The organism is Actinomyces oris, from assembly GCF_001937445.1.
Classification (GTDB): domain Bacteria; phylum Actinomycetota; class Actinomycetes; order Actinomycetales; family Actinomycetaceae; genus Actinomyces; species Actinomyces acetigenes.
Genome location: NZ_MSKS01000020.1, coordinates 1 through 55706 on the forward strand (window position 1 = coordinate 1; position 55706 = coordinate 55706).

Consider the following 55706-nt stretch of genomic DNA (forward strand, 5'->3'; position numbering starts at 1 on the left):
CCAGGGGGCTGGAGCGGCGGGCGGCGACGATCGCCGCGGGGGCCAGGGCGGTGACGGCCAACAGCGCGAAGGTGCCCTCGAGGCGGGCGGTGACGGCCTGCATCGAGGCGACCAGGAGGTCGGCGACCCGGGCCGGGTCGGAGGCGGCAGCCGGGTCCTGGCGCAGACGGGAGGTGAAGTCGATGTCCAGGACGTGGGCGACGACCTCGGTGTCGGTGTCGGAGAGGAGCTCGCGCCCGGCGGCCTCGACCTCCTCGCGCAGCGGGCGGAAGTTCTCGATGATGCCGTTGTGGACCACGGCGAGGTGGCCGGCGCGGTGGGGGTGGGCGTTGACCGTCGTCGGGCCGCCGTGGGTGGCCCAGCGGGTGTGGCCGATGCCCGCGGTGGCGGGAGCCGGCGGGGTGGCCTCCAGGATGGCGCGCAGGCCCGAGAGCTTGCCCGCCTCCTTGACGACATCCAGGCCGGAGGGGCCCACCAGCGCGACGCCCGCAGAGTCGTAGCCGCGGTACTCCAGACGGCCGAGGCCATCCATCAGAACAGTCAGGGAACGGGAGGAACCAGTTTCACTCGGAGGGCCGACATGGCCGACAATTCCACACATGCTCCGATCGAATCACGCCGGCGCGGCGTTGACAACGAGCGCAGGGACACGTCGATGTGATCTCGGCGTGATCTCAGTGCGATCTCAGTGCGGCCTCGATTCCCCGCCAGCACCCCGACGAGCCCCATTCGTTCCCCGGGGATCGTCCGCCGCGCCTTGTCATTTGCGACACTGTGTCAGTGACATCCGAGCTGAGCGACCCGAGCGACCTGGGCTTCCCATGCGCCTCGCCCTACATCGAGCTGGACCGGGACCAGTGGTCCGCCCTGGCGTCCTCGGCACCACTGCCGCTGACCCAGGCCGATGTCGAGAAGCTGCGGGGACTGGGCGACCCCATCGACCTGGCTGAGGTCGACGCCGTCTACCGGCCCCTGACCGCGCTGCTGGAGGACTACATCACCACCTCGCGCGAGCGGGCGCACCGCACTGGCGCCTTCCTGGGGGTGAGGGAGCCGCCCACGCCTTTCATCGTTGCGGTGGCCGGCTCGGTCGCCGTGGGCAAGTCGACGACGGCGCGCCTCATCGCCCACCTGCTCGCCCGCTTCCCGGACACGCCCCGGGTGGACCTGGTGACCACCGACGGCTTCCTGCTGCCCAACCAGGTCCTTGAGGAGCGCGGGCTCATGGCCCGCAAGGGATTCCCCGAGTCCTACGACCGTCGCGCGCTGCTGGAGTTCGTGGCGGCGGTGAAGTCCGGCAGCGAGTGCGTCCGGGCGCCCGTCTACTCGCACACGGTCTACGACATCGTCCCGGACCGGCAGGTGACGGTGGAGCGTCCCGACATCCTCGTGCTGGAGGGGCTCAACGTGCTCCAGCCCGCCCCGCGGGGGTCGCGGCCGGGGGTCTCGGCGCTGGCGGTGAGCGACTTCATCGACTTCTCGATCTACGTCGACGCCGACCCCGGCGACATCCGCCGCTGGTACCTGGACCGGTTCCTCACCCTCAAGCACACGGCCTTCACCCAGCCGGGCTCGTACTTCCGGCGCTTCGCCGAGATCCCCGACGACGTTGCCCTAGCCGGGGCCAGCGAGATCTGGGAGAGCGTCAACCTGGTCAACCTGCGCGAGAACATCGCCCCCACCCGGGGGCGGGCCACCCTGGTCCTGACCAAGGACGCCGAGCACCGCATGAGCCGGGTCCTGCTGCGCAAGTCCTGATTCCTCATCCTCCTCGTCCTCGCGTTGAGACTCCAGTGGGGTGAGCTGCCTGGGGTGAAGTCATCAACCGGTTCACCGGACATAGTGGGCGTGGTCGCCCGCAGCCGCCTTGCCGGCCTTGGGCGTGCACTGCACGAGGGTCGGGTGCTACTGCGGGAGGGTTGGGTGTACTCCAGGTAGGTAGGACCTTCGTGCAGTGCGCACAACCCCTGGCCAGTAGATCCCCACCCTCGTGGAGTAGACCGCACCAGAAGAGGGACATGCCCGAACCGGCATCAAGCGTGCACCGTCAGCAAACCCGAAGAGGGGCCATGGACGTCCACTTCGGTGACAAAGGCTCAAACCGTTCTCGTGGTGACGAAGCAAAACCGCATGATCCAAGATTCTCGTTCACGCGATCTGGGGTCCGAACGTCCCTTTGTCACCGATGTGGACACCAACAGGCCGATTCCCCGAAGAGTCCAGTGCAGCACCCAGCGTTAACATCGTGGTGTCGGCACCGATTTTGATTTTCAGAAAATACTCCTATCCCACTCCTGCAACAAGGTTAACGAAGATCATCGACAGCCTTGATAAAAACCTCAGGTTGCTCAGAATGAATATCATGACCGCTTTTAATGTTGTCGACTAGGGTGCTATGAGAGAGAAGCGAGTGGACACGTGACGCATCACGATCATCCATGGCGCCGAGCAGTACCCCACGACCATCATAGTAGCCCTGCATATTTGACGGATGAGCAGCATGTAAAATAATTGACGGACAGTGCACGGCCTTCAGCGTCTCCGCCTGATCAAAACCTGCAAACCACGAGAAATCATAAAAAGTCTCACCGAATCGCAAATCATAGGAGCCCGTACCATCCTGCAAGTTCGCCGTCAAATCGAAGAATTCGTTGACATGCAACTCAGGAGGATAATACCAAAGGCGCGGTATTTCGCCGGGATGGCGCCTCATGTAATCGAGGGCAGGACGCTTAACAAACGCATCAAAGTTCTTTTTCCCAAGAACTTGCGCAAGATAGGTGTGCTCAAGCGAGTAGCGGGTGAAATTTCGTTCACCGCTTCGCAAAAAATGATGCATATCGCGAAACCCGAGCCAGGCGAATGTCTTCTCAGCCCTTCCAGGTTCAGTCGCAAAGAATGGCGCATCCTCGATCAATAAACCAGTGACAAGCTGCGGAGCCCTGGCGGCAACGATAGTCGCCAACAGACCTCCCGAAGAGTGACCGGAGATCAAGACTGGAGACTTGACAACATGCTGGATAAACCACACGAAATCAATCGCATTCTTGATCGCCGTATAATCTGCCGGATTTTTACTCGATCCACCATGGCCATAACAGTCGACCGCAAACACGTGATAGCGTTGAGATAGTTCTCCGAGCACCGCACTATAGTCCCTCCACGTTGTTTGCTGGCCATGGACCAACATGAGCGGCGAACCATTGGCCGGCCCCTCACCATAGTGAATGATTGCACCACTCGGCAGCATTACCTGCCTTTCAACAAAACCAGCACGACGAACAACCGCCTCCGCCGCCCGATCATACGTCATATTTCGATGAGCATAATAAATCACTCCTCCCCCGAGCAGGCCAAGCACGGCGCAAATGATTATCAGCACACGCACCCTCTTTCGCTTAGTTTTCAGTATTGTCACGTGCCGCACGATGGTCCCCCTCCACATGAAGAGCAGCCTGCACAAAGAACTGCGTATCCATCAAAGCGAGCCCCCGGTCGATGTCGCCAATAAGTAGGAGCTCGTCACCAGCCTTAATGTTGAAAACCTTTCTGGCACGCACTGGAAGCGTGAGTCTCCCATCCTGATCGATCACAACGGTGCCAAATATGTATTTGCCGGGGCGATCGAGCATCGCAACAAATGAAGTGTCGCCGTTGACAAGATCGTCGATCGAAACATCGAACACATGTGCCAACCGAACGCATGAGGAAATGTCGGGATTACCACCCGGAGCCTCCCACTTGGCAATGGTCTGCCGAGAGACACCGACCTTGTTTGCCAACGCTTCCTGAGTCCAGCGATGCTTTTTACGCAAGGCGGCGATGTTACTACTAATCACAAATGAATGATAAAACAACACACCATGGTCGTCAATCAAACACAACAGACATAATGAAGCCTGTATGTCAAAAATAGTGGCATTCATGCCTGTTTGAATTACACCAGAACCCACCCTTCACCGGTCCAGATCTGATGACCTTCCCGGGGCGGGCAGCCCTGGTCCTGGCCAAGGACGCCGAGCACCGCGTGAGCCGGGTCCTGCGGCGCAGGTCCTGAGCGGACCTTGAGCACCAGACACTGAAACCGGTCTGAAACCGGAGGGCCACAGGCTCACGGTCATGACAACGCAGGCAACACCTACAGCTCCCATGAACGTCCTTGTCGTCGGCCTGGGGGTGATCGGGACGACGTACGGATACCTCTTTCAGAAGGCCGGTCACCACGTCGAGCACCTGGTGCGACAAAGCAGCACGAGGGCCTCAGTCAGCTCGCTCGAGGTCGAGATCCTCGATGGCAGGACTGACCCGAAAGGCTCGCTGACCCGTGACCAGTACACCGTTCACCACCAGAGACGCACCAGCTACGACCTCATCGTGGTCTCAGTGCCGCAGGGCAGGATCGCCGAGGTGATGGCCGACCTCCGCACAAGCGGGATCGAGGGGCCCGTGCTTCTGTTCTGCGGGTTCTGGGGAGAGCGCGAGGAGCTCGACCGTTTGATGGCCGGCCGCGACGTCCTCCTGGGGTACCCGGTGGCGGGCGGGAGCATCACGGGGGAACAGCTCACCTGCTGCGTCTTCGACCACATCATGCTGGAGCGGCAAGACAGAGCCCGTTTCCCGGGCTACGAGAGGGTGGAGGCGCTGTTCGGCTCCTGCGGTGTCGGCCTCGAGCGCCCCCATGACATGCTCGAGTGGATCTGGCTGCATATGGCGATCAACGCCGGCGTCGGTGCCGTGGCAGCAATGTACGGCGACATCGAGGACACGACGCGCGCCGCCGAGCAGCTCATGGGCTCTACCAGGATGCTCGCCCGGGTGGTCAAGGCGATCCGGGAAACATCGAGGATCGTGGCCTCGCGCGGCGTTGATCTGAGGCGCTACCGCGGTGAGATGCTCGCCTACCGGCTGCCGACCGCCGTGTCCGCGCCCCTCATGAAGCGGATGTTCGCCAGGAATCTCCTCACCCGACGGATCATGACGCTGCATGGCAACACCGCTGACCTGCTGTTCGTGTGCCGGACCGTCTACGAGCAGGGCCGGACCAACGGGATCTCTGCGCCCATCTTCTACAAGAGCTACGAAGCGGCCCGTGACAAGGCCGCCCGCCGCGATCAGCACCTCCCTGACATGGTCCGTGAGCGGAACGAAACGGCGTGAAACCGGACGGTGCCGCGCTGAAGCCGCTGTGAAACCACGGGGGTCCAGCCTTGGCGGCATGGCAACACGAACAGTAAGCGAATCACCCTCACCGGGCGAGGCACCGGCCATCAGAACCGATGGCCTGACCCGCACCTTCGGCTCCTTCACCGCCGTTGACGGCCTTGACCTGGAAGTCCCCACCGGCATCGTCTACGGCCTGCTCGGCCCCAACGGTGCCGGCAAGTCGACGGCGCTGCGCATGATCACCACCCTGCTGGCGCCCACTCGCGGTCAGGCAATGGTCCTGGGGCACGACGTCGTCCGCGAGCGCCATGCGGTGCGCAGCCTCATCGGGGTGACGGGCCAGTACGCCAGCGTCGACGAGACGCTCACCGGGGTGGAGAACCTGCGACTCTTCGGGCGCCTTCTAGGTCTTGGCCGGCGCCGGGCGCGTGAGCGGGCCGACGAGCTGCTGGCCGCCTTCAGCCTCACTGAGGCCGGTGGCAAGCGGGTGAGCGGCTACTCCGGTGGGATGCGGCGCCGACTGGACCTGGCGGTCTCGCTCATCTCCCGTCCCCCGCTCGTCTTCCTCGACGAGCCCACCACTGGTCTGGACCCGCGCACGCGCGAGCAGATGTGGGACGTCATCCGCTCCCTGGTGGAGGGCGGCTCCACGATCCTGCTGACCACCCAGTACCTGGAGGAGGCCGACCGCCTGGCTCACCGGGTCGGCATCATCGATGCCGGACGGCTCATCGCCGAGGGCACACCCGATGAGCTCAAGGACCGGGTGGGCAGCAGCTCCCTGGTGCTGACGCCGGCGACCCCCGAGGACCAGGCGGCCACCGCCGCCATCATCGAGCGGGTGACCGGTCACGCCCCGGCGACCGTCGATCAGGGCACCCACTTGCAGGCGCCGCTGAACAAGGCCTCGGTGGCCACCGAGGTGCTCGTGGCCCTGCGCGACGCCGGCCTGTCCCCCAGAACCGTCTCGGTGGACCGCCCCAGCATGGACTCGGTCTTCATGGCCCTGACCGGACAGCAAGGGCACGACGACGCGGCCTCGCCCGCTTTCCCATCCGCCCGTCCTTCAGATGTCAAGGAGCAGTCATGACCGTCCCAGCAGCCACAACCACATCGACCAGCGCCTCCCTGTCCTCCGGCGTCTCGCGTTTCAGCGAGGCCCGACTCGTCCCGGACACCCTGGCCATGGCCTGGCGCTCACTCATCACCATGGTGCGCAACTTTGGGGAGTCCTTCGATGTTCTTCTCCAACCGATCATGTTCACCGTCATGTTCGGCGAGCTCTTCGGCGGCGCCATTGCCGGGGACGTCAAGGCCTACCTACCCACGATCGTCCCCGGGCTCGTCATCATGAACGCGCTGACCACGAGCCAGAGCGTGGGCGTGGACCTGCGCGAGGACATGGACAAGGGGGTCTTCGACCGCTTCCGCGCCATGCCGATGTCGCGGGTCGCTCCCGTCCTGGGCCCCATGGTCTCCGACGTGCTGCGCTACCTCATCTGCACCTCGCTGACCGCGCTCACCGGCTACATCCTGGGCTACCGACCTGAGAACGGCTGGTCAGGCACGCTCGGCGCCATCGCCCTGGCGACGGGCTGCGCCTGGGCCATCGCCTGGCTCTTCCTGCTGCTGGGAACGGTCTTCTCCTCGGCCCAGGCGGTCACCTCCTTCTCGGTGATCATCATGTTCCCGTTGACCTTCCTGTCCAACGCCATGGTGCCCACCTCGACGCTGCCGGGATGGCTCAAGGTCTTCGTGCGCCACAACCCGGTCTCGCACATCGTGGACGGGTGCCGCTATCTGCTGGACGGAACGGCGGGCTCGGCCGGGGACGTGCGTGCCGCGATCATCGGCTCGCTGCTGGTCCTGGCCATCACGGCTCCTCTGACGGTCTTCCGCTACCAGCGGCGCAACGCCTGAGCCGCAGATCAGGGACTCAGCCGACCTCGCCCGCCAGACGGCCGGCGAGGTCGGCCGCGTGAGCCACGAGCTCGCTGCGGTCCAGACCCCGAATCCTCTCCTCGGCCTGACCCAGCGCCGGTGCGTCGAGCCGCTCGGTGCGGCTGCGCAGGTAGTTGTGGGAGAGCAGACGGTAAGTCTGATTAGTACCCACGGCCAGGGCAGTGGCGACCAGCTCGGCTCCCACTGCCCGTCGTTGGGAGCCGGGCTCCGCGGCTGCTGCTGCCGACAGACCGACAGCTGCGGCGAAGCCCATGATCGTGGGGATGTCACGCTGCCGCGGAGCGGGGTCGGACAGGATGTCACGTAGCAGCGAGGTGGCTCGGGCGCGGATGGCTCCAGCATCGAGCTCGACGGCGTCGTCGGGGCTGAGCTCGACGTCAGTGACCAGGCACATACCCAGGTTGTAGAGCTCCCACTGGGAGCCGGCCCCCAGGATGGATCGCCAGTGCCTGGCGTAGTGCAGGCTCACGCGCTGGATGAGGGCGGCGGTGCGCACGTTCCCGCGGGTGAGCTCCAGCTCGCCGCGCACGGAGCGGAGGATGAAGCGTATGGTTCCCGGCAGGTCGACGGACTCGAGCCTCTCCAGCAGGTCGGTTGCAGTCTCAGGGCGCGGATCGAGGTAGACCGTGCAATAGGCGTCCCCCCACTGCAGCGTCGTGCGGAAGAACTCGCCCCAGCTGGGCAGGACCCGCTCCAGGAGCACCTGGGCGCGCGAGCAGGCGTCAATGACCTGGCTGTAACGCCCCAGGGACATGAGCACCTGCAAGCGGTGGAGGTGGAGCTCAAGCAGGTGAATGCCGGCCAGGTCGTGACTGTGGAGCCGCCCCAGCAGGGCCTCGATGGTCTCCAGGGAGGCCTGAGGGTCGCCGTCGTCCTCCTGCTGGGCGGCCAGACAGCGGGTCGCCGCCCAGGCCACCCAGGGGTCGGCGTCGTCTGCCAGCTCGGGCCACTGCTCGTCGCCCGCACGCAGGAAGCGCCGCACCCGGGCGAAGGTGCCCTCGCCGTCGAAGGACGCAGGCAGACGTGAGCGGACCTGCGCGGGCACGTGGCTCAGGAGCCCGAAGAGGGTGACGCACAGGGCCAGGACGCTCAGGCCCGCCTCGTTGCCGCGCAGGTCCTGGGCCGGTTGGACGGCGGGACCGATGAGGCGCGCACCGTAGTCGGCGATGCGCTCATAGCTCCAGGTAACGCTCCACAGGCGCATGAGTGCGGCGCCGATGAGGCAGATCGCGTCGCGCAGCTCCGCCGGCAGGCGATCCGAGCCGTGGCCGTCGGCCTGCGCCAGGAGCCGGTCGAGCTGCTGAAGGATGACGGCCTCATTGTCGGCAACCTGCTGGAAGAGACGGTCGTGGTGGCGCGCCTCAGGGTGACTGGCATCGCCGAAGTCGCCGGAGTCCACGGGAAAGCGGATCTGGGAGCACAGGTCCACCGCCCACTGGTGCAGGGCCGCGCGGGCCTCGGCCTCGTCGCCGGAGGCGGACAGTTGCGCCAGAGCGAAGTCGCGGACGGTGACAAGCATGTGGAAACGGGGCAGGCCGTGGTCGCGCACCACGAGCAGGGAGTGGGAGACCAGGGCGTCGAGGAGGTCGGCGGCCTGCGCACCGATGAGCGCCTCCGCGGGCAGGAGGGTGAAGCCGTCGGCGAGCAGGGCCAGCCGGGCCAGGGCGCGACGCTCGGCGGCGTCGAGCAGGTTCCAGGACCACTCGATGACCGCCCTCAGAGTGCGTTGACGGGCCGGGGCGTCGCGGGCGGCGGTGAGCAGATCGGGTCTGCCGGGCAAGCGCTCGGCGATCTGGCCGACCGACAGGCTGCGGGTGCGCGCGGCGGCCAGCTCAATGGCCAGGGGGATGCCCTCCAACCTCCCCAGGAGCTCGCCTAAGTCATCATCGTCGATGACCTGGCCGGGGCGAGCGGACAGAGCGCGGGCGCGGAACAGCTCGGCGGAGGAAGTGGCATCGAGGGCATCGAGGCGGTGGACGTGCTCCGCGGCCAGGTCGAGGGGGCGGCGCGAGGTCGCCAGGACGCGCAGGTCGGGGCAGGCGGCCAGGAGCGGCCCGATGAGGTCGGCGACCTGGTCAGCCAGGTGCTCGCAGTTGTCCAGCACCAGGACGGTTCCGGGCTGGGAGAGGGCGGCGGCCAGATCGCGGCGTGGGTCGCCGTTGACGACCGCGGAACCTCCGACGGCGTCGAGCAGGACTTTGGTCAGATCGGCCCCGGGCAGCACCTCGGCGAGGGCGACGACGTAGACGGCGGGGCGGCGGCTGCGGGCCGCCACCACCTGAGCCAGGGTCGTCTTGCCGACCCCGCCGGGGCCGGTGATCGTCACCAGATGATGGGTGCTCAAGGTCTTGAGAACACCGGTCACGTCCGCCTCACGCCCCAGGAAGTGCTCGGGCTCGGGCTCCAGGCCGTGGCGCACGGGGTTTTCGGCGGCCAGGACGGCCTCGTGGGCGGCGCGCATGGCGGGGCCGGGCACGGCTCCCAGCTCGCGCAGCCGACGGCGGTACTGCTCGTAGATCTTCAGGGCCGCAGCGGGTGAGCGCGCCCAGGACTCGGCGCGCATGAGGGCGGCCAGGACGGTCTCGTCTCCGGCGTCTCGCTGGGCGGCCTGGCGCAGCAGGTCCGCGGCCTGCTCGTGCTCACCGGTGGCCTCCAGGGCGAGCCCCCGGTCGCGGCGGGCCCCCTCGGTCAGGGCTGCGGCCCGCTCCCGCAGGAGGACCACAGGGGCGTCTCCCGCTCCACCGTTGTCATCGGCTTCGTCGGGAACGGGCACTGGTGGCAGGGAGTCGGTGAGATCGAGGACCTGCTCCCACTGGCCGGCGGCGGCGCAGGCCCGGGCCCGGTGCGCCCTGCCCGACAAGTCCCGGACATCGACCTCCGCCTCCGCCAGCTCCAGCCGGTACCCGTCGCCGCTGCGCTCGACGACACCCTCCCCCACGACGGCGCGCAGCCGGGAGACGACGACGTGCAGTGCCCGCAGGGGGCGGGCCGGGGCATCCTCGGGCCACAGGGCCTCAACGAGGGCGCCGTCGCTCACCCTGGCGTCTTGGCTGCCGGCGAGCACGGCGAGCAGGTCAAGGCTCCTCCCGCTCAGGGCCCTGCCATGCCAGGTTGGCGGCTCCGTCAGGAGAGTCATGCGGTACGGGGAGGTCACGGGTCCATTCTCACCCATCACCATGAGGAGGTGCTCCACACGCCGGGGCCGGTCGCGACGCCGGCCACCGTACTGGTGGCGCCAGCCGCGACCGGCCCCGGGGTCCGCAGGTGAGACTCAGGCGCTAGGAAGCAGCGAAAGCTTGAGACGACATGTGCCTGAGCAGGGCAGACACATCCGGAACGTCATCGTGGGGACCGTCGTCAGAAAGAGTAAAACGTTGAGCCTTCATCGTATCCATGACAGCGCCGATGGACGATGTGTGGCCCTGAGGCCCGGCCCCGAGCGTCACCCCTTCGGCAGCACACCAACCTTCGGGGGCCTGCTTTGAAGGCATCTCCCACCTGAAAAAGCCGAAGCGCTTGCTTCCCTGACGATCGGGGAAGAACACGGCGACTATCGTGTCGGCACCGTGATCGAGGTGATCGGCGATCACGGAGCCGATGGGCTCGGACTCAGGGACCGCAAGGATCCTGGTGTCATTGAGGTAGCGGTTGCGCCTGAACAGCTCCCGCCCCTGAGTCGTACCGAGGAAGAGCCCCACAGCGCGCGCCGCATCACGCCGCGTCGTCTTGGTGTCACTCATCTCTGCCAGCTCCTGAAGTGCTGTTCCATCCAGTCGATTACCTGCTTGTATGACTCGTCGTAAGACGCCCCCAGTATGGCATGGTCATTTTGCTAGACGCTGTATCCCAACGGTTATATCAGAAGTAGATCGGCAATAACATTGGGGCTGAGGCATAGACGTCGACCACTACACGACCGCGCCGTGCACCTGCAGTCCCAGAACCTTCAGTGCCCTGTGCCCCGCCCATAGGTTCTGGGCGGGGCACATAGATCGGGCATGATGCCTTCTGAAGGCCGGGAAGGAACCCGCCGTCAGCTCACAGGCTGAGGTTGTTCTTGACGGTGTCGGCCAGGGAGCGGGCCACGCGGTCGGCCTCCTCCTGGGTGGCGGCCTCGACCATGACGCGTACGAGCGGCTCGGTGCCCGAGGGGCGCAGCAGGACCCGGCCGGTCTCGCCCAGGTCCTTCTCCGCGGAGGCCACGGCGTCCTGCACGGCCTTGTTGGTGCTGGCGGCGCCCTTGTCGACGTTCTTGACGTTGATGAGGGTCTGGGGCAGGCGGGTGACGACGCTGGCCAGCTCGGCCAGCGTCTTGCCGGTGCGCTTGACGCGCGCGGCCACGTGCAGGGAGGTGAGCACGCCGTCACCGGTGGTGGCGTGGACGGTGTCGATGACGTGCCCGGACTGCTCGCCGCCCAGGGTGTAGCCGCCCTGGAGCATCCGCTCGAGCACGTAGCGGTCGCCCACGCCGGTCTGGACGGTGCGGATGCCGTGCTCGCGCATGGCCAGGATGAGGCCGAGGTTGCTCATGACGGTGACGACGAGCGTGTCGGAGCCGAGGGTGCCGTCGGCCTTCATGCCGATGGCGAGCATGCCCATGATCTGGTCACCGTCGACGAGCTGGCCGTCGGCGTCCACGGCCAGGCAGCGGTCGGCGTCACCGTCGTAGGCCACACCCATGTCCGCTCCCACCGCCTTGACGTAGTTCTGCAGCTGCTCGGGGTGGGTGGAGCCGCAGTTGTCGTTGATGTTGAGGCCGTCCGGGGAGGCGTTGATGACGATGACCTCGGCGCCGGCGGCCCGCAGCGCGGCAGGACCCACGACGGAGGCGGCACCGTTGGAGGCGTCGACGACGATGCGCAGCCCGGACAGGTCGGTGGCAGCGGAGTCGACGAGGTGGTTGATGTAGTTCTGGTCTGCGACGGTCTCACCCTTGATGACGCGGCCGACGTCGGCGCCGGTGGGGCGGTCACTGATCTTGCCCAGGAGGGCCTCGATCTCGTCCTCGACGGCGTCGGCGAGCTTGTAGCCGCCGCGGGCGATGAACTTGATGCCGTTGTCCGGGAAGGGGTTGTGGGAGGCGGAGATCATGACGCCCAGCTCGATGTCCTGGGTGGCCGTCAGGTGGGCGATCGCCGGGGTGGGCAGGACGCCCACGCGGGTGACGTCGATGCCGGAGGAGGCCAGGCCCGCGCTGATGGCGTGGTCGAGGAACTCTCCGGAGGCGCGGGTGTCGCGGCCCACGATGGCGCGGGGGCGGCCTCTGCGTGAGCTGCGTGCGGCGGAAGTGTCCTTGGTCAGGACGCGGGCCGCGGCCTCACCGAGCTGCACGGCCAGGGTCGGCGTGAGCAGGTCGTTGGCCAGGCCGCGTACGCCGTCGGTTCCGAAGAGACGAGCCATGGAAATCCTCCTGAGGGGTGACGAAACAGCACCATCCTGCCACGGAGCGCCGAACATCGGGGCCCAACCTTCGGCCAGCGCACAAGGTCTGATGTCCTGCGGTGGCGCGCAGCCGGCGACGCGCGCCCGAGATGACGCCCTTCACCTGGGAGCATCGGCTTCATGCCGGCTGCTATCGACTTTGGCGGCGCCGCCCGGGCGGCTCTCCTCCGCCCCTGACACATGACGACGGCGGCCGCCCCGGGAAGGGGACGGCCGCCGTCGTAGGCAAGCAGAGCGGGTCCCGGCCGGTTCGGCCAGGACCTGGCCCGATCAGCGCTTGGAGTACTGGGGGGCGCGACGGGCCTTGTGCAGACCGGCCTTCTTGCGCTCCACGATGCGCGAGTCGCGAGTGAGGAAACCGGCCTTCTTCAGGGTGGCGCGGTTGGCCTCACGGTCGATCTCGTTGAGGGCGCGGGCGATGCCCAGGCGCAGGGCGCCGGCCTGGCCGGAGACGCCACCGCCGTTGATGCGGGCGACGACGTCGAAACGGCCCTCGAGGTCCAGGATGGTGAAGGGGGCGCGCACGAGCTGCTGGTGCAGCTTGTTGGGGAAGTAGTCCTCCAGGGAGCGGCCGTTGAGCGTCCACTGGCCGGTGCCGGGAACGAGGCGCACGCGAGCGACGGCCTCCTTGCGGCGACCCAGGCCGGAGCCGGGGGCGGTGATGGACTGGCCGCGACCAGGAGCGGACTCCTCGGTCTCGGTGGTGTAGCTGGAGGGGGCGTTCTCCTCGTCCAGCGCGTCAATGTCGACAGTGGTCTCAGCCACGATATGTCCTTTGCTTGTCGCGGGGTGCCGAGCGCTGGAGCGCTTACTGGGCGACCTGGGTGATCTCGAACGTCTTCGGGCTCTGGGAGGCGTGCGGGTGCTCGGCACCTGCGTAGACCTTGAGCTTCTTGAGCTGGGCGCGACCGAGCTTGGTGTGGGGAACCATGCCCTTGATGGCCTTCTCGACGGCGCGCTCAGGGCGGGTGGCCAGCAGCTCGCGGTAGGAGACGGCGGTCAGACCACCCGGGTGGCCGGAGTGGCGGTAGGCGAACTTCTTGTCAGCCTTGCCGTTGGTGAGAGCCACCTTGTCGGCATTGATGATGACGACGTAGTCGCCGCAGTCCTCGTTGGGGGCGAACTGGGGCTTGTGCTTCCCACGGAGCAGGGTGGCGGCCTGGGCCGCGAGTCGACCCAGGATGACGTCGGTGGCGTCAATGACGTACCAGTTCTTCTCGACGTCGCCGGGCTTCGGTGTATACGTGCGCACGGGCGTTGCCTTCGTTTCTCTTGGCGAGTGGGCACGCCGAAGCGCGGTGAAGCGTTCGCGGTTCGGCGAGACCACCATGGTCAGGTGAGTGGTCGGAGCACAGGCGACCCGGGGCGAGTGGGACGGCACCGCGGACACGCACACGTGTGCTGCACGACGATTGCCAACAGTACCGGGCGCCCCACGGGAGGGTCAAAAGGTGCGGCTTCCCAGTTCCGTGAATCGCACCACGCGGCCGGGCGGGCTCCTGGCCGCTGATCAGCAGCTCAGACGCCGGGTGGTGCGGGCCCGCTCGGCCTGGGCGGCGAGCTCGTTGTCGGCCGGGTAGGTGACCTCCTCCAGGGTCAGCCCGTGCGGCGGGGCGACGGGGGCCGCACTCTGGCGCGTGCGGGCGTCCAGGAGCTCGCGCGGCCAGGTGACCGGCTTGCGTCCCTGCCCGACGGCCAGGCCCGCCCCCACCAGGGAGCGGACCATGGAGTGGCAGAAGGCGTCGGCGACGACGCTCAGGGTCACGAGCCCGGCGTCCGGCCCGGCCTGGGCCCGTCGCCACTGCAGGGTGCGCAGGGTGCGGATGGTCGTGGCGCTCTGGCGGGGCTTGCAGTAGGACAGGAAGTCGTGCTCGCCGAGCAGAGGCCGGGCACAGGCGTCCATGGCCTCGACGTCGAGCGCATCGGGCAGCCACAGGACGGTGGCGCGCCGGACGGGGTCGCGCGGGGCGGCGGCGTCGGCGATCCGGTAGGTGTAGCGGCGGCTCAGGGCGCCGAAGCGGGCGTCAAATTCCTCCGGCACGGTGCGCGCCCCGGTGACGACGACGTCGCCGGCCCCGCGCGGCGTGCGCGTCAGGCTCTCCTGGGCCTCGCGGGCCAGGACGCCCGCCACCCGGGTGAGCAGGGCGGCCTCGGGGAGGCGCCCGGAGCGTCCGGGCAGTGCGGCCCAGGCCTCGGGGCTCGCATCGAGGTGGGCCACTTGGGCGGCGGCGTGGACGCCGGCGTCGGTGCGTCCGGCCACGGTGAGGCGGACTGGCTCACGCAGCACGGTGGCCAGGGCGGAGGTGAGGACCCCCTCGACAGTGCGCAGCCCGGGCTGGGCGGCCCACCCGGAGAAGAAGGTCCCGTCGTAGGCCAGGTCGAGGCGGATGCGTGGCATGCCCCCCATTGAACCGCAACGGACTCGTGCTTCCACTAGGCTCGCGGCCGTGAGCACAACGACTCTGTCCGTGGACTGCGGAGGCGGCGGCATCAAGGCCTCGGTGCTGGACTGCGAGGGCAACATCATCTCCCGCGCCGTGCGCACCCCGACCCCCTACCCGCTTCCGCCGACGAAACTGGTGGAGACCATCGCCTCGCTGGCCTCCCAGCTGCCGGGCGCGAACCGGGTGACGGTGGGGATGCCGGGCATGATCCGCCACGGGGTCGTCATCGCCACCCCGCACTACATCACCAAGGACGGCCCCCGTTCCAAGGTGTTGCCCGACCTGGTGGAGGCCTGGGCCCGCTTTGACATGGGCACCGCCATCTCCCGGGCCCTGGGCATCCCCTCCCTGGTCCTCAACGACGCCGAGGTCGCCGGGGCCGGCGTCGTCACGGGCCACGGCCTGGAGATGATCGTGACCCTGGGCACGGGCCTGGGCAACGCCGTCTTCGACAACGGGGTCCTGGCCCCGCACGTGGAGGTCTCTCAGGGGCCGGTGCGCTGGGGACTGACGTACGACGACTACATCGGCGAGCACGAGCGCCTGCGCCTGGGCGACGCCCACTGGTCGCGCCGGGTGCGCCGCGTCGTCGACGCCCTGCGCCCCATGTACCTGTGGGACCGCCTCTACCTGGGTGGCGGCAACTCGCGGCGGATCACGGCGGCCCAGCTGGCCAGGATCGGCGACGACGTCGTCGTGGTCCCCAACGAGGCCGGCATGACCGGGGGCGCCCGCTGCTGGGACATGGCCCGTCCCTGAACTCCGTTATTCCGTCCATCGCCGGAGCCCTCCCCGGAGCACTGGTTTGGAGCGGGCGTCAATATTGCCGAGGATGTCCAAATCTGTGACAAAGGGCCTCCAGAGCCCTTGGTCTCGCTGGATGGAACGTTGGAATCATGCGGTTTCTACTCGTGGGCATGAACTCCTCCTGAGCCTTTGTCACAGATTTGGACACCTCCGGACGATTCCACTCGGATCTGGCGTCTCGGCGTGGTGCGGTGGGCCTCGTTGAGGCACCCAGGCGCCCCCACCGGGCGGGCTCAGTCGAGCCGGCCGCCCTCGAGGCACTCGACGCCGTCGACACCGTCGAGCCCGGAGAGGGACTCGATGAGGTGGGCGGCGGGCCGCTGCCCGTGGAAGCGCATGACGGCGTTCATGGTGCGCCCGTGCTCGCCGCGGGTCATCTCGGTCTCCTCCAGGGTGGCCGTGAAGCCGGAGGCCGTGGCCGCCTGGAGGATCTCAGGCATGATGGCGCGGCCGACCTCGTAGTCGATGCGCACAGTCACCTCACCGCGGCGGCGCTGCAGGCGTGAGGTGAGGGGCCCCAGCAGCAGGACGACGATGTAGTCCAGCGCGACCGCCGTGGCCGCCAGGGGGATCATGCCCGCCCCGCAGGCCATGCCGATGGCGGCGCTGAGCCAGACGGTCGCGGCAGTGGTCAGGCCCCGGACGGTGTCGTTGTTGACGAAGATGACCCCGGCTCCCAGGAAGCCGATGCCGGAGACGATCTGCGCGGCCACACGGCTGGGGTCCACCGCGACATCCGAGCCGGTGATCGGGGCGAAGCCGTAGGCGGACACGAGGGTGAACAGGCACGAGCCCAGTCCCACCAGGACGTGCGTCTTGACGCCGGCGTCCTTGTGGCGCAGGTGGCGCTCGGCACCCAGCGTCAGGCACAGGAGGAAGGTGGCGAGCATCGCGACGACCTGAACCCCCACGTGGTTCAGGCTGAACAGCGCGTTCACACCGGTTCCCTTCCCTGTCGTCACCGTGCCTGTCCTGTCGGCAGCCGCCGGCCCCCGCCAGCACAGCGCCGATTCTAAAGGAGCCCTTGGCCGGGCGCGCCTTTGGTGATGTCTCCCCATCGCGGCGGCGCTCACGCACCGTTTAGCGTGAGCCCACCACCATTTCCCCAGTTCCTGAGGCTTGTCGGACGTGTCGACCTCCCCTTGCGTTGCCCCCGAGTGGGCTGCTCGCGCCGGTCGGCTGCTGGAGCTCAGTGAGCGCCTGGCCGAGTCGGGCCGTCGGGGGGAGGCGCTGGATGCCGCACGGGAGGCCTGCCAGGTTCTCCGGGGCCTGGCCCGGCTCGATTCGGGCACGTACCTGCCCGATCTCGCAGGGGGGCTCTCCGTCATGGCAGCCCGCCTGCGCGAGACCCGCCGCAGGCGTGAGGGGGTTGCGGTCTCACAGGAGACGGTCCGGATCCGACGGCGCCTGACCCGGCACGACTACGACGCCCACGCCTCCGGTCTGGCGCAGGCGCTGTGCCGCCTCGCCGTCGACCTGAGCGCTTCCGGGGATCTGCGTGACGCCCTGGCCAGCGCTCAGGAGTCCGTGGACCTCTACCGGGGCCTGCGCCGGGATGATCCCGCCAACGACGAGTCCGGGTTGGTTCAGGCTCTGGTCACGCTCGCCTGCTGCCTGAGTGAGTCCGGTCGGCCGAGCGACGCCTTCGTCACCGCCCAGCAGGCCCTCACCGTCCGACGTCGTCTGGTCCGGGCTGATCCGGATGTGCACACGCACCGGCTCGCGGCGGACCTGGCCCGTCTGGCTCCCAGACTGCGCACGGTGGGCTATGTCGATGAGGCCCTCGAGATGGCCCGGGAGGCCGTGGGTCTCTACCGCCGCCTCGATGAGGAGGAGATCGGTTCGTGCACCGGTGATCTTGCCAGTGCCCTGGAGGTGCTGGCCTCTTGTGGGGCTTCCGTTGGGCGCCGAACCGAGGCCCTGGAGGCGGCTGAGGAGGCCGCTGCGCTCTACCGGGGACTGGCCCACCGCACGCCGGCGCTCTACTCGCCGAAGGCTGCCCACGCCCTGGGGACACTGGCTCGGCGCCTGAGCGACGTGGGTCGGCACCGTGAGGCGCTCGCCGCGGCCGAGGAGGCGGTCAACCTCGCTCGCGCTCTGGCCCACAGCGCCCCCGACACCCACCTGCCCGACCTGGCCGACACCCTCACGGTCCAGGCCGCCTGCCTGCGTGATGGCGGCAGCCTGAACCGCGCGCTGGCTGCCTCGCGGGAGGTGGTCAACATTCGGCGCACTCTGGTGAGCAGCAGTCCCGGCACTGACACCCCGGCCCTGGCCGAGTCCCTGTACGTCCTCGCCGTCTACCTGTACACGGCCGGGCAGCTGCAGGAGTCCTTCGCCATGGCCTGGGAGGCCATCGACATCTACCGGCGGCTGGTCCGTACCAACCCGGCCCCTCATACCGCCGACCTGGCTCGGGCGCTCAACATCCTCACCTTGAACCTCAGCCGGGCCGGGCGTGCGCACGAGGCCTTGGCTGCGGTGCAGGAGGCGGTCACCTTCTACCGGAACCTGGCCCAGGTCGATCCGGCCGCCTACAAGCCGGACCTGGCGGCATGCCTGCACAACCTGGCCACGTGCCTGAGTGACGTCGGGGACCGCTCCGCCGCCTTGGCCGCGATCCGAGAGACGGCGGCTATCCGCCGGGAGTTGGCCGAGCGCGACCCGGCGACGCACGCCCCGGCGCTGGCCCCGTGCCTGCACCGGCTCGCCAAGCGCCTGGCCGAGGCCGGTCACCGGTGCGAGGCCCTGGAGACCGCACGGGAGGCGGTCATCGCCTACCGGGGTCTGGCCCGCAGGCGCCCGGAGGACTTCGGCCGGGGGCTCGCCTGCGCGCTGGGAACCTATGCCTCAGTCCTCGAGTGGACGGGCAGGGATGCCGACGCCGCCCGCATCCGCCAGGAAATCAAGGACGTGACGGAGGATGTGGCTCTGGAGACCTCCGTCACGGGTTCTGAGTCATCCGACCACTCGCGTCGACGGGCTGAGGGCCCCGCTGATGGAGACCACTCCCCGCCTCCACCCCGCCTCTGAGCCGATGAGCCTCGCTAAACTCTTGAGCGCACTCGCCCCCGCTCTGAAAGAACCGTCGCATGTCCGCCTCCTACCCACAGGACAGAGCCCGGCACGACTACGCCTCCCAACAGCTGGATCTCAGTGCCGGCTTGTCGCACTCCGGCAGATCGGAGGAGGCTGTCGCTGCCGCGCGTAACGCCGTCGGTGCCCTGCGTGACCTGGCGCGGTCCAACGGCGCCTACACTGCCGATCTCGCCACGACCCTGAATCTTCTCGCAGTGCGCCTGGGCGAGGCCGGCTATCAGGACGAGGGCCTGGTCGCCGCCCAGGAGGTCGTCAGCATCCGACGTCACCTGGCGCAGATCGACCCTGGCGCACACACCGCAGAACTCGCCGAGGCGCTGAACAACCTCTCGATCGACCTCCACACGGCCGAACGGGAGACCGAGGCCATGGCTGCCGCTGAGGAGTCCGTCAACCTCTACCGGCACCTGGCGCAGGCCGACTTCTCGGCCCACGCCTCCGGACTCACCATGGCCCTGAACACCTTCGCCAACCGGCTGCGCGGCTCCGGGCGGCGCGACGAGGCGCTGGCCGCCGCTCAGGAGGTCGTCAGCATCCGACGCCGACTGGTTCAGTCCGATCCCGGCGCCTACGTCGGTGAGCTTGCAGCATCGTTGACGAATCTGACCGGTCACCTGGCCGGTGCCGAGCAGTACAGGGAGGCCGCGGACACTGCGCAGGAGGCAGTCACCCTGTACAGGCGGCTGATCTGGGAGACCCCTGGTCAGTACACCTCCGATTTCGGGAAGGCTCTGAATAATCTCGTCATCGTGCTGACCCGGGGCGAGCGTTTCGACGAGGCACTGGTCGCCGAGCAGGAGATGGTCTCGCTCTATCGGAGCCTGGCGCAGCACAACCCGGCCGCATACTCCCACAGGCTCTCCACGGAGCTCATCGATCTGGCCAAGCGCCTGTCCAACGCCGAGCGGAACGACGAGGCGCTGGCCGCCTCCCGGGAGGCCACGGCTCTTCTTCGTAGCCTCTCCGACCACGATCCGCAGTCCTTCAGCCGCTCCCTCATCAGCGCGCTTGACGTCAACGCGACGATCCTGGAGTTCTGCGGACTGGTTGAGGAGTCCTCCCGTCTGCGGCACGAGCGCGACATGCTCGTCATGCGCCTCGGGGAGGGCCGGTGACATGGCGCCTTCCACCCCTGCGTCTCCATCCGTGTCCGACGCCGCAGCCCGCATCCGCCAGGAGATCGAGGCCGCCACGGAGCAGAGGGCGTTGGAGGACTCCATCGTGAGCTTCTGAGGAGCGGCACCGGCCCGGCGGCGCGGACGCGGGTGTGGAACGCGAAGCCGAACGGATCGGGGACTGCGTTCTCCGTCCAGAACGTACTTTTCCCACAAATGACTGCACTCCACCCCCAGTGGTCTGCAGGACATCGCAGTTCTCGTCGGAGAAGTACGTCCTCGATCAAGGTCCCCCGACACGAAGGACCCCGGCCTGCCAGTCCCCGCGCTGATCTTCTCGGCTCTCTCATCAGCCTCGCCCAGTCACCGGCTGTCTGAGCGGTGAACATCGGCTGGTGCGGGGAGCCCGGCGCAGGCAGGCCGCTTTCGCCTCAGGGGCGCTTCAGGACCTGGCCGGTGACGACGCCGTCGGCCACCATCCACCGAGCACGCAGGGAGGGCCGGTCACCATTGGGTGACCGGCCCTCCCTGAGTTCTCGCTCAGAGCGTCAGCTCTGGCTCATTTCTCGACCTTCTGGGCGGCGGCGCCGCCGGCGGGGGCGAAGCCCGCGGCCTCGGCGTCCTCGGCGCTGGCGAACCAGACCTCGGCGACCGTGGCGTCGTACCAGCGCGAGCCGGGAACGTGGTACTTCATGGAGTCCTCGTTGCCCTTGACCAGGTGGTCGTCGTCGGGAGCGTCAGTGGCGCCCTCCTCGAGGCGGACCGCGCCGGCGTACTCGGCCTTGTCAGCCTTCTCAGCCTTGTCGGCCTTCTCCTCAGCCTTCTCGGTCGTGGCCTTCTTCTCGGCCTTGTCCTCGTCGGCGACGGCCTTCTGGGCGGCCTTCTTGGCGGTGGCGACCGCGTCGTCCACGATCTCCTTGCGGGCAACCGGCTCCAGCACCAGGGAGATGACCGCCATGGGGGCGTTGTCGCCCTTGCGGGGGGTCGTCTTGATGATACGGGTGTAACCGCCCTCGCGGCCCTCGAACTTGGGGGCGAGCTCCTCGAAGAGACGGTAGACGGCGTACTTGTCCGTCACCTTCTTCAGCACGGTGCGGCGGGCGTGCAGGTCACCGCGCTTGCCCTTGGTGATGAGCTTCTCGACGTAGGGACGCAGGCGACGGGCGCGAGCCTCCGTGGTCTTGATCGACTCGTGGACGATGAGCTGCGTGGCCAGGTTGGCGAGCAGGTGACGCTCGTGCTGGGCACTGCCGCCCAGACGGGGACCCTTAGTGGGGCGAGGCATGGTTGTCTCCTAGGTGAATAACGAGCCGGCTCAGGCCTGGGTCTCGTCGCTGAACGTGGGGTTGGCGTAGTCGTCGTCCGAGACGTAGTCGACCGGGGAGCCCTTGAGGGAGAGTCCCAGCTCGGCCAGCTTGTCCTTGATCTCGGAGATGGACTTGGCGCCGAAATTACGGATGTCGAGCAGGTCGGCCTCGCTGCGCGAGACGAGCTCACCGACGGTGTGGATGCCCTCGCGCTTGAGGGCGTTGGAGGAGCGGGCCTGCAGGTCGAGCTCGTCGATCATGAGGGCCAGGTCCTGCTGGAAGGCCTCGTCGATCGGCGAGGGGCCGACCTCGATGCCCTCGGCCTCGACGTTGAGCTCACGGGCCAGGCCGAAGAGCTCCACGAGCGTCTTACCGGCGGAGGCCAGGGCGTCACGCGGGATGATGGAGGACTTGGTCTCGACGTCGACGATGAGACGGTCGAAGTCGGTGCGCTGCTCCACACGGGTCGCCTCGACGGAGTAGGAGACCTTCTTGACCGGCGAGTAGATCGAGTCCACCGGGATGCGGGAGATCTCCGCGTTGGGGTCCTTGTTCTGGTTGGCGGAGACGTAGCCGCGGCCGCGCTCGACGGTCAGCTCGATCTCCAGCTTGCCCTTTTCGTTGAGAGTGGCGATGACCAGGTCGGGGTTGTGGATCTCGACGCCGGCCGGCGGGGTGATGTCACCGGCGGTGACCTCGCTCGGACCGGACTTGCGCAGGTACATGACGACCGGCTCGTCGTTCTCCGAGGACAGGACGATCTCCTTGATGTTGAGGATGATCTGGGCGACATCCTCCTTGACCCCGGGGATCGTGCGGAACTCGTGGGGCACCCCGTCGATGCGGACGCTGGTCACGGCCGCCCCCGGGATGGAGGACAGCAGCGTGCGGCGCAGGGAGTTGCCGAGCGTGTAGCCGAAGCCGGGCTCGAGGGGCTCGAGCACGAAGCGCGAGCGGCGGTCCTCGACCACGACCTCCTCGGTGAGCGTGGGTCGCTGTGCAATGAGCACGTGGTTTCCTTTCGTCGCGGCGCCCGCTATATGACGCCGTTCCTCATGGGTGGAGCAACCGGCCCGACCGGGCCGGCCCTACTCCGCGTCCCGCCGTGGGGGCGGAACGTGGTGGGACGACGACGCAGCAACCGGCTGCGCCGTCGTCCCGTGAAGCTCAGACGCGACGGCGCTTGGGCGGGCGGCAGCCGTTGAAGGCCTGGGGGGTGACGTCGGTGATCGAGCCGACCTCGAGGCCGGCGGCCTGGAGGGAGCGGATCGCGGTCTCGCGGCCGGAGCCGGGACCCTTGACGAAGACGTCAACCTTCTTCATGCCGTGCTCCTGGGCGCGCCGGGCGGCGGCCTCGGCGGCGAGCTGGGCGGCGTAGGGGGTCGACTTGCGCGAGCCCTTGAAGCCGACCTGGCCGGAGGAGCACCAGGCGATGACGGCGCCCTGCGGGTCCGTCAGCGAGACGATGGTGTTGTTGAAGGTGGACTTGATGTAGGCGTGACCGTGGGTAACGTTCTTGCGGTCCTTGCGGCGCGTCTTGCGCGCGGCGGCGCGGGTCTTGGGAGGCATTCTTCCTTCTTCGTGATGAGGTCGTCACTGCGCCCTGCGCTGGGCGGGCGCGAGCTGCTGCTTACTTGGCCTTCTTCTTACCGGCCACGGTGCGCTTGGGGCCCTTGCGGGTACGCGCGTTGGTCTTGGTGCGCTGACCGTGCACCGGCAGGTGGCGGCGGTGGCGCAGGCCCTGGTAGCAGCCGATCTCGATCTTGCGGCGGATGTCCGCCTGGACCTCACGACGCAGGTCACCCTCAACCTGGTAGTTGCCGTCGATGTGGGTGCGGAGCTTGACCAGCTCCTCCTCGGTGAGGTCCTTGACGCGGGTGTCGGGGTTGACGCCCGTCGCCTTCAGGGTCTCGTCCGCGCGGGTGCGTCCGATCCCGAAGATGTAGGTGAGTGCGACCTCGACTCGCTTCTCGCGAGGCAGGTCGACACCGGAAATGCGTGCCACGGTGTGGTTCTCCTGTGTGCTCCCGGAGGTCGTCACCCATCTCCCCCACCTCGCCTGGTGGCCCCGGCCTCCGAGAACCGGGGGTTGCGGACCCGCGGTGCGGGTGCGCTGGGATGGGTGCTGGAAAGGGCCGTCCAGCTTACTGGGCGGCCCGGCGCCGGGGACTCAGCCCTGACGCTGCTTGTGCCGCGGGTTCTCGCAGATGACCATGACGCGGCCGTGGCGACGAATCACCTTGCAGCTGTCACAGATCTTCTTGACGCTCGGCTTGACCTTCATGATGTTCCTCCGCCGGCTCTGGGAGCCGACATGTCACTTGTACCGGTAGACGATTCGGCCGCGGGACAGGTCGTAGGGGCTCAGCTCCACGACCACCCGGTCCTCGGGGAGGATGCGGATGTAGTGCTGCCGCATCTTTCCGGAGATGTGCGCGAGCACGACGTGCCCGTTGCTCAGCTCCACCCGGAACATCGCGTTCGGAAGGGCCTCGACGACCGATCCCTCGACCTCGATGACTCCGTCCTTCTTAGCCATGTTCCTCCATCGGTGCTTTCTCGCTCGAGTTCACCCCGACGACGTCGCCGCCGGGCAGCCGCGGTCGCCATTGCGCAGGCCCACCGCAGGTCCCCGTTGCCAGGGTCGTGAATGCGGCATGAGGGCATGCGTCATCGACGGACGCGCGTCCAGCGGATAACTTTACGGCAGACGGCCCGGGCTCCACCATGCCAGATGGCGCGATTACGCGGTGTTTCCTGACACACCGCGGGTAAGCGCATCCTCGCAGCAGGTCCCGCCTCAGCGTCTCAGCCCAGTGCCTTGGGCTCGATGCTGTAGGGGGCCAGGCCCTCGGCGCCGCCGTCGGGCGCGGTGAGGACCCACACTCCGCCGGGGACGATGGCGACGGTGTGCTCCCACTGGGCGGCGTGGGAGCCGTCCCGGGTGACGACGGTCCAGCCGTCGTCGAGCTCGCGCGTGGCCGGGCTGCCGCCGGTGAGCATGGGCTCGATGGCCAGCACCATGCCGGGGCGCAGGCGGGGGCCGCGCCGTTTGACGGAGTAGTTGAGGACGTCGGGGGCCATGTGCATGCTCGTGCCGATGCCGTGGCCGACGTACTCCTGGAGAATCCCCAGCTCGTGGCCCTCCCGCTCGGCCACGTCCGCGACAACGGCCTCGACGGCGTCGCCGACCGCGTTGAGGCGCAGCTGGCGTCCGCGCCCCTCCCCCGCCGCGGCGCGGGCGACGGCGGCGATGGCCTCCCACAGGGCCTGCCGGGTGGTGGTGTCCACGAGCCGGTCGGTCTGGCTCAGGTACGTCCCGCCGACGACGGTGGTGAAGGCGGCGTCGCCGTGCCACTGGGTGCCGTCCTCGTCGAGGATGTAGGCGCCGCAGTCGAAGGTGACCAGGTCGCCGTCGGCCAGGACCCGCTCACCGGGGATGCCGTGGACGACCTCGTCGTTGACGGAGATGCACACGGTGGCCGGGTAGTCGTAGTAGCCCAGGAAGTTGGAGTGGGCGCCGGCGGCCTCGATGACCCCGGCCGAGACGGCGTCGAGCTCGGCGGTGGTGATCCCGGCGCGCACCGCCTTGCGCAGAGCGGCGTGGATGTCGGCGACGACGAGCCCGGCCCGGCGCATGAGGCGGACCTGCTCCGGCGTCTTGATCTGGATCTGTTCGCGTGAGAGCACGGGTGCCTCCTGGGTCGTGTGGAGCGGGCTGGGCCTGAGGCCTGGGGCGGTTCCGGCTCCCCCGTCAGGTATGGGGACACACCGGAGCATGCGCAGGCGGGTCGTCCGCGTGAGCAGACGACCCGCCGGTGAGCGTGGGCTTCAGGAGCCGGTGATGCCGCGGGAGGCGAGGGCCTCCATGATGCGGCCGGTGACGACGTCGATCTCGCCCATGCCGTCGACCTGGACGAGCAGGTCGCGCTCGGCGTAGAGGTCGGCCAGCGGCGCCGTGGACTCCGCGTAGACCTCGAGGCGGCGGCGGATGACGGGCTCGGTGTCGTCGGCGCGCCCCTGCTCGCCGGCCCGCTTGAGCAGGCGGGCGACGACGGCCTCGGCGTCGGCGGTGATCTCGACGACGACGTCGAGGGCCAGGCCCGCAGCCTTCAGCATGGAGTCGAGCTCGCCGACCTGGGCCGTGGTGCGCGGGTAGCCGTCCAGGAGGAAGCCGTTCTCGCAGTCGGCCTGGGCGATGCGGTCGGCCACCATGGCGTTGGTGATGGAGTCGGGCACGTACTCGCCCTTGTCCATGTAGGCCTTGGCCTGGGTGCCGAGCTCGGTGGCGCCGGCGACGTTGGCGCGGAAGATGTCTCCGGTGGAGATGGCCGGGATGTTCAGGCGCTCGGCGATCCGGGCGGCCTGGGTGCCCTTGCCCGCTCCGGGGGGACCGAGAAGAACCATGCGTGCGCTCATGACAAGAACCCTTCGTAGTGACGCTGCTGCAGCTGGGAGTTGACTTCCTTGACGGTCTGAAGACCCACACCCACCATAATGAGGATAGTGGTTCCGCCGAAGGGCAGGTGGTGAGCCAGGTCCAGCCAGATGACGGCGAGCGTCGGGATGAGGGCAAGGACCATCAGGTAGATGGAGCCGGCCGTCGTGATGCGGTTGATGACGTAGGACAGGTAGCGCACGGTGGGCTCGCCGGCACGGATGCCGGGGATGAAGCCGCCGTAGCGCTTCATGTTGTCCGCGATCTCCTCGGCGTCGAAGGTGATGGCCGTGTAGAAGAAGGCGAAGAACAGGATGAGGACGCCGTAGGCGGTCAGGTAGATCGGGTGCGTCTGCTGCAGGTTCCTCATGATCCACTGGACCCACGCGCTTCTGTCATCACCAAAGCCGGCGATGAGCTGGGGCATGGCCAGGATCGAGGAGGCGAAGATGACGGGGATGACGCCGGCGGTGTTGATCTTGACCGGGATGTAGGTGGTCGACCCGCCGTACTGACGGCGCCCGATCATCCGCTTGGCGTACTGCACGGGGATGCGCCGCTGGGCCTGCTCGATGTAGACGACCGCGAGGGTGGCCAGGAGGACGACGGCCACGATGATGGCGAAGTTGGTCGCACCGTTGTTGCCTCCGGCGATGGAGAACATGTTGGAGGGGAACTGGGCCACGATGGAGGTGAAGATGAGCAGCGACATGCCGTTGCCGATGCCGCGCTCGGTGATGAGCTCGCCCAGCCACATGATGAGGCCGGTGCCGGCGGTCATCGTGATGATGATGAGCAGCAGGGTGACCACCGAGCCGTCGGGCAGAACCGGCTTGTTGCAAGTCGGGAAGAGCTTGCCGCTCTTGGCCGTGGCCACGATGGTGCTGGACTGGAGCAGCCCCAGGCCGATGGTGAGGTAGCGGGTGTACTCGGTGAGCTTGGCGGTGCCCGCCTGCCCCTCCTTGTGGAGCTCCTCGAAGCGGGGGATGACGACCCGCAGGAGCTGAATGATGATGGAGGCGGTGATGTAGGGCATGATGCCCAGCGCGAAGACGCTCAGCTGAAGCAGCGCACCACCGGAGAAGACGTTGACGAGGCTGAGAAGGTTCTGATCCTCGGCAGCGGCGATGCATTGCCGGGCGTTGACCAGGTTGACGCCGGGCGCCGGCAGGATGGACCCGAGCCGGAACAGGGCCATGATGCCGAGGGTGAAGAGCAGCTTCGCCCTGAGGTCTGGCGTTCTGAACGCCTGAGTGAACGCGCTGAGCACTCGATCTCCTGTGGACTCGGGGGTGGGTTCGGCCCTGCGGGCAGCAAGGCGGAGCGCAGGGGAACTGCGCCCGGCCCAGACTACCCCGCCGAGCTCACCACCCGGGCGCTGAGACGGGCTTGCAACGCGGCTGAGGTGCGGGTTTTCTCACGTCCCGTCCCGGTGAGCCGGCCCGGGGTGATCCAAGGCACCTCGCCGCCGGCGTGCAGGAGTCGTCTCTCTGTTCGACGTCGGGGCACGACAGACCCCGGCGGCCCAGGTTTCCCTGGGCCGCCGGGGTCTGTGATCTTGCGATGCGTCAGGACCGCTCCGTCAGGGAGTCACCCCTGTCGGGCACGGCATGACCGGCGTTCAGCGCGTGGCGATGGTGCCGCCGGCGGCCTCGATCTTCTCCTTGGCGGAGCCGGACCAGGCGTCGACCGTGACCGTCAGGGCCACGGTGACGTCGCCGCCGCCGAGAACCTTGACGAGCTGGTTCTTGCGAACCGCGCCCTTGGCGACGAGGTCCTCCACGGTCACCGTGCCGCCCTCGGGGAACAGCTCGGCGATGCGGCCGACGTTCACGGGCTGGAACTCGACCCGGTTGGGGTTGCGGAAGCCGCGCAGCTTGGGCAGACGCATGTGCAGCGGCATCTGGCCGCCCTCGAAGCCAGGACGGACCTGGTAACGAGCCTTGGTGCCCTTGGTTCCGCGACCGGCGGTCTTACCCTTGGACGCCTCACCACGACCCACGCGGGTCTTGGCCTTCTTGGCTCCGGGGGCGGGACGCAGGTGGTGCAGCTTGACGACGCGCACCTTCTCCTGCTGCGTGTTCTCGGTGTCAGCCATCTCAGACCTCCTCAACGGTGACCAGGTGGTGCACCGTGGCAATCAGGCCGCGCACGCTGGGGCTGTCCTCGCGCACGACGGACTGGCGGATCTTGCGCAGACCCAGGGTCTTGAGGGACTCGCGCTGGCGGTGGGTGCCCCCGATGCCAGAGCGGACCTGAGTGACCTTGAGCTGCTTGGTCATCTGCTTCGATGCGGACTCAGCCATCACGCACCCACTCCTTCAGCGGCCTTCTCGGCCTCCTGCTTCTCGGCCTGAGCGCGCTTGTCGGCCTCACCCTCGGCGCGGGCCCGCAGCATGGACTGCGGGGCGACGTCCTCCAGGGGCAGGCCACGGCGGGCCGCGACGGCCTCGGGCTGCTCGAGCTGCTTGAGGGCGTCCACCGTGGCATGCACGATGTTGATCGCGTTGGAGGAGCCCAGCGACTTGGACAGGATGTCGTGGACACCGGCGCAGTCCAGCACGGCGCGCACCGGACCACCGGCGATAACACCGGTACCGGGGGACGCCGGGCGCAGGAGGACGACTCCGGCGGAGTCCTCGCCCTGGACCAGGTGCGGGATGGTGCGGCGGATCATCGGGACGTGGAAGAAGTTCTTCTTCGCGATCTCGACGGCCTTGGCGATGGCGGCAGGAACTTCCTTCGCCTTGCCGTAGCCCACGCCGACGGTGCCCTCACCGTCACCGACGACCACGAGGGCCGTGAAGGTGAAGCGGCGGCCGCCCTTGACGACCTTGGACACGCGGTTGATGGTGACGACGCGCTCGATGTACTTGTCGTCGTTGCCGCGACCACGGTCGCGGCGGTCGTTGTTGCGGTCGCGGCGGCCGCGGCCCTCGCCCCGGCGCTCGTCGTTCTCGCGCTGGGCCGAGCCGTCGGACGACGCGGACCTGTCTCGCTGCGGTGCAGCCATCAGATGTTCCTCTGCTTTCTCGTCGTCTTAGTGCTCACAGCTTCAGGCCGCCCTCGCGGGCGCCCTCGGCGACGGCCGCGACACGGCCGTGGTACTTGTTGCCGCCGCGGTCGAACACGACTGCCTCGATGCCCAGCGCCTTGGCACGCTCGGCGATGAGCTCGCCGACCTTGTGGGCGGCGCCCACCTTGTGGCCCTCGACGCCCTTGGCGGCCTCCTCCAGGGTGGAGGCGGCGCACAGGGTGTGACCGATGGTGTCGTCCACGACCTGAGCCACCATGTGGCGGTTGGATCGGGTGACCACCAGGCGGGGGCGCTCGGGCGTGCCGGAGATGTGCTTGCGCACGCGCTGGTGACGGATCTTGCGGGCGATGGCGCGGGGGTTGCCCTTGCCCCTCTTGATCGAGTAAGCCATGGTCACTTACCAGCCTTTCCGACCTTGCGGCGCACGTTCTCGCCGGCGTAGCGCACGCCCTTGCCCTTGTAGGGCTCCGGCGGACGGATCTTGCGGATGTTCGCCGCGACCTCGCCGACCTGCTCCTTGGAGATACCGGAGACGGTGATCTTCAGGTTGCCGTCGACCGTGAAGGTGATGCCCTCGGGGGGCTCAACGGTCACGGTGTGGGAGAAGCCGAGGGAGAGCTCGATGCCCTGGCCCTTGGCGGCGACGCGGTAACCGGTGCCGACGATCTCGAGCTGCTTGGAGTAGCCCTCGGTGACGCCGATCACCATGTTGTTGATGAGGGTGCGCGACAGTCCGTGCAGCGAGCGCGAGCGGCGCTCGTCGTCGGGGCGCGTGACCAGGATGGAGCCGTCCTCCTGGCGGGTGACGCTCAGGGGCTCGCTGATCGTGCGGGACAGGGTGCCCTTGGGGCCCTTGACCGTCACGTCCTGGCCGTCGATGGTGACGTCCACTCCGGCAGGAACCGGAACGGGGAGCCGTCCAATACGAGACATGGTTTTCCTCCGTTCCTTCTCTTACCAGACGTAGGCGAGGACTTCGCCGCCCACGCCACGCGACTCGGCCTGCTTGTCAGTCAGGAGGCCGGAGGAGGTGGACAGGATCGCCACTCCCAGGCCGCCGAGGACCTTGGGCAGGTTGGTGGACTTGGCGTAGACGCGCAGGCCGGGCTTGGAGATCCGGCGCAGGCCCTGGATGGCCCGCTGGCGGTTGGCTCCGTACTTGAGGCTCAGCGTGAGCGTCTTGCCGACCTCGGCATCCGTGACCTCGTAGCCGGCGATGTAGCCCTCGGACTTGAGCATCTCAGCGATGTTCACCTTGAGCTTGCTCGACGGCATCGACACGGTGTCGTGGTAGGCGCTGTTTGCGTTGCGCAGACGGGTCAGCATGTCTGCGATGGGGTCTGTCATTGTCATGAGTGGGCCTTGGCCCTTCCTCGTCGTGGTTTCCTCAGCGGACCTGCGACGTAAGTTCTTACCAGCTGGACTTGCTCACGCCCGGGAGCTCGCCGCGAAGGGCCATCTCACGCAGGCAGATACGGCACAGGCCGAACTTGCGGTAGACCGAGTGCGGGCGGCCGCAGCGCTGGCAGCGCGTGTAGGCACGGACACCGAACTTGGGCTTGCGGTTCGCCTTCTCAATCAGTGCGGTCTTCGCCATCTCACTTCTCCTTGAAGGGGAAGCCGAGCTGCTTGAGCAGCGAGCGGGCCTCCTCGTCGGTCTTGGCCGTGGTCACCACGGTGATGTCCATGCCGCGGACGCGGTCGATCTGGTCCTGGTCGATCTCGTGGAAGACGGCCTGCTCGGTCAGACCGAAGGTGTAGTTGCCGTTCCCGTCGAACTGCTTGGGGCTCAGACCGCGGAAGTCGCGGATACGGGGCAGCGAGATCGAGACCAGACGATCCAGGAACTCCCACATGCGGTCGCCGCGCAGAGTGGAGTGCGCACCGATCGGCATGCCCTCACGCAGCTTGAACTGCGCGATGGACTTGCGGGCCCGGGTCACCTGGGGCTTCTGGCCGGTGATGGCGGCGAGGTCGCGCACGGCGCCCTCGATCATCTTGGAGTCGTGGGCGGCCTCGCCCACACCCATGTTGACGACGACCTTGACGACGCGCCCGACCTCCATCACGTTGCCGTGCTGGAACTCCTTGAGCAGGGCGGGGCGCACCTCCTCGGTGTACTTCGTCTTGAGACGGGGGGTGGTCTTCTCAGCCATGGTCACAGGTCCTCCCCGCTCTTCTTGGCGTAACGCACGCGGACGGTGCGCTTGCGGCCGTCGGGACGCACGCCCTCCTCGACGCGGAAGCCCACCCGGGTGCGCTTCTTGGTCTTGGGGTCGACGAGCATGACGTTGGAGGCGTGGATGGGCGCCTCAACGGTCTCGATGCCGCCGGTGCGGGCGCCCTGCTGGGACTGCCCCACCTTGGTGTGCTTGGTCACGCGCTGGACGCCCTCGACGATGACACGGTCAGTGCCCTTGAGGACCTCCAGAACGCGGCCGGTCTTGCCCTTGTCCTTACCGGCGATGACGATGACCTGGTCGCCCTTCTTGATGCGTGCCATGTTCAGATCACCTCCGGGGCGAGCGAGACGATGCGCATGAACTTCTTCTCGCGAAGCTCACGGCCGACGGGGCCGAAGATGCGCGTACCGCGCGGCTCCCCGTCGTTCTTGAGGATGACGGCGGCGTTCTCGTCGAAGCGGATGTATGAGCCGTCGGGACGACGACGCTCCTTGCGGGCACGCACGACGACGGCCTTGACGACCTCGCCCTTCTTCACGTTGCCGCCGGGAATGGCGTCCTTGACGGTGGCGACGATCGTGTCGCCGATACCCGCATAGCGCCGACCCGATCCACCGAGAACACGGATGCAAAGGATCTCCTTGGCACCGGTGTTGTCGGCGACCTTCAGTCGCGACTCCTGCTGGATCATTGAGTGTTCTCCTGTCGTCGAGCCGGTTCTCAGGAAGCTCCTGAGCCTGGCCGAACGTTCTTCTGGTCTTGCACACGTCTCCCCCGGCCACAGACCGCACGAGGCCGCCCCAGGGATAGGGGATTCCCGCGATACGCTCTCCCGACAGACACAGGCGCAGACTGCACGAGGTCTCTGCCGGGCGCACCGAGGGCGCGCGCAACTCCATTAGCCTAGTCCAGCCGCCGTATCGCGCGGAACCTGAGATGACGACCAGGGCCTGTGCCATTGCTCACCGGCTTTTCCCGGGCCTCCTGCACCGACGCCGCGAGGCACCCGGCCGGCCCGCCGGCCCCTGATCGACGACATACCTGTCCGTCGAGGACTGCGCTTTCCTGCAGAGGACTGCGCTACGACCATCACCGTTTGCGGGAGAAGTACGTCCTGGCGGGAGAACGCAGCCCCCGATCCGCCTGACCGGCGACCAGACTCCACGAGGGTGGGGATGCACTGGCCGAGGGTTGTGCCTACTGCACGATGCCCCCACCCCCTTGGAGTACACCCGACCCTCTTCCATTAGCGCCCGACCCTCGTGGAGTACCACGCGCTCCGGCGTCGGCGCCGCCCCGCGAGGAGCCGCCGTCAACAACGCCGATGCCGCAGCCTCCCGGGTGGGAGGCTGCGGCATCGGGGGCCGTCTCGACGACGTCGAGGGCGGCGTTCAGCCGAGGGTCACTTGGCGCGCTCGAGGATCTCCAGGAGGCGGAAGTGCTTGGTGGCGCTCAGCGGGCGGGTCTCCATGATGGAGACGAGATCGCCGACACCGGCCTCGTTGTTCTCGTCGTGGACCTTGACCTTCTTGGAGCGACGGAGGACCTTGCCGTACAGGGAGTGCTTGTAGCGCTCCTCGACGAGGACGACAACCGTCTTGTCCATCTTGTCGGAGACGACGTAGCCGCGACGCACCTTGCGCTGGGGGCGCTCGGTGGACTGCTCGACGTTCTCGGTGCTGGTCTGCTCGCTCACTTGGACTCCTCCGTGCTCGGGGCGGTGCGAATACCGAGCTCACGCTCGCGCACGATCGTGTAGATGCGGGCGATGTCGCGACGCACAGCCTTGAGACGTCCGTGGTCCTCGAGCTGGCCGGTCGCCGAGGCGAACCGGAGGTTGAACAGCTCGGCCTTGGCCTTGGAGAGCTCCTCGGAGAGGCGCTCGTTGTCCATGCCGTCGAGGTCGGCGGGGGTCAGACCCTTGGAACCGATTGCCATCAGACGTCACCACCCTCACGAGTCACGAAACGGGTCTTCATCGGAAGCTTGTGCTGTGCGCGGCGCATGGCCTCGCGGGCGAGGGCCTCGTCGACACCGCCGAGCTCGAACAGGATGCGTCCGGGCTTGACGTTGGCGATCCACCACTCGGGTGCACCCTTACCGGAACCCATGCGGGTCTCGGCGGGCTTCTTGGTCAGGGGGCGGTCCGGGAAGATGTTGATCCACACCTTGCCGCCACGCTTGATGTGGCGGGTCATGGCGATACGGGCCGCCTCGATCTGGCGGTTGGTGATGTAGGCGGGCTCGAGGGCCTGGATGCCGTAGTCACCGAAGGCGATCTGGTTGCCGCCCTTGGAAAGGCCCGTGCGGTGCGGGCGGTGCTGCTTGCGGAACTTGGTCCGGCGGGGGATGAGCACGGCTCAGGCCTCCGTTCCCTGGTCTGCGGCAGCGGTCTCGGCGGCCAGCGTCTGCTCGGCTGCCTGCTGCTGCTCGGTGTTCTGACGCGAACCGCGCTCACCGCGGTCGCCACGACGGCCGCCGCGGCGCTCGCCCCGGCCCCGGCCACGGGAGCCGGACTCGGCCTGCTGGCGGGCGAACTCGCGCTCGGTGATGTCGCCCTTGTAGATCCACACCTTGACGCCGAGGCGGCCGAAGGTGGTCTTGGCCTCGTAGAAGCCGTAGTCGATGTTCGCGCGCAGGGTGTGCAGCGGCACGCGCCCCTCGCGGTAGAACTCGCTGCGGCTCATCTCGGCGCCGCCCAGGCGGCCGGAGCACTGCACCCGGATGCCCTTGGCGCCGGCGCGCATCGCGGACTGCATGCCCTTGCGCATGGCGCGACGGAAGGACACGCGGGAGGCGAGCTGCTCGGCGATGCCCTGGGCGACCAGCTGGGCGTCCAGGTCGGGGCTCTTGACCTCAAGGATGTTGAGCTGGACCTGCTTGCCGGTCAGCTTCTCGAGCTGACCGCGCAGGCGCTCGGCCTCGGCTCCGCGGCGGCCGATGACGATGCCGGGACGGGCGGTGTGCAGGTCGACGCGCACGCGGTCACGGGTGCGCTCGATGTCGACCTTGGAGATACCGGCCCGCTCCATGCCGTCCTCCATGAGGCGGCGGATCTTGACATCCTCCTCCACGAAGTCGCGGTAACGCTGACCGGGCTTGGTGGAGTCGGCGAACCAGCGCGAGCGGTGGTCCGTGGTGATGCCCAGGCGGAACCCGGTCGGGTTGACCTTCTGCCCCATTACCGGGCTCCTTCCTTCGTTGCGGCGTCGGACTTGTCCCCGACGATGACGGTGATGTGGCTGGTCCGCTTGAGGATCCTGCTGGCCCGGCCCTGCGCACGGGGACGGAACCGCTTCAGGGTGGGACCCTCGTCGGCGAACGCCTCGATGATGAACAGGTCGTTCTCGTCGAAACGCTCACCGTCACGCTCGGCCTTGAACCGGGCGTTGGCGATTGCGGACTCGAGGACCTTGCGCACCGGCACCGCAGCGGCCTGCGGGGCGAATCGGAGCACGTTGACGGCCTCGACGGCGCGCTTGCCGCGGACGACGTCCACGACCCGGCGCGCCTTCATCGGCGTGCAGCGCACGTACTTTGCCTGCGCCTTGGCTTCCATGTTCTCTGCCTCTCAAACTTTCCGACGTCCGTCAGCGACGCGACTTGCGGTCGTCCTTGACGTGCCCGCGGAAGGTGCGGGTCGGAGCGAACTCACCGAGCTTGTGGCCCACCATGGACTCGGTAACGAAGACCGGCACGTGCTTGCGACCGTCGTGGACGGCGAAGGTGTGCCCCAGGAAGTCCGGCGTGATGACCGAACGGCGGGACCAGGTCTTAATGACGTTCTTGGTGCCCTTCTCGTTCTGAGCGTCCACCTTCTTGAGGAGGTGGTCGTCGACGAAGGGACCCTTCTTCAGACTACGCGGCATGATTCAGGCTCCTATCAGCGCTTCTTGCCGGTCCGACGACGACGCACGATGAGGCGGTCGCTGGACTTGTTGGGACGGCGGGTGCGGCCCTCGGGCTTGCCCCACGGCGAGACGGGGTGACGACCACCGGAGGTCTTGCCCTCACCGCCACCGTGCGGGTGGTCCACCGGGTTCATGACGACACCGCGGACGGTCGGGCGCACGCCCTTCCAGCGCATACGGCCGGCCTTGCCCCAGTTGATGTTGGACTGCTCGGCGTTGCCGACCTCGCCGATGGTGGCGCGGCAGGCGGCCTCCACGTTGCGGATCTCCCCGGAGGGCATGCGCAGCTGCGCGTACTTGCCCTCCTTGGCGACCAGCTGGACGGAGGTGCCGGCACTGCGAGCGATCTTGGCCCCGCCACCGGGACGCAGCTCGACCGCGTGGACGACCGTACCGGTGGGGATGTGACGCAGCTGCAGGTTGTTGCCGGGCTTGATGTCGGCGCTGGGACCGGCCTCGACGACGTCGCCCTGACGGAGCTTGTTCGGGGCGATGATGTAGCGCTTCTCGCCGTCCATGTAGTGCAGCAGGGCGATGCGCGCGGTGCGGTTGGGGTCGTACTCGATGTGAGCGACCTTCGCGGGCACGCCGTCCTTGTCGTGACGACGGAAGTCGATGAGACGGTAGGCGCGCTTGTGGCCACCACCCTTGTGGCGGGTGGTGATACGACCGGAGGAGTTACGTCCACCGGACTTGCTCAGCGGGCGCACCAGCGACTTCTCGGGCGTGCTGCGCGTGATCTCCACGAAGTCGGCCACGGAGGAGCCGCGACGACCCGGGGTCGTGGGCTTGTACTTACGGATTCCCATATCGATCCTTTACCTTCCGTGGCGCACTAGGCCACATCACCGAAGATGTCGATGGTCCCCTCGCGCAGGGTGACGATCGCACGGCGGGTGTCCTTGGACTTGCCGATCCCGGTGCGGGTGCGGTGCGTCTTGCCCTTGCGGTTGATGGTGTTCACCGAGGAGACCTTGACATCGAAGATGGCCTCGACGGCCTGCTTGATCTCGGTCTTGTTGGATCCCGGCGCCACGATGAACGTGTACTGGCCACGGTCCATGCAGGCGTAGGACTTCTCGGAGACCACCGGCGCGATGATGACGTCGCGGGGGTTCTTGGACTTCTCGAGGCTCACTTGGACTCCTCCTCACCCTTGCCCAGGAACGCGTCCAGGCCAGAGGCCGTGAAGACGACGTCGTCGGACTTGAGAACGTCGTAGGTGTTGAGCTGGTCGGCCCACAGGACGTGCGCCTCGGGGGCGTTGCGCAGGCTGAGCCTGGACAGGTCGTCCTGACGGTCCACGATCACCAGAGCCTTGCGGTCGGTGAGGTTGCGCAGCGCGACCAGGGCGTTCTTGGTGGAGGGCACCGTGGTGGTGACGAACTCGGTGATGACGTGGACGCGGCCGTTGCGGGCGCGGTCGGACAGGGCGCTGCGCAGGGCGGCGGCCTTCATCTTCTTGGGGGTCCGCTGGGTGTAGTCGCGCGGCTGCGGGCCGTGGACGGTGCCACCGCCGACGAACTGCGGGGCGCGGGTCGAGCCCTGGCGGGCGCGGCCGGTGCCCTTCTGGCGGTAGGGCTTGCGGCCACCGCCGCGGACGTCGCCGCGGGTCTTGGTGGCGTGGGTGCCCTGGCGGGCCGCGGCCAGCTGGCCGACGACCACCTGGTGCATGAGCGGAATGTTGAGGGGGGCGTCGAAGATCTCGGCGGGCAGCTCGACGCTGCCGGTCTTCTTGCCCGTAGAGTCGACGACGTCGACGGTGAGTGCCTCAGTCATGGTCTCAGGCTCCCTTCACGGCGGTGCGGACGACGACGACCGAGCCCTTGGGGCCGGGGATCGCGCCGTTGACGAGCAGAACGCCCTTGTCAACGTCGACGCCGCGGATCTTGAGGTTCTGGACGGTGCGGCGCGCGTGGCCCATACGGCCGGCCATGCGCAGGCCCTTGAAGATGCGTCCGGGGGTGGCGCAGGCGCCGATGGAGCCGGGCTTGCGGTGGTTGCGGTGAGCACCGTGGGAGGCGCCCACACCGGCGAAGCCGTGGCGCTTCATGACACCGGCGAACCCCTTACCCTTGGAGGTTCCGGTGACGTCGACCAGCTGGCCGACCTCGAAGGTGTCAGCGGCCAGCTCCTGGCCGGGGGTGAACTCCGACGCCAGGGAGGTGCGGACCTCCGCCACGTGGCGGCGGGGCTCGACCCCGGCCTTGGCGAAGTGACCGGCGAGCGGCTTGGTGACCTTGCGGGCGTCGATGTCGCCGAAGGCGAGCTGAACGGCCTCGTAGCCATCGGTCTCGATGGTGCGGACCTGGGTCACGACGTTGGTGTCGACCCGGACGACGGTCACGGGGCGCAGGACCCCGTTCTCGTCCCAGATCTGCGTCATGCCGAGCTTGGTGCCGAGCAGCGCCTTGGCAGGCGCGGCGGCAGCCGGCGTGTTAAGCGTTGTCATGGCAGTCCTCAGAGCTTGATCTCGATGTTGACGTCAGCGGGCAGGTCGAGACGCATGAGCGAGTCGACGGCCTTGGGCGTCGGGTCGACGATGTCGATCAGCCGCTTGTGCGTGCGCATCTCGAAGTGCTCGCGGCTGTCCTTGTACTTGTGCGGCGACCGGATCACGCAGAACACGTTCTTCTCGGTCGGCAGCGGCACCGGGCCCACGACCGTCGCACCAGCGCGGGTCACGACGTCGACGATCTTGCGCGCCGAGGAGTCAATGACCTCGTGGTCGTAGGACTTGAGCCGGATGCGGATCTTCTGTCCCGCCATGGCGCCTAACCTCTCTTGTACTTGCTTCTGGCCGGTCCACGCGCTCGGGCGTGTCGCTTCAGGACGCGCGCCACTCCCGTGAGGGAAGGCGGTGAACCGGTCTGGACACACGGAAACCCGTTCAGGAGGAACGGGTCCGTCAGAATGAATCCCGGGGAGTCCCGGGGCGGCACAACCAGGGGCGCACAGGCGCACACCCTTGGCCGGCCGGATTACGTTATCAGGGCTCGCCCGGACAGCGGAACCCAGGATGGGGCCTAGAGCCTGTGAGTCCGCCCACTGGCCCCCGCGCTCGGGCGTGTCGCGTCCAGCACCGGGATCTCGGCGGTGTCGATGAGCTCCTCGTCATCCCATCGGGCGGACGGCGCCGACAGGGACGCGATCTCCTCCAGTAGCGCCAGGTTCTCCATCTCGGAGGGCTGGGGCGGGACCGGCAGGTCGGTGAACCACCGTTGGGGCTCGACACCGGCGTCGTCGTCCATCCAGATCCGCATCTGCTCCGCCCAGGTCTGGGGACGCGGCTCCTGCTCCGCCTCACGGGCCCTGGCCAGGCCCCGCTCCTTGACCCTCGCCGCCGCGTAGCCCGAGCGCCACAGGTACAGCCCGACGACGATGAGCCCCGCCGCCAGACCCACGGCCCACCAGGGGAAGTGGGGAACGTCAGGGCGCTTGCCCGCCGCCGCAAGGTCCTTTGCCGGGGTCGGGTAGATGCGCTCGCCGGTCAGCAGGATGCGGTGGGTGTTGATGCCCAGGGGCGTGCAGGTCACCAGGGTGAGCAGGTCCTTGCCCTCCTCGGCGCGCAGGGCCTCGGTCTCCTCGGGCTCGACGACCTTGGTGCTGGTGACCCGGTAGGTGAGGACCTCCCCGAAGACCTCAACGATGAGACTGTCACCGGTCTTGACCTTGTCCAGGTTGGTGAACATGGTGGCCTCGGCCAGGCCGCGGTGCCCGGTGATGACCGAGCGAGTCCCCTTTCCCCCGACCGGCAGTGAGGTGCCCTCCAGGTGCCCCAGGCCCTTGAGCAGGGTGTCGTCGGCCGTGCCGTGGTAGACGGGCAGGTCCAGGGAGATGGAGGGAATCTTGAGCCGGGCCATGAGGCCCTCGTTGTTGGCCTTGAGGATGTTGGCGTACCTCAGGGAGCTGTCCTTGCTGGAGCCGGCGCCGGTGGGGACGTGGTTGTTGGCCTCCAGGACCGCTCCGGCAGACAGGGCGTCGTTGTACGCGTGAGCCTGCTCGATCTGGGTCTTGGCGTCGGGACGTGCCCCATCGACCTGGGCGGAGTAGTCGGCAGTCACCTTCGACTGGTTGTACTGGGAGATCCAGGAGGCCGCCGTCGGATAGGTCAGCAGCCCCATGCCGACGATCGCCATGATGGCGGTGATGAGCGCAGAGACCGATAGGCGCCAGGTACGGGGACGACGGTGCTTCTGGAGGCTCGAGGCGCGTGTTCGCGGAGTCCGGGCGGTGCGGGGTGTGCGTGCTTTGCGGGAGATCATGGGGCCTCGTGCGCTTCCAGGGTCGGGTGGACGGGGTGGGGATGGTGCGGGGTCGCACATGACGGTGCAGGCGCTCGACGGAACGAGGTCCGCCGAGTGCCTGCACCGCTTCCGCTCGGGCCACGACCTCACGATCGAGACAGGCTCAGAACCCGGTCACGACGCGGTTGAGGCGAGGCTCTTGCGGTTGTGGCTGTCGGCCGGGGCCCACGGGCCCCGGCCGACAGCGGTTGTCATCAGGCAGCGAGGTTCGCGCTGTGCTTGCGCTCGCGGTAGCGGGCCACCAGGACGGAGCCGACGGCGATCATCAGCAGGGACGCGCCGGAGGCGGTCAGGATGAGCATGCCGTTGGCACCGGTCAGGGGCAGGCCCGGGACCGACTGCTTGGTGTTCTCGACGGTGACGTTGTCCGTGGTCACGTCGCCTGCCTTGACCTGGACGGCGGTCACGGCATCGTCACCGGCGGGCAGGACGTAGCCGGCGGGCGCCTTGGTCTCAACCAGGACGTAGCAGCGCTCAGTGGCGTTGACCTTGTTGTCGCGGCTCGCGCCCTCAATGGAGTCAGAGACAAACAGGCCCTTGATGCCGATGGTGCCGTCGCTGCCCGTGGTCAGCGTGGTCTCGCCGTTGATGGCAATGGGGTCGCCCTCCTTCTCCTTGGAGCAGGTGCCGGCGTAGGCGTCCTTGGCCTTGTACAGCTGGAACTCAGCACCCTTGAGGCCCGCCTTGTCCTGGCCCTGCTGGTGGCTGTCAACCTTCTTGATCGTCAGGTCACCCCAGTGGGACGTCACCTCGTTGGAGGTCGGGGGGTTGTCGGGGTTCGTCGGGGGCGTCTCAGGAGTCGGGGGCTGCTCGGCGTAGACGGTGTCGCTGATCACCTGGGCCCGGTTCGTGATGGCGCCGTTGTTGCCGGTCTTGGTCACCTTGCCCTGGAAGACGGCGGACACCTTCTTGCCGGGGGCGTCCTTGATCTTCTGCAGACCGGAGGCGGTGAAGGTGACGGTCACGGTCTGACCGTTGGTGTCCACCTTGTAGTCGGTGGGCTGCAGGGTCGTGCCCTCGAGGGAGACCTCAGTGGCGGTCACCTCCGTGAGGCGGTCGTCCAGGGTGTCCCGGAGCTGGAAGTACTTGTAGTAGGACTTGGCGTCGAGAGTCGGCGCCGAAGAAGTCACCGGGAACTTGATGAGGGAGCCGACACCGTAGCCGTTGAGCTTCTGCTCCTGGATACTCTTCTGAACGTCAATGGCCTCGTTCTTGGGGTAGGCGTGGACGTCGTAGATCCACTGGCCGTCGGCACCCGCAGCGGTGTTCGGGTGAGGAATCGTCACCACGAAGGGCTTGGCCTTCTGAACGATGTCTCCAGGAGCCTTGGTCTCGCACACGAGGTAGGCCTGGACCGGCATGTCCGGAATCTTGGCGACGCCCTCATCGCTGGTCTCCGGGGAGGCCATACCTTCACCGAACGTGTGCGTTCCCAGCGTGGGGGCCGCGGGGTTAGCGCAGGCGCTGTCCGGCACGCCGGCCTTGGACAGATTGTTGATCGTGTCCCACCCAGCGGGGTCCTTCAGGTTGATGTCGGTGATCGGGTAAGCAGTGAAGACGACGCCCGGGACGGGCTCGCCCTTGTTGTCATTGGTCACGGAGGCACCAGCGGGGGTTCCGATGGGATTGTCGTCTCCAATGATGTGCTTGTGGATGGTCAGGGAACCCTTCGCATCCTCCTTGATGTTTCCGTAGTTGGCGTTCTCGGCCTGGGCCATGGGGGCCAGGCCGAGCACGGCCAGAGTGAGGACACCGGCTGCGGCAGCAGCCCGACGCCCCAGCGCACTGGCGTTGTACTTCATGGGTTGGGATTCCTTTCACTGTGCGCCGCGGGGAGATGCGAGCGCGTGGCAGAGGTGGGATGTGGATAGGGAGTGCTTCTCCGGTGGACGACTCCGTCTTGCCCGACGGCGTCACCGGCGCCTCCGACCTTTCATGCACGGGTCGGCGGACGAATCAGTCCAGGTTGCGGTGACGGCGCCTCCTTAGGAGTCCGGTGGAGATCGCGACAGCGGAGACGACCGCGCCCGCGATCAGGAAGATGTGCGCACCGCGTCCACCCGTCAGAGGCAGGCGGGGGGTGGCCGCCTTCTCGTTGGTGAAGGCCTTCGAGAAGGAGTACTGGAGGGCATCGGGTTTGATGGCGAAGCTGCGGCTCGTCGTGTCAAGTCGGTAGCCCGCGGGAGCCCGCTTCTCCACCAGGGAGTAGGAACGCGTGTCCCAGGGCAGACCGGTCACGGTGAAGGAACCGGCTGCGGGGTCCGTGTCGGCGTAGGGGCCGCCCGGGCACCGTCCTCTGCCACCGGTGATGACACAGTCGGTGACGGTGGTCCTGGCCGGGACTCCGGGGCCGCTGAGCGTCCACTCCGAGCCGCCAAGGGCGTGCCCGCTCATGTCCTGCTTCTTCCAGGACACCGATCCGGTCAGACGCTGATTGGTCACGGCGCCCTTGGCGACGCCCGTGGTGTCCTTCAAGCCGGCTTTGAGGTTGGCGCCGGAGACGTCGTCGAAGGCCAGAGTCTTCTCCAGACGCTGGTAGCCGCTGGGAGTGGTCTTCTCGGTGATGGAGTAGCTCCCCCACGGCAGCCCGGTGACGTCGAAGACGCCGGGAGCCGGGTTGGTGTCCTTGTAGGCGCCGGTGCGGCAGCCGGCCGCCTGGCAGTCCTCGACGACGGTGCCGGCGGGGACGCCGGGACCGGTGAGCGTCCACGTGGTGCCGCCCAAGGGCGTCTTGCCGTCCTGATCGACCTTGGTCCAGGACAGCGCCCCGGGCTTGGTCGTGTTGGTGACCGAGCAGGTGATGCGATCGGTTCCCCTCACCCGGATAGTGGATCCGGACAGGCTCGAGCCGCCCCAGTTACCGACCGTGCCGGGGGTTTGAGAACAGCGCCATGCGCTCGCCTCGTACCCTGGCGCCTGGGGATTCGTGGAGGACTCGCTGAGCCCGTACTGTCCTGGACGCGTGACCTTGATCCCGGTGTCGACGGTGCCGGTCACCTGCAGGGATGCGGCGCCGCCGTTGCCCTGCTGGGCCTTGAGGGTCCACTGGTCGGCCCCGAGGGCCTTGACCTGCCCGGTGTAGGGGGCCTGGACGTTCTTGACGAGCTGGATGGTGGGGACGCGAACGGCGAGCCGGTAGTCCTCAACCTCACCGTCCATCGTGCTGCCGGTGGGTTTGAGGTCGACACCTGCCTTAGCCGTCCGCACCCGCAGGTAGGTGTGGGGCTGAGATCCGGTTTCCCCGTCGATGCTGCGTACGACGTCCTCGGGCACGGTCCATCTCAACGTGGCATTCGACCTGCCGTCACACGTCACCTGGGCGCTCTTCTCAGCGGGATCGAACACACCGTTGTGGTTCCAGTCGATCCAGCCGGCGACTGCTCCCCCTCCGTTGCAACGGGCGTTGAGGGTGACGTTCTGGCCCGGAGCGGTTTCGATGCCTGCGGCGGGGATGGTGACACCGTCCTCGTCGTTGCCGTACCAGCCGTCGTTGTCATCGCCGTCGGCCCCGTCGCTGAAATGCTGCTGAGGCTCGGCGTCGATCGAGGAACCCAGGTAGGGTCCTGAGGCGTACATGCGGGTGGTGTTGATGAGACGACCGCCGAAGAGGTCGTAGCCGTTGCGGCTCGTGACCTCACCACCGTCCCACTTGGGCTGCAGGAGAGCAGAGGCGCTGCCGTAGGAAGCGGGGGCATCCCCGAAGTCGGTGGCCAGGACCAGCCCCAGGGCGACGGCGGAGTAGCCGGATCCTTGCATGGTGATGGTGGCGCTAGTCGCCCCTTCCATGAACATGGACACTGCGGGCCCGCCGATGCCGTTGGGCTTGGAGTAACCTCCGCCGTTCTGGTAGACGCACTCCTGCGCCGTGTTGTCCAACCGCAGGGTGCGGTTCCCGTCGGACAGGGTCGCGCGGGTAGTGACCGGCCGCCCAGTGCCTCCTCTCGTGTCGGTGCAGTTGTTGGAACGCCCGCCATCGAGGAGACGCCAGGTGACTCGCTGGTTGTTGGGGACCTGGGCCTGGATCCACTCGCCGTCGAAGGGCTCATTGGTGCTCCCGGGGTTGGAGGCCTCGGCGTCGGCGAAGACCAGGCCGTTGAGACCCACCGGCGTGGAGCTGCCGTCGGGGGCCTGGAGGGTCGCCGAGCAGGAGACGTCGAAGCTGATGCGCGAGTATCCGCCCGTGGGGGTGCGGTCCGCCCGGCGGTCGTTCTTGTCCTTGCCGTCCCAGGTCTTGTCCCCGTTGTAGGCGTAGCCATTGGCCAGCCCAATGACCATCTGGTTGTGGTTGACGTAGTCCTTCGGGTACGTCAGACCACTGTGCCACTCCGAGCTGCCGTCGCTCCACCCCCCGGCGCCCCCGATGTTGTAGAGGTTGTCGAGGATGTCGCCGGCCCAGGTACCGGGAATGGTGGCGACCAGCGGGCCACGAGCAAGATCGTCAGGAAACCCCTTCTGATGGCCAATGTGCTTGAGATTGGACAGGTTGCAGGTGGTGACTAGATAGCCGGCCTCCCCCATGTCACGGTAGTTGGTGAAGGTCTTGCGCTGCCCGTAGTCGAGCACGGGGACATTCGGCTTGGTTTGGCCGGCGAAGTTGCTGTCATAGTCCGCCCACTGGAGCCACTGGATAGTGTCCCGGTACCAGCTGGTACCACCCTGGGCGAAGACCGCCGGAAGCGCATCGGCTGGAAGTCCCCTCGGGGCCGCCCCGGCAGAAGGCTGCTCAGTGCCCACAAGCGCCGCTGCGACGCAGGTGAGTGCCGCAGCGCCGGCGACGAGCTTACGCAGGCGAGGCAGGATGGCACGACGACGCAGCAAAGGAAACACTCCACTTCATGAGAACTCAACGGCACTGGGTTCGCCCGCAAATGGGCGTCGACATCCAGGTGCCTGGTGACAGTGGATAACCTAGTTGACGAAATCGGGCAATACGGGGTCGGTGATGGATCTGAAATCGTCCGTTATGGCATTGCGACACCATTCATTACGCTGGTATCACAAAAACTAAGAAATAGTGTCATTCACATTTCTATTCATATTCGCGGTAGGCCGCGCCATTGCCCATGGTGGAACACAAAAAAGACCTCCCCGGTCAGAGCGGCTGCTCTGACCGGGGAGGTCTGTGCTACGCGGAGGCGCAGGGCGTCAGCGGGTCACTTGATGACCTTGGTGACGCGGCCGGAGCCGACGGTACGGCCACCCTCACGGATGGCGAAGCCGAGGCCCTCCTCCATGGCGATGGGCTGGATGAGCTCGACGGTCATCTCGGTGGTGTCGCCGGGCATGACCATCTCGGTACCCTCGGGGAGGGTGATGACGCCGGTGACGTCCGTGGTACGGAAGTAGAACTGCGGACGGTAGTTCGAGTAGAAGGGGTTGTGGCGGCCGCCCTCGTCCTTGGTGAGGATGTAGACGTGGCCCTCGAACTCGGTGTGCGGGGTGATGGAGCCGGGCTTGCAGACGACCTGGCCGCGCTCGACGTCCTCGCGACGGGTGCCGCGCAGGAGCAGACCGCAGTTCTCGCCGGCCCAGGCCTCGTCCATCTGCTTGTGGAACATCTCGATACCGGTGACCGTGGTCTTCTGGGCCTCGCGGATACCGAGGATCTCGACCTCGGAGTTGATCGGGAGCTTGCCGCGCTCCACACGACCGGTGACGACGGTGCCGCGACCGGTGATGGTGAAGACGTCCTCGATGGGCATGAGGAAGGGCTTGTCCATGTCACGCTCAGGGGTGGGGATGTACTCGTCCACCGCGTCCATGAGCTCCTTGATCTTGCCGGCCCACTCGGCGTCGCCCTCGAGGGCCTTGAGAGCGGAGACGCGGATGACGGGAGCGTCGTCGCCGTCGTAGTCCTGGGAGGACAGCAGCTCGCGCACCTCCATCTCAACCAGGTCGAGGAGCTCCTCGTCGTCCACCATGTCGGACTTGTTGAGGGCCACGAGGAGGGCGGGGACGCCCACCTGGCGGGCGAGCAGGACGTGCTCGCGGGTCTGGGCCATCGGGCCGTCGGTGGCGGCGACCACGAGGATCGCGCCATCCATCTGGGCGGCACCGGTGATCATGTTCTTGATGTAGTCGGCGTGCCCGGGGGCGTCGACGTGCGCGTAGTGACGCTTGGCGGTCTCGTACTCGACGTGCGCGATGTTGATGGTGATACCGCGCTGACGCTCCTCAGGAGCCTTGTCGATCTCGTCGAAGGGGGTGAAGGGGTTCAGCTCGGGGTACTCGTCGTGCAGAACCTTGGAGATCGCAGCGGTCAGCGTCGTCTTACCGTGGTCGACGTGACCGATCGTTCCGATGTTGACGTGCGGCTTGGTCCGCTCGAACTTGGCCTTGGCCACTGGTGTCCTCCTGGGACTCGGGTAGTTCTCTTCGTCGGGATTCGACTAGCACACATGCTAGCCGCCCGGGCGTCGAGAGTCTCTACTGGTGGATGTTGGAAATCTTACTGAACTGGGTCCCGGTCGGCACCCGAGGGGCGCCGCCGGGCCGGGGTCCGCCACGGTTGCGTGCAGCCGGCGCGGACCCCGGTGGCAGGACGTCAGGCGCCCTTGACCTTGGCGATGATCTCGTCGGCGACGTTCTTGGGAACCTCGGCGTACGAGTCGAAGGTCATGGAGTACACGGCGCGTCCCTGCGTCTTGGAGCGCAGGTCACCGACGTAGCCGAACATCTCCGACAGGGGCACGTTGGCGCGGATGACCTTGACGCCGACGGCGTCCTCCATCGAGGCGATCATGCCGCGACGGGAGTTGAGGTCACCGATGACGTCGCCCATGTACTCCTCGGGAGTACGGACCTCGACGGCCATGACGGGCTCGAGGAGGACCGGTGAGGCCTTCTTGGCGCCTTCCTTGAACGCCATGGAGCCGGCGATCTTGAAGGCCATCTCGGAGGAGTCGACCTCGTGGTAGGCGCCGTCGATGAGGGTCGCCTTGATGTCCACCATCGGGTAGCCGGCCAGGACACCGGTGAGCATGGCGTCCTGGACCCCAGCGTCCACGCTGGGGATGTACTCGCGGGGCACGCGACCACCGGTGACGGCGTTGGCGAACTCGTAGTGCGCCTTCTCGCCGTCGGCGGTCTCGGCGGCCTCGTCGGCCGCGAGGGGCTCGAAGCTCATCTGCACCTTGGCGAACTGACCGGAGCCACCCGTCTGCTTCTTGTGGGTGTACTCGACCTTGTCCACCTTCTTGCGGATGGTCTCGCGGTAGGCGACCTGCGGGGCGCCCACGTTGGCCTCGACCTTGAACTCTCGGCGCATGCGGTCCACGAACACGTCCAGGTGGAGCTCGCCCATACCGCCGATGACGGTCTGGCCGGTCTCGTCGTCGAGGGAGACGGTGAAGGTGGGGTCCTCCTCGGAGAGCTTCTGGATGGCCACACCCAGCTTCTCCTGGTCGCCCTTGGTCTTGGGCTCGATGGCCACGTGGATGACCGGGTCCGGGAAGGTCATGGACTCCAGGACGATCGGGGAGCCCTGGGCGCACAGGGTGTCACCGGTGGTGACGTCCTTGAGGCCGATGAAGGCGTAGATGTGGCCGGCGTGGGCCTCCTCCACCGGGTTCTCCTTGTTGGAGTGCATCTGGAAGAGCTTTCCGATGCGCTCCTTCTTGCCCTTGGTGGCGTTGAGGACCATCTCGCCCTGGGAGACCTTGCCGGAGTAGACGCGCACGTAGACGAGCTTGCCGTAGAAGGGGTGGGTGGCCACCTTGAAGGCCAGGGCGGAGAAGGGAGCCTTCTCGTCGGCCGGACGGGTGAGCACCTCCTCCTCGTTACCGACGGCGTGGCCCTCGACGTCGGGGACGTCGAGCGGGGAGGGCAGGTAGTCCAGGACGGCGTCGAGCACGGGCTGGATGCCCTTGTTCTTGAAGGCGGACCCGGCCAGGACCGGGAAGGCCTCACCGGCCACGGTGAGCTTGCGGATACCGGACTTGAGCTCGGCGATGCTGAGCTCCTCGCCCTCGAGGTACTTCTCCATGAGGGCGTCGTCGGCCTCGGCGACCGTCTCGATCAGCTGGGCGCGCAGCTCCTCGGCCTTGGCGACCAGCTCGGAGGGGATCTCCTCGTACTCGACGATCGAGCCGCGGGTCTCCTTGCCATCGGCGTCCTTCTCGGGGAAGCGGATGGCCCGCATCTCCAGGACGTCGACGAGGCCGGAGAACTCGTTCTCGGCGCCGATCGGGAAGTTGAGGACGATCGGGGTGGCGTGGAGACGGTCGCGGATGGTCTGGACGGAGAAGTCGAAGTCGGCGCCCAGCTTGTCCATCTTGTTGATGTAGCAGATGCGCGGGACGTTGTACTTGTCCGCCTGACGCCACACCGTCTCCGACTGCGGCTCCACACCCTCCTTGCCGTCGAAGACCGCGACGGCGCCGTCGAGCACGCGCAGGGAGCGCTCGACCTCGACCGTGAAGTCCACGTGTCCGGGGGTGTCGATGATGTTGATCTGGTTGTTCTTCCAGAAGCAGGTGGTGGCCGCGGAGGTGATGGTGATACCGCGCTCCTGCTCCTGCTCCATCCAGTCCATCGTCGAGGCGCCGTCGTGCGTCTCGCCGATCTTGTAGTTGATGCCCGTGTAGAACAGGATGCGCTCTGTCACGGTGGTCTTACCGGCATCGATGTGGGCCATGATGCCGATGTTGCGGACCTTGGTGAGGTCTGTCAGCACGTCAAGTGCCACTGGTGGTGTCCTTCGTTCGTGTGGGGTACGGAGCTGATTCCGGCACTACCAGCGGTAGTGGGCGAAGGCCTTGTTGGACTCGGCCATGCGGTGCATGTCCTCGCGGCGCTTGACCGCGGCGCCCAGGCCGTTGGAGGCGTCGAGAATCTCGTTCATGAGACGCTCGGTCATGGTGTTCTCGCGGCGCTGGCGGGAGAAGTCCACGAGCCAGCGCAGCGCCAGGGTGGTGGCGCGGCCGGGGCGGACCTCGACGGGCACCTGGTAGGTGGCGCCACCGACGCGACGGGAGCGAACCTCCAGGGCGGGGCGGATGTTGTCCAGAGCGCGCTTGAGGACCGAGACCGGGTCCTGGTCCGTCTTGGAGCGCACGCCCTCCAGGGCGCCGTAGACGATCCGCTCGGCGGTGGACTTCTTGCCGTCCAGCAGGACGCGGTTGACGAGCTGGGTGACGACCGGCGAGCCGTAGACGGGGTCGACGACGAGCGGGCGCTTGGGTGCGGGACCCTTACGAGGCATTACTTCTTCTCCTTCTTGGCGCCGTACTTGGAACGTGCCTGCTGGCGGCCCTTGACACCCTGGGTGTCGAGGGCGCCACGCACGATGTGGTAGCGGACACCGGGAAGGTCCTTCACACGACCACCGCGCACGAGCACGATGGAGTGCTCCTGGAGGTTGTGGCCCTCACCGGGGATGTAGGCCGTGACCTCGATACCGGTGGACAGGCGCACACGGGCGACCTTACGGAGGGCGGAGTTCGGCTTCTTGGGGGTCGTGGTGTACACGCGGGTGCACACGCCACGGCGCTGCGGACTTGCCTTGAGCGCCGGCGTCTTGGACGCGGAGCGCTTCGTCGAGCGGCCCTTGCGGACCAGCTGCTGAATGGTAGGCACTACTGATTCTCCATGGGGACGTGAGTCTATATCTGGCTGCTGCCTGCGTGCCGGGCCGCTCCCCCATTGGTGGCTCGACGGCGCACGCCACCGCGGAGAGGGCCGGCCCGCCGAGATCGGGGCGAGCCCGATGACGACGTCCGGAGCCCCGCAGTCAGGGGCCCGTCGGTTCCCGCCGCGGCAGACCCACGTCACGATGTCGCGCTTGATTCGAGCCGGCCTGTGGCCTGGGCGAATCCGACGTCGCTGGGAACGGAATGGAGATGCGGTGACCCGTCTGCGGGCACCGCGGGCCAGGCTACCCGTTCGCCACGTCAGGGCGCCAGGGCGGAGGGCGAGGTGAGGGCGTGGTACTGGACACGCCATCTATGAACCGTACCGCCTGTTTCTCCCGTCAACGATGGGGCGAACACCCCCTCACAGTACTCAAATCATCCCTTCTACCATCACTGAGCATGAGCACGATGACACCCATCTGGTCCACCGCTCCGGTCGACGGCCTCCCCCACCTCACCGTGGACGGGCGAGACACCGGACTGGCGCTGTGGAGCGCACACACCCGGCGCGAGCGCAACATCGGCCTGCTCGGCACCGACTCGATCGACGGCGCCCTGTGGATCACTCGCTGCAACTGGGTGCACTGCTTCCGCATGCGCCACACGATCGACGTCGTCTACGTGGGACGCCGAGGGAGGGTCGTCGCAGTGACGACGATGCCTCCGAACCGGATGGGAATGCCCCGGCCGCTTGCGAGGGCCGTCGTCGAAATGCGACGGGGAGACGCCTCTCGCCTGGGAATCCACAAGGGGAGCATCCTGGCCACATCCCCTCCTGAACCACCCCCGCCATCGAACCCCGGCCCAGAAGGACACCAGAACAACATTCTCCGCCCGATTCGCTGAAAGGCTCCCTCATGTCCCTCCAACCCTGGTTACTCGGCGCCGCGGCACTCGGCTCCGTCGCACTCATCGCCGGTCCGGTCTCCGCGTGGACGCGGCGCTACGTGCGAGAGCCCTTCAACGACGCGAACACGACCGATGCCGGCACCCACGGCGCGACGGACACCCCGAGACACCCAGCGGACGGCATGACGAGCGACCCCCGAGACAGCGCCCAGGCGCCTTCACAGGCCCCCTCCACTCCTCCCCCTTCACCCGAGCACCCGACACTGAAGCATCCCGGTCTCCTCAACGCAGTACCCCAGGGACTGCTGGCCCTGCCCCTATGCCTCATCTGCGCCTGGTGGGGGAACCGAATAGGCGCCACCACCGCAACGCTCACTGCCATCCCCGTGTACGCACTGCTCGGATGCGCCGGAAGCGTCGACGCCGTGGCGCACCTCCTCCCCAACCGCCTGCTGGGCGCCACGGCCGCCTGGCTGGCCGTATGCGGCGTGGTCGCCGTCGTTCTGGATCCCGACAGGGCTCACACCGCCCTCACCGCAGCTCTCTGCGCGCTGGCGGTGGGCGGCATCAGCCTGGCCCTGGCGTACTTCCGCACCGGCCTGGGGCTGGGAGACGTCAAGCTCGGCGCGGTGATCGGCCTCTGGCTGGGATGGCTCAACCCCTGGCTGCTCGTCTTCGGACTGTGCGCCGGGGTCTTCCTGGGTGGGATCGGCGCGCTGTTCCTGCTCATCACCCGCCAAGCGTCACGCAAGGACCCCATGGCCTACGGCCCCTACCTCATCGCCGGAGCCCTGCTCACCTGGCCGCTGGCGATCGTCTGACACGACGAACGCCATCACATCTTATGGGGAGAACTACACAGAGTCATAAGTAATACTTCATGATACCTTCAAGTCGCGTCACCTGATCATTACCTTTCGTAACTCTTGGGCTCATCGGCCATCCCCGCTCAGGACCGCCCCGCCTCCCCCTCCACCCACCCGTACCTATCGACTCCGCCTCCTGCAGAGCCACGACACCGTAAGGCCTCTCATGCTTGTACTCACCGCCTCCCGGCCCCACCCGGACGCCACTAAGGACTGGGACATGGGTCAGGCCGTCACCGTCCTCCAGCAATTCGGTCAGGGACCGGCCCTGCTGCTGTGCCGCACCGGGGAGGAGGAGCACGCCGCCCGCATGGTTCGGGGGATCCTCAAACGCAAGGACCTCGGCATCCTGGCCCTCAATGAGCCCGAGACGCGATTCCGCGCCCTGGCCTACTGCCTGATGCAGCTTCACCCCCGGGCCTACGGTCAGGCACAGACAGTGGTTGACGCATTGCAGCCCGCACTACGCACGAGGGTCGCTCTCAGCTCGGTCAGCAGGCTCACCAGCCCTTCACCCACCATCGGGCAGCACCTGCAGTCGATGCTGCCGGGCTCCTGCTTCACCCTCGACCTGGGGGAGGCGCGAAGCAGCGTCACCAAGGTCAAGGACGTGGTCTGGAACAAGCCGCCTCAGGGCAGTCTGGCGATCTGGGCCGCGGACGACGAGCAGAACCGAGTCACAGGCGGCCTGCCCTCCCTGGGGCTCCACCGAGAGCCCCTGCTCCCCATGTCTCGCACCTGGCCGGCCAAGTCCTGGGCGGAAATGACCGTGCTCATCACCGACCCCGGCCCTCTTGTCTCGCAGGCGCTTGCGCCCCTCACCCGGACCTTCTGCCCCTACTGCGGTCAGCTAGCCGTCCCACAGGGATGTCTCCTGTGCGGCACGTGGCCCAACGTGCCCGCGCCGGCGCCCCGCGCTTCCGCACCCCACCCAGTCAAGGAGTCCTCATGAATCCGCGTCAACGTCGAGGTGTTCTGCTCATCCTCGTCACCGTCCTTGGAGCAGTGGTCACCTTCGTGGCCATGTTCAGCTACGTCCAGTCGATCTCCTCGCAGGTCGGCCCCATGACAACCGTCCTCAAGCTGTCCCAGCAGGTGACCGAGCTCAAGGAGGTCACTGCGGCCGACGTCGTGACCGAGCAGGTTCCCAAGCGGTGGGTTCCCGACGACGCCGTCCATGACGTCAATGACCTCAAGGGCAAGGTGGCGGCGTCCACCTACAACAAGGGGGCGGTGCTGCAGACCAGCATGCTTCAGGACCCACCACAGCTGGCGGAGGGGTATCGAGAGGTGTCGATCATGATCGACGCCGAGACCGGCGTCGCCGGCAAGGTCACCCCGGGCTCCCGAGTCGACGTCGTCTCCACGGTGGAGGACCCCAACACCAAGGGGCAGAAGGCCCAGATCATCATCCAGAACGCGCTCATCACCGAGGTCGGTGTGACCACGAAGGTGCAGGACAAGGACGAGAACGGGAACTTCTCCGAGGAGAAGGACAGCGTCCCCGTGACCTTCTCGCTCACGCCTGAGCAGTCGCTCAAGCTCGCCTATGCCGAGAGCTTCTCGAAGAAGGTGCGCCTCCTTCTGCGCCGCGACGGCGACCAGGGGAGCGCCCAGACCCCCGAGTACTCCGCCAATCCCGGAGCACCTGCCCAAGGAGCGAACTGATGCAGTACCTAGTCACCGATCATGAGGAGACCCGTCAGCAGGTACTGGCGGCGATGGCCGAGGCGGAGGGGCTTGGTGAGGTCCGTACTGTCGCCTCGCCTGAGAAGCTCAGAGAGCTTCTGGAACCGGACGTCACGTCGTGCATTCTGGTCGATGAGGCGCTGGAGGGGCATATCGCCCTGCCCACCGTTCAACAGCTCTCCCGATCCCTCCCGCTCATTCCCGTTGTTCTGCTGAGCCGGACCCGCACCTCCGAAAACGTTGTGGCGGCGATGGACACCGGAGCGCGGACCGTGCTGGGGCTGCCCTTGTCGCTCGAGGAGATCACGAACCGCCTGCTCCCGGTCCTGGCGTGGTCGCGCGCGGTACGCAGCGAGGCCTCGAGCCGGCAGGAGATCACAGCTCGCCGTCAAGGCACGATCACCGCCGTCGTCGGCGCCAAGGGCGGCGTGGGCACCTCGACGGTCGCACTCATGGCTGCCGCCCAGCTCGCTCAGGGAGCTCGCACCTGCCTGGTGGATCTCGATGTTCGCGGTGGTGACCTCGCCGCCATGACCGGCATTTCGGTGCGCCGCTCCATCGCCGATCTGGCCGACATCGCAGCGGAGGTCAGCGCCCGAGAGATCTCCGAAATCCTGTACCCCCTCCCCGGCGGGATCGCGCTCTTGCCCGCTCCGGAGCAGGGCGAGACCGGTGAGCTGTTGACGGAGTCGGCCACGCGGCAGATCCTCACCATGCTGCGTTACCAGTTCGACCACGTGGTCCTGGACTGCGGCAACCGCCTTGACGACATTCTGGCCATGGGGCTCGACTCCGCCGACCGAGCCCTCATCGTCGCAACCCCCGATGCTCCGGCACTGCGCTCGGTGCGCAGGCTGAGCGATGCGCTCGACCGCCTCGATATCGCCCGTGGACGCCCCTTCGGGCTGGTGGTCAACCTGACCAGCCGGCAACGCGAGATCCAGCCGGCCACCGCGGCGAAGATGACGGGAGTGGCACTGGCCGCCAGCATTCCCGATCTGACGACTCAGATCGAGATGGCCGTCAACTCCAACACATTGCTGACGTCGAGGGTTCCCGCCATGGCTAAGGCCGCACAGTCCATCGCCGGAGCCATCACGACCGGAACAGCGCCGAGTCCTGGCGGCGCTCCTGACCGGAGTGCGGCGGAGGGCTCGACCAAGGCCTCGCGACGAGGACGCAGGCGCCGCCGCTCGGAAAAGGGCCAGATCACGGTGGAGTTCCCCGTGGTCTTCGCCCTGGCCACTGCCGTGATTCTGATGTGCATCCAGGCACTGAGCCTCGGAGTCTCGTACATGTACGCCACTCATGCCGCCAACGAGGCGGCTCATGCCTATGGCGTCGGGAAGAGCCCCGGTCAGGTGCAGCAGGAAGTCACCAGTCGCCTGCCCAGCAGCTACGCCGCACGCACCAAGGTGACACGCTCCGGAGCGGACAGGGTGACCGTCACGCTTCCGGTCCTCTCCGTTGTCGATATGGATACCTCCGCAAGTGCCGGAATCGTCTGGGAGAAGTGATGAGAACCATGTCCACAACCGGAGCCGCCCGCCCGGCCCGTGTCATCTCAACCCCGAAGCGTCTGATCAGCCGTCTACGTCACGATGAGCGAGGTGTCCTCGATATTGAGCTCATTGGATTCGTGCCGATTCTGGTCCTGGTCACCATGTTCCTCGTTCAGGGCTTCCTCGCCGTCTCCACGGTGACCTCCGTCAGCGCAGCCGCCCGAGACGGCGCTCGCGCGGCGATGCTGGGGCGCTCCCCCGAGCAGGCCGCGCACCAGGCCCTGCCCGACTGGGTACGCCTGGAGTCCGTATCGGATAGTTGCGGTCCGGGGCACTGCGTCCAGGTGACCGCTCGGGTTCCGATCGGCATCCCTTCGATTACAAGCGAACACGTCACCGTGACTCGCACGGCCTACTTCCCCGAGGACTGACATGGCACTACGAGACCGGGTTGTCCATCCCCAAGAAGGAAAACGGCAGACTGCTGGAAGCCGAGAGGATCTGGTGGCCCTCTACCGAACCCGGCTGCTGGAGGAGATCGACCTAGAAGAGGTCGCAGGCCTAGAGCTGGCCCAGCAGCGAGCCCGTCTGGAGCGGGTGCTCTCACGGCTTCTGTCCCTCGAGGGCCCTGTCATGTCGCCACGAGAGCGGGCCTGGCTCATCAAACGAGTGATCGACGACGCGGTCGGGCTGGGAGTGCTCGAACCCCTCATCGCAGATCATTCCGTCACCGAGATCATGGTCAACGGCATGGAGGATGTCTTCATTGAGCGCTCCGGACAGATCGAGCGGGTCCCCACCCGTTTCACGTCCGAGGCCGAGCTGTACCAGCTCATTGACCGCATCGTCTCCTCAGTCAACCGCCGTGTGGACGAGTCCAGTCCCATGGTCGACGCGCGTCTTCCCGGCGGAGAGCGTGTCAACGTCATCATCCCGCCGCTGGCGCTCGACGGGCCGACCATTACCATCCGCCGGTTCCCTCAGCCCTTCCGCCTCTCCGATCTCGTCGCTAGAAACAGCCTGCCCCAGGAAGCCGCCGATCTCCTGGGGACACTGGTAGCCGCTCGGTTCAATATTCTCGTCTCCGGCGGGACCGGATCGGGGAAAACCACCTTCCTCAACGCGCTGTCGGGAATGATCTCGAATCGAGAGCGAATCATCACCATCGAGGACGCGGCCGAGCTGTCTCTCCAGCAGCCCCATGTGGTCCGCCTGGAGGCCCGCCCGGCCAATACCGAGGGAGCAGGACAGGTGACAATTCGTGATCTGGTGAGAAACTCGCTGCGTATGCGCCCCGACCGCATCATTGTTGGCGAAGTCCGCGGCGGAGAGACGCTCGACATGCTCCAGGCCATGAACACCGGCCACGAGGGCTCGCTGACAACCGTGCACGCCAACACCGCGACCGACGCACTGAGCCGCTTGGAGACACTGTCCTCCATGTCTGATGTCACGCTACCGGTGGAGACCATTAGAGATCAGATCAATGGCGCAATCGATGTCATTGTCCAGCTGGAACGCGACTCCTCCGGCACGAGGCGAGTCCGCACGATCGAGGCAGTGACCTCACGACACCACGAGCACTATATGACCTCACTCATGATGCGTTACGTCCACACCGCCCAGAGAGGTCACGACAACTTCGAGTTCCATGGTGTTTCTCCGTCTATAGCAGACAGAGTCCGCCAGCACGGTCTACAGCTCCCGGCAGATCTGCTTGTGCAGGAGATGGCATCATGAGCAATGTCCTTCTCGTCTACATCAGTGGTGCGGCCACCCTCATCATGGGGAGCGCAGCCCTCATCACCATGTCTGCCAATGCGGGGCGCACGGCCGAGCTCGCACAAGGCCTCGGAGCCACGGATATCGCCCAGGGAGTGGGGGCGGGGAGCCGTACTCTCGCCTTGATTCGCCGACTGCCCTTCAGTAAACCACTGAAGCGCAAGATGTCCG

Annotated in this window: 61 protein-coding genes and 1 pseudogene (1 of these 62 running past the window's edge); 15 read left to right on the top strand and 47 right to left on the bottom strand. The window is 67.2% G+C overall.

The features are described from left to right. Positions 1-601 (bottom strand): annotated as a pseudogene (locus tag BKH20_RS06620) (glutamine--fructose-6-phosphate transaminase (isomerizing)); the annotation flags it as partial. Positions 602-774: 173 nt separating this feature from the next. On the opposite strand from BKH20_RS06620, the gene coaA reads away from it, so the two are divergent. Continuing rightward, positions 775-1758: a type I pantothenate kinase gene (gene coaA, locus BKH20_RS06625; RefSeq protein WP_075390428.1), complete on the top strand. Its 984-nt coding sequence runs from the start codon at positions 775-777 to the stop codon at positions 1756-1758. A 547-nt stretch (positions 1759-2305) separates the two neighbouring features. Here coaA and BKH20_RS06630 read toward each other — a convergent pair. Beyond that, on the bottom strand, positions 2306-3418 hold the full coding sequence (locus tag BKH20_RS06630) for an alpha/beta fold hydrolase (protein WP_256693063.1): 1113 nt from the start codon (positions 3416-3418) through the stop codon (positions 2306-2308). Beyond that, on the bottom strand, positions 3399-3926 hold the full coding sequence (locus BKH20_RS06635; protein ID WP_256693064.1) for a helix-turn-helix domain-containing protein: 528 nt from the start codon (positions 3924-3926) through the stop codon (positions 3399-3401). Before BKH20_RS06635 ends, BKH20_RS06630 begins: the two co-directional genes overlap by 20 nt. Positions 3927-4149: 223 nt before the next feature. Between BKH20_RS06635 and BKH20_RS06640 the strand changes: the two genes are divergently transcribed. From BKH20_RS06640 to BKH20_RS06650, 3 genes are read left to right on the top strand one after another with little or no spacing between them, the layout of a single operon-like run. Continuing rightward, positions 4150-5157: a ketopantoate reductase family protein gene (locus BKH20_RS06640; RefSeq protein WP_075390431.1), complete on the top strand. Its 1008-nt coding sequence runs from the start codon at positions 4150-4152 to the stop codon at positions 5155-5157. Positions 5158-5215: 58 nt separating this feature from the next. Continuing rightward, positions 5216-6253, top strand: a complete 1038-nt coding sequence (locus BKH20_RS06645) for an ATP-binding cassette domain-containing protein (protein WP_075390432.1) — start codon at positions 5216-5218, stop codon at positions 6251-6253. Next, a complete protein-coding gene (locus BKH20_RS06650) occupies positions 6250-7083 on the top strand; it encodes an ABC transporter permease (protein WP_075390433.1) in 834 nt (277 codons plus the stop codon). The genes BKH20_RS06645 and BKH20_RS06650 overlap by 4 nt, the downstream gene beginning before the upstream one ends. A gap of 16 nt (positions 7084-7099) precedes the next feature. Here the strand turns inward: BKH20_RS06650 and BKH20_RS06655 are convergent, their stop codons facing one another. From BKH20_RS06655 to truA, 6 genes are all read right to left on the bottom strand, one after another. After that, positions 7100-10279 (bottom strand): BTAD domain-containing putative transcriptional regulator, encoded by a 3180-nt coding sequence (locus tag BKH20_RS06655; protein ID WP_430793384.1) that lies wholly within the window; start codon positions 10277-10279, stop codon positions 7100-7102. A 124-nt stretch (positions 10280-10403) separates the two neighbouring features. Then, complete coding sequence (locus BKH20_RS06660) at positions 10404-10865, bottom strand: hypothetical protein (protein WP_075390434.1); 462 nt, start codon at positions 10863-10865, stop codon at positions 10404-10406. A 298-nt stretch (positions 10866-11163) separates the two neighbouring features. Further along, entirely contained in the window at positions 11164-12525 is a 1362-nt protein-coding gene (gene glmM, locus BKH20_RS06665) for a phosphoglucosamine mutase (protein WP_070661426.1), read from the bottom strand. Between the two features lie 312 nt (positions 12526-12837). Further along, on the bottom strand, positions 12838-13332 hold the full coding sequence (gene rpsI / locus BKH20_RS06670; RefSeq protein WP_003789348.1) for a 30S ribosomal protein S9: 495 nt from the start codon (positions 13330-13332) through the stop codon (positions 12838-12840). A gap of 43 nt (positions 13333-13375) precedes the next feature. After that, positions 13376-13819: a 50S ribosomal protein L13 gene (gene rplM, locus BKH20_RS06675; RefSeq protein WP_075390435.1), complete on the bottom strand. Its 444-nt coding sequence runs from the start codon at positions 13817-13819 to the stop codon at positions 13376-13378. Between the two features lie 258 nt (positions 13820-14077). After that, positions 14078-14965 (bottom strand): tRNA pseudouridine(38-40) synthase TruA, encoded by an 888-nt coding sequence (truA, locus tag BKH20_RS06680; RefSeq protein WP_081381638.1) that lies wholly within the window; start codon positions 14963-14965, stop codon positions 14078-14080. A 49-nt stretch (positions 14966-15014) separates the two neighbouring features. Here truA and BKH20_RS06685 point away from each other — a divergent pair, with 49 nt between their 5' ends. After that, on the top strand, positions 15015-15770 hold the full coding sequence (locus tag BKH20_RS06685) for an ROK family protein (RefSeq protein WP_075390437.1): 756 nt from the start codon (positions 15015-15017) through the stop codon (positions 15768-15770). A 281-nt stretch (positions 15771-16051) separates the two neighbouring features. Here the strand turns inward: BKH20_RS06685 and BKH20_RS06690 are convergent, their stop codons facing one another. After that, on the bottom strand, positions 16052-16780 hold the full coding sequence (locus BKH20_RS06690) for an MgtC/SapB family protein (RefSeq protein ID WP_075390438.1): 729 nt from the start codon (positions 16778-16780) through the stop codon (positions 16052-16054). A gap of 157 nt (positions 16781-16937) precedes the next feature. Between BKH20_RS06690 and BKH20_RS06695 the strand changes: the two genes are divergently transcribed. Both BKH20_RS06695 and BKH20_RS06700 read left to right on the top strand, forming a co-directional pair. Then, complete coding sequence (locus tag BKH20_RS06695; protein ID WP_081381634.1) at positions 16938-18851, top strand: tetratricopeptide repeat protein; 1914 nt, start codon at positions 16938-16940, stop codon at positions 18849-18851. Between the two features lie 59 nt (positions 18852-18910). Continuing rightward, positions 18911-20032 (top strand): tetratricopeptide repeat protein, encoded by a 1122-nt coding sequence (locus tag BKH20_RS06700; RefSeq protein WP_075390439.1) that lies wholly within the window; start codon positions 18911-18913, stop codon positions 20030-20032. A 559-nt stretch (positions 20033-20591) separates the two neighbouring features. Here BKH20_RS06700 and rplQ read toward each other — a convergent pair. The 37 genes from rplQ to rpsL all read right to left on the bottom strand — a co-directional run bounded on the left by rplQ (position 20592) and on the right by rpsL (position 48791). Then, a complete protein-coding gene (gene rplQ / locus BKH20_RS06705) occupies positions 20592-21317 on the bottom strand; it encodes a 50S ribosomal protein L17 (protein WP_075390440.1) in 726 nt (241 codons plus the stop codon). A 30-nt stretch (positions 21318-21347) separates the two neighbouring features. Beyond that, on the bottom strand, positions 21348-22349 hold the full coding sequence (locus tag BKH20_RS06710; protein WP_075390441.1) for a DNA-directed RNA polymerase subunit alpha: 1002 nt from the start codon (positions 22347-22349) through the stop codon (positions 21348-21350). A gap of 157 nt (positions 22350-22506) precedes the next feature. Continuing rightward, a complete protein-coding gene (gene rpsK, locus BKH20_RS06715; RefSeq protein WP_003781888.1) occupies positions 22507-22908 on the bottom strand; it encodes a 30S ribosomal protein S11 in 402 nt (133 codons plus the stop codon). 61 nt (positions 22909-22969) lie between these two features. Continuing rightward, on the bottom strand, positions 22970-23344 hold the full coding sequence (gene rpsM, locus BKH20_RS06720) for a 30S ribosomal protein S13 (protein ID WP_070661560.1): 375 nt from the start codon (positions 23342-23344) through the stop codon (positions 22970-22972). A 165-nt stretch (positions 23345-23509) separates the two neighbouring features. After that, the gene (gene rpmJ / locus BKH20_RS06725) at positions 23510-23623 is read right to left on the bottom strand and encodes a 50S ribosomal protein L36 (protein ID WP_003781903.1); all 114 of its coding nucleotides are present in this window, start codon (positions 23621-23623) and stop codon (positions 23510-23512) included. Between the two features lie 33 nt (positions 23624-23656). Beyond that, the gene (gene infA, locus BKH20_RS06730) at positions 23657-23878 is read right to left on the bottom strand and encodes a translation initiation factor IF-1 (RefSeq protein WP_003781847.1); all 222 of its coding nucleotides are present in this window, start codon (positions 23876-23878) and stop codon (positions 23657-23659) included. Between the two features lie 269 nt (positions 23879-24147). Next, positions 24148-25029, bottom strand: coding sequence for a type I methionyl aminopeptidase (gene map / locus BKH20_RS06735; RefSeq protein WP_075390442.1), 882 nt, complete (start codon positions 25027-25029; stop codon positions 24148-24150). 141 nt (positions 25030-25170) lie between these two features. Continuing rightward, positions 25171-25758, bottom strand: a complete 588-nt coding sequence (locus tag BKH20_RS06740; protein ID WP_176747190.1) for an adenylate kinase — start codon at positions 25756-25758, stop codon at positions 25171-25173. Beyond that, complete coding sequence (gene secY / locus BKH20_RS06745) at positions 25755-27047, bottom strand: preprotein translocase subunit SecY (protein WP_075390443.1); 1293 nt, start codon at positions 27045-27047, stop codon at positions 25755-25757. The genes BKH20_RS06740 and secY overlap by 4 nt, the downstream gene beginning before the upstream one ends. 351 nt (positions 27048-27398) lie before the next feature. Then, entirely contained in the window at positions 27399-27875 is a 477-nt protein-coding gene (rplO, locus tag BKH20_RS06750; protein ID WP_070661453.1) for a 50S ribosomal protein L15, read from the bottom strand. 1 nt (position 27876) lies between these two features. Next, a complete protein-coding gene (gene rpmD, locus BKH20_RS06755) occupies positions 27877-28083 on the bottom strand; it encodes a 50S ribosomal protein L30 (RefSeq protein ID WP_009396392.1) in 207 nt (68 codons plus the stop codon). Then, entirely contained in the window at positions 28083-28790 is a 708-nt protein-coding gene (rpsE, locus tag BKH20_RS06760; RefSeq protein ID WP_003781868.1) for a 30S ribosomal protein S5, read from the bottom strand. The genes rpmD and rpsE overlap by 1 nt, the downstream gene beginning before the upstream one ends. A 34-nt stretch (positions 28791-28824) precedes the next feature. Continuing rightward, positions 28825-29205, bottom strand: a complete 381-nt coding sequence (gene rplR, locus BKH20_RS06765; RefSeq protein ID WP_003789309.1) for a 50S ribosomal protein L18 — start codon at positions 29203-29205, stop codon at positions 28825-28827. 2 nt (positions 29206-29207) lie between these two features. Further along, the gene (gene rplF / locus BKH20_RS06770; protein ID WP_003781878.1) at positions 29208-29747 is read right to left on the bottom strand and encodes a 50S ribosomal protein L6; all 540 of its coding nucleotides are present in this window, start codon (positions 29745-29747) and stop codon (positions 29208-29210) included. Positions 29748-29768: 21 nt separating this feature from the next. Then, on the bottom strand, positions 29769-30167 hold the full coding sequence (rpsH, locus tag BKH20_RS06775) for a 30S ribosomal protein S8 (protein ID WP_003781870.1): 399 nt from the start codon (positions 30165-30167) through the stop codon (positions 29769-29771). Between the two features lie 58 nt (positions 30168-30225). Then, a complete protein-coding gene (locus tag BKH20_RS06780; RefSeq protein ID WP_003781856.1) occupies positions 30226-30411 on the bottom strand; it encodes a type Z 30S ribosomal protein S14 in 186 nt (61 codons plus the stop codon). A 1-nt stretch (position 30412) separates the two neighbouring features. Beyond that, positions 30413-30970 (bottom strand): 50S ribosomal protein L5, encoded by a 558-nt coding sequence (gene rplE, locus BKH20_RS06785; RefSeq protein ID WP_009396382.1) that lies wholly within the window; start codon positions 30968-30970, stop codon positions 30413-30415. A 2-nt stretch (positions 30971-30972) separates the two neighbouring features. Next, positions 30973-31317: a 50S ribosomal protein L24 gene (rplX, locus tag BKH20_RS06790; protein ID WP_003781892.1), complete on the bottom strand. Its 345-nt coding sequence runs from the start codon at positions 31315-31317 to the stop codon at positions 30973-30975. A 2-nt stretch (positions 31318-31319) separates the two neighbouring features. Then, positions 31320-31688, bottom strand: a complete 369-nt coding sequence (gene rplN / locus BKH20_RS06795) for a 50S ribosomal protein L14 (protein WP_003781898.1) — start codon at positions 31686-31688, stop codon at positions 31320-31322. Positions 31689-32399: 711 nt separating this feature from the next. Beyond that, positions 32400-32693, bottom strand: a complete 294-nt coding sequence (gene rpsQ, locus BKH20_RS06800; RefSeq protein ID WP_003789301.1) for a 30S ribosomal protein S17 — start codon at positions 32691-32693, stop codon at positions 32400-32402. Further along, the gene (gene rpmC, locus BKH20_RS06805) at positions 32690-32935 is read right to left on the bottom strand and encodes a 50S ribosomal protein L29 (RefSeq protein WP_009403578.1); all 246 of its coding nucleotides are present in this window, start codon (positions 32933-32935) and stop codon (positions 32690-32692) included. Before rpmC ends, rpsQ begins: the two co-directional genes overlap by 4 nt. Beyond that, a complete protein-coding gene (rplP, locus tag BKH20_RS06810) occupies positions 32935-33354 on the bottom strand; it encodes a 50S ribosomal protein L16 (protein ID WP_075250139.1) in 420 nt (139 codons plus the stop codon). Before rplP ends, rpmC begins: the two co-directional genes overlap by 1 nt. A 3-nt stretch (positions 33355-33357) precedes the next feature. Next, entirely contained in the window at positions 33358-34179 is an 822-nt protein-coding gene (gene rpsC, locus BKH20_RS06815; RefSeq protein WP_075390444.1) for a 30S ribosomal protein S3, read from the bottom strand. Next, entirely contained in the window at positions 34179-34556 is a 378-nt protein-coding gene (gene rplV / locus BKH20_RS06820) for a 50S ribosomal protein L22 (RefSeq protein WP_003789298.1), read from the bottom strand. Before rplV ends, rpsC begins: the two co-directional genes overlap by 1 nt. Positions 34557-34587: 31 nt before the next feature. After that, positions 34588-34866: a 30S ribosomal protein S19 gene (gene rpsS, locus BKH20_RS06825; protein WP_003786073.1), complete on the bottom strand. Its 279-nt coding sequence runs from the start codon at positions 34864-34866 to the stop codon at positions 34588-34590. Positions 34867-34880: 14 nt separating this feature from the next. Continuing rightward, entirely contained in the window at positions 34881-35717 is an 837-nt protein-coding gene (rplB, locus tag BKH20_RS06830) for a 50S ribosomal protein L2 (RefSeq protein ID WP_009747234.1), read from the bottom strand. Positions 35718-35743: 26 nt separating this feature from the next. Then, positions 35744-36046 (bottom strand): 50S ribosomal protein L23, encoded by a 303-nt coding sequence (gene rplW, locus BKH20_RS06835; protein ID WP_003786064.1) that lies wholly within the window; start codon positions 36044-36046, stop codon positions 35744-35746. Next, on the bottom strand, positions 36043-36687 hold the full coding sequence (gene rplD / locus BKH20_RS06840) for a 50S ribosomal protein L4 (protein ID WP_070661462.1): 645 nt from the start codon (positions 36685-36687) through the stop codon (positions 36043-36045). Before rplD ends, rplW begins: the two co-directional genes overlap by 4 nt. Positions 36688-36691: 4 nt before the next feature. Further along, on the bottom strand, positions 36692-37360 hold the full coding sequence (gene rplC / locus BKH20_RS06845) for a 50S ribosomal protein L3 (protein ID WP_070661465.1): 669 nt from the start codon (positions 37358-37360) through the stop codon (positions 36692-36694). A gap of 8 nt (positions 37361-37368) precedes the next feature. Beyond that, complete coding sequence (gene rpsJ / locus BKH20_RS06850; RefSeq protein WP_003786051.1) at positions 37369-37677, bottom strand: 30S ribosomal protein S10; 309 nt, start codon at positions 37675-37677, stop codon at positions 37369-37371. 257 nt (positions 37678-37934) lie between these two features. Beyond that, positions 37935-39173, bottom strand: a complete 1239-nt coding sequence (locus tag BKH20_RS06855; RefSeq protein ID WP_075390445.1) for a class C sortase — start codon at positions 39171-39173, stop codon at positions 37935-37937. 236 nt (positions 39174-39409) lie between these two features. Next, positions 39410-41017 (bottom strand): SpaH/EbpB family LPXTG-anchored major pilin, encoded by a 1608-nt coding sequence (locus BKH20_RS06860; protein ID WP_075390446.1) that lies wholly within the window; start codon positions 41015-41017, stop codon positions 39410-39412. A 154-nt stretch (positions 41018-41171) separates the two neighbouring features. Next, positions 41172-44033 carry a CshA/CshB family fibrillar adhesin-related protein gene (locus BKH20_RS06865; RefSeq protein WP_075390447.1) on the bottom strand — a complete coding sequence of 954 codons (2862 nt, stop codon included), beginning with the start codon at positions 44031-44033 and terminating at the stop codon, positions 41172-41174. A 335-nt stretch (positions 44034-44368) separates the two neighbouring features. Next, on the bottom strand, positions 44369-45559 hold the full coding sequence (tuf, locus tag BKH20_RS06870) for an elongation factor Tu (protein WP_075390448.1): 1191 nt from the start codon (positions 45557-45559) through the stop codon (positions 44369-44371). Positions 45560-45759: 200 nt separating this feature from the next. Beyond that, a complete protein-coding gene (gene fusA, locus BKH20_RS06875; RefSeq protein WP_070661481.1) occupies positions 45760-47901 on the bottom strand; it encodes an elongation factor G in 2142 nt (713 codons plus the stop codon). A gap of 45 nt (positions 47902-47946) precedes the next feature. Beyond that, the gene (gene rpsG / locus BKH20_RS06880; RefSeq protein WP_003786052.1) at positions 47947-48417 is read right to left on the bottom strand and encodes a 30S ribosomal protein S7; all 471 of its coding nucleotides are present in this window, start codon (positions 48415-48417) and stop codon (positions 47947-47949) included. Then, positions 48417-48791, bottom strand: coding sequence for a 30S ribosomal protein S12 (gene rpsL, locus BKH20_RS06885; protein ID WP_003786082.1), 375 nt, complete (start codon positions 48789-48791; stop codon positions 48417-48419). Before rpsL ends, rpsG begins: the two co-directional genes overlap by 1 nt. Positions 48792-49246: 455 nt before the next feature. On the opposite strand from rpsL, the gene BKH20_RS06890 reads away from it, so the two are divergent. From BKH20_RS06890 to BKH20_RS06925, 8 genes are all read left to right on the top strand, one after another. After that, complete coding sequence (locus BKH20_RS06890) at positions 49247-49693, top strand: DUF192 domain-containing protein (protein ID WP_081381635.1); 447 nt, start codon at positions 49247-49249, stop codon at positions 49691-49693. An 11-nt stretch (positions 49694-49704) separates the two neighbouring features. Next, entirely contained in the window at positions 49705-50517 is an 813-nt protein-coding gene (locus BKH20_RS06895; RefSeq protein ID WP_075390450.1) for a prepilin peptidase, read from the top strand. Between the two features lie 211 nt (positions 50518-50728). Next, the gene (locus tag BKH20_RS06900; protein WP_141759087.1) at positions 50729-51514 is read left to right on the top strand and encodes a hypothetical protein; all 786 of its coding nucleotides are present in this window, start codon (positions 50729-50731) and stop codon (positions 51512-51514) included. Beyond that, positions 51511-52230 carry a Flp pilus assembly protein CpaB gene (gene cpaB, locus BKH20_RS06905; protein WP_075390451.1) on the top strand — a complete coding sequence of 240 codons (720 nt, stop codon included), beginning with the start codon at positions 51511-51513 and terminating at the stop codon, positions 52228-52230. Before BKH20_RS06900 ends, cpaB begins: the two co-directional genes overlap by 4 nt. Then, positions 52230-53768 (top strand): AAA family ATPase, encoded by a 1539-nt coding sequence (locus BKH20_RS06910; protein ID WP_081381636.1) that lies wholly within the window; start codon positions 52230-52232, stop codon positions 53766-53768. Before cpaB ends, BKH20_RS06910 begins: the two co-directional genes overlap by 1 nt. 8 nt (positions 53769-53776) lie before the next feature. Beyond that, positions 53777-54184 carry a TadE/TadG family type IV pilus assembly protein gene (locus tag BKH20_RS06915; RefSeq protein ID WP_143224960.1) on the top strand — a complete coding sequence of 136 codons (408 nt, stop codon included), beginning with the start codon at positions 53777-53779 and terminating at the stop codon, positions 54182-54184. Positions 54185-54257: 73 nt separating this feature from the next. Beyond that, entirely contained in the window at positions 54258-55493 is a 1236-nt protein-coding gene (locus tag BKH20_RS06920) for a CpaF family protein (RefSeq protein WP_256693067.1), read from the top strand. Continuing rightward, positions 55490-55706, top strand: the 5' end (the start) of a protein-coding gene (locus BKH20_RS06925) for a type II secretion system F family protein (protein WP_075390454.1). It continues 710 nt past the right edge of the window; the window shows 217 of its 927 coding nt (coding positions 1-217); it begins with the start codon at positions 55490-55492; its stop codon lies off the right edge, out of view. The genes BKH20_RS06920 and BKH20_RS06925 overlap by 4 nt, the downstream gene beginning before the upstream one ends.

Excerpts from the sequence above, each read along its gene's own strand:
- BKH20_RS06635 (WP_256693064.1), bottom strand. The coding sequence starts at position 3,926 with ATGAATGCCACTATTTTTGACATACAGGCTTCATTATGTCTGTTGTGT.
- BKH20_RS06640 (WP_075390431.1), top strand. The coding sequence starts at position 4,150 with ATGAACGTCCTTGTCGTCGGCCTGGGGGTGATCGGGACGACGTACGGA.
- BKH20_RS06645 (WP_075390432.1), top strand. The coding sequence starts at position 5,216 with ATGGCAACACGAACAGTAAGCGAATCACCCTCACCGGGCGAGGCACCG.
- BKH20_RS06650 (WP_075390433.1), top strand. The coding sequence starts at position 6,250 with ATGACCGTCCCAGCAGCCACAACCACATCGACCAGCGCCTCCCTGTCC.
- BKH20_RS06660 (WP_075390434.1), bottom strand. The coding sequence starts at position 10,865 with ATGAGTGACACCAAGACGACGCGGCGTGATGCGGCGCGCGCTGTGGGG.
- glmM (WP_070661426.1), bottom strand. The coding sequence starts at position 12,525 with ATGGCTCGTCTCTTCGGAACCGACGGCGTACGCGGCCTGGCCAACGAC.
- truA (WP_081381638.1), bottom strand. The coding sequence starts at position 14,965 with ATGCCACGCATCCGCCTCGACCTGGCCTACGACGGGACCTTCTTCTCC.
- BKH20_RS06700 (WP_075390439.1), top strand. The coding sequence starts at position 18,911 with ATGTCCGCCTCCTACCCACAGGACAGAGCCCGGCACGACTACGCCTCC.
- rplQ (WP_075390440.1), bottom strand. The coding sequence starts at position 21,317 with ATGCCTCGCCCCACTAAGGGTCCCCGTCTGGGCGGCAGTGCCCAGCAC.
- rpsK (WP_003781888.1), bottom strand. The coding sequence starts at position 22,908 with ATGCCTCCCAAGACCCGCGCCGCCGCGCGCAAGACGCGCCGCAAGGAC.
- rpmJ (WP_003781903.1), bottom strand. The coding sequence starts at position 23,623 with ATGAAGGTCAAGCCGAGCGTCAAGAAGATCTGTGACAGCTGCAAGGTG.
- infA (WP_003781847.1), bottom strand. The coding sequence starts at position 23,878 with ATGGCTAAGAAGGACGGAGTCATCGAGGTCGAGGGATCGGTCGTCGAG.
- BKH20_RS06740 (WP_176747190.1), bottom strand. The coding sequence starts at position 25,758 with ATGAGCGCACGCATGGTTCTTCTCGGTCCCCCCGGAGCGGGCAAGGGC.
- rplO (WP_070661453.1), bottom strand. The coding sequence starts at position 27,875 with ATGGCTGACACCGAGAACACGCAGCAGGAGAAGGTGCGCGTCGTCAAG.
- rpmD (WP_009396392.1), bottom strand. The coding sequence starts at position 28,083 with ATGGCTGAGTCCGCATCGAAGCAGATGACCAAGCAGCTCAAGGTCACT.
- rpsE (WP_003781868.1), bottom strand. The coding sequence starts at position 28,790 with ATGGCTGCACCGCAGCGAGACAGGTCCGCGTCGTCCGACGGCTCGGCC.
- rplR (WP_003789309.1), bottom strand. The coding sequence starts at position 29,205 with ATGGCTTACTCGATCAAGAGGGGCAAGGGCAACCCCCGCGCCATCGCC.
- rplF (WP_003781878.1), bottom strand. The coding sequence starts at position 29,747 with ATGTCTCGTATTGGACGGCTCCCCGTTCCGGTTCCTGCCGGAGTGGAC.
- rpsH (WP_003781870.1), bottom strand. The coding sequence starts at position 30,167 with ATGACAATGACAGACCCCATCGCAGACATGCTGACCCGTCTGCGCAAC.
- BKH20_RS06780 (WP_003781856.1), bottom strand. The coding sequence starts at position 30,411 with ATGGCGAAGACCGCACTGATTGAGAAGGCGAACCGCAAGCCCAAGTTC.
- rplE (WP_009396382.1), bottom strand. The coding sequence starts at position 30,970 with ATGGCTGAGAAGACCACCCCCCGTCTCAAGACGAAGTACACCGAGGAG.
- rplX (WP_003781892.1), bottom strand. The coding sequence starts at position 31,317 with ATGGCACGCATCAAGAAGGGCGACCAGGTCATCGTCATCGCCGGTAAG.
- rplN (WP_003781898.1), bottom strand. The coding sequence starts at position 31,688 with ATGATCCAGCAGGAGTCGCGACTGAAGGTCGCCGACAACACCGGTGCC.
- rpmC (WP_009403578.1), bottom strand. The coding sequence starts at position 32,935 with ATGGCAATCGGTTCCAAGGGTCTGACCCCCGCCGACCTCGACGGCATG.
- rpsC (WP_075390444.1), bottom strand. The coding sequence starts at position 34,179 with ATGGGGCAGAAGGTCAACCCGACCGGGTTCCGCCTGGGCATCACCACG.
- rplV (WP_003789298.1), bottom strand. The coding sequence starts at position 34,556 with ATGGAAGCCAAGGCGCAGGCAAAGTACGTGCGCTGCACGCCGATGAAG.
- rpsS (WP_003786073.1), bottom strand. The coding sequence starts at position 34,866 with ATGCCGCGTAGTCTGAAGAAGGGTCCCTTCGTCGACGACCACCTCCTC.
- rplB (WP_009747234.1), bottom strand. The coding sequence starts at position 35,717 with ATGGGAATCCGTAAGTACAAGCCCACGACCCCGGGTCGTCGCGGCTCC.
- rplD (WP_070661462.1), bottom strand. The coding sequence starts at position 36,687 with ATGACTGAGGCACTCACCGTCGACGTCGTCGACTCTACGGGCAAGAAG.
- rplC (WP_070661465.1), bottom strand. The coding sequence starts at position 37,360 with ATGACAACGCTTAACACGCCGGCTGCCGCCGCGCCTGCCAAGGCGCTG.
- rpsJ (WP_003786051.1), bottom strand. The coding sequence starts at position 37,677 with ATGGCGGGACAGAAGATCCGCATCCGGCTCAAGTCCTACGACCACGAG.
- BKH20_RS06855 (WP_075390445.1), bottom strand. The coding sequence starts at position 39,173 with ATGATCTCCCGCAAAGCACGCACACCCCGCACCGCCCGGACTCCGCGA.
- BKH20_RS06860 (WP_075390446.1), bottom strand. The coding sequence starts at position 41,017 with ATGAAGTACAACGCCAGTGCGCTGGGGCGTCGGGCTGCTGCCGCAGCC.
- rpsG (WP_003786052.1), bottom strand. The coding sequence starts at position 48,417 with ATGCCTCGTAAGGGTCCCGCACCCAAGCGCCCGCTCGTCGTCGACCCC.
- BKH20_RS06890 (WP_081381635.1), top strand. The coding sequence starts at position 49,247 with ATGAGCACGATGACACCCATCTGGTCCACCGCTCCGGTCGACGGCCTC.
- BKH20_RS06895 (WP_075390450.1), top strand. The coding sequence starts at position 49,705 with ATGTCCCTCCAACCCTGGTTACTCGGCGCCGCGGCACTCGGCTCCGTC.
- BKH20_RS06900 (WP_141759087.1), top strand. The coding sequence starts at position 50,729 with ATGCTTGTACTCACCGCCTCCCGGCCCCACCCGGACGCCACTAAGGAC.
- cpaB (WP_075390451.1), top strand. The coding sequence starts at position 51,511 with ATGAATCCGCGTCAACGTCGAGGTGTTCTGCTCATCCTCGTCACCGTC.
- BKH20_RS06910 (WP_081381636.1), top strand. The coding sequence starts at position 52,230 with ATGCAGTACCTAGTCACCGATCATGAGGAGACCCGTCAGCAGGTACTG.
- BKH20_RS06915 (WP_143224960.1), top strand. The coding sequence starts at position 53,777 with ATGTCCACAACCGGAGCCGCCCGCCCGGCCCGTGTCATCTCAACCCCG.